At 70.8% G+C, this 56,435-nt stretch carries 50 protein-coding genes and 4 pseudogenes (1 of these 54 running past the window's edge); 26 read left to right on the forward strand and 28 right to left on the reverse strand.

Translation table 11 applies throughout. The features are described 5' to 3' along the window. The 5 genes from AB0P24_RS15340 to AB0P24_RS15360 form a co-directional block, all read left to right on the forward strand. On the forward strand, positions 1-786 hold a 786-nt coding region (locus AB0P24_RS15340; protein WP_365794037.1), incomplete at its 5' end, for an LLM class flavin-dependent oxidoreductase. Then, positions 783-1,373, forward strand: a complete 591-nt coding sequence (locus tag AB0P24_RS15345) for an FMN reductase (protein WP_365794039.1) — start codon at positions 783-785, stop codon at positions 1,371-1,373. The genes AB0P24_RS15340 and AB0P24_RS15345, both read left to right, overlap by 4 nt. A 445-nt stretch (positions 1,374-1,818) precedes the next feature. Continuing rightward, on the forward strand, positions 1,819-2,586 hold the full coding sequence (locus tag AB0P24_RS15350; RefSeq protein WP_365794041.1) for a response regulator transcription factor: 768 nt from the start codon (positions 1,819-1,821) through the stop codon (positions 2,584-2,586). Continuing rightward, entirely contained in the window at positions 2,587-4,062 is a 1,476-nt protein-coding gene (locus tag AB0P24_RS15355; RefSeq protein WP_365794043.1) for a HAMP domain-containing sensor histidine kinase, read from the forward strand. A gap of 356 nt (positions 4,063-4,418) precedes the next feature. Then, positions 4,419-5,705 carry an ArgE/DapE family deacylase gene (locus AB0P24_RS15360; RefSeq protein ID WP_365794045.1) on the forward strand — a complete coding sequence of 429 codons (1,287 nt, stop codon included), beginning with the start codon at positions 4,419-4,421 and terminating at the stop codon, positions 5,703-5,705. Positions 5,706-5,755: 50 nt separating this feature from the next. Here the strand turns inward: AB0P24_RS15360 and AB0P24_RS15365 are convergent, their stop codons facing one another. The 11 genes from AB0P24_RS15365 to AB0P24_RS15415 form a co-directional block, all read right to left on the reverse strand. Next, the gene (locus tag AB0P24_RS15365) at positions 5,756-7,555 is read right to left on the reverse strand and encodes a phosphatidylglycerol lysyltransferase domain-containing protein (protein ID WP_365794046.1); all 1,800 of its coding nucleotides are present in this window, start codon (positions 7,553-7,555) and stop codon (positions 5,756-5,758) included. A gap of 131 nt (positions 7,556-7,686) precedes the next feature. Beyond that, positions 7,687-7,968 carry a hypothetical protein gene (locus AB0P24_RS15370; RefSeq protein WP_365794048.1) on the reverse strand — a complete coding sequence of 94 codons (282 nt, stop codon included), beginning with the start codon at positions 7,966-7,968 and terminating at the stop codon, positions 7,687-7,689. A gap of 440 nt (positions 7,969-8,408) precedes the next feature. After that, on the reverse strand, positions 8,409-9,230 hold the full coding sequence (gene pstB / locus AB0P24_RS15375) for a phosphate ABC transporter ATP-binding protein PstB (protein ID WP_365794325.1): 822 nt from the start codon (positions 9,228-9,230) through the stop codon (positions 8,409-8,411). 67 nt (positions 9,231-9,297) lie between these two features. Next, entirely contained in the window at positions 9,298-10,212 is a 915-nt protein-coding gene (locus tag AB0P24_RS15380) for a sortase (RefSeq protein WP_365794050.1), read from the reverse strand. A 76-nt stretch (positions 10,213-10,288) separates the two neighbouring features. Continuing rightward, complete coding sequence (locus AB0P24_RS15385) at positions 10,289-12,283, reverse strand: Ig-like domain repeat protein (RefSeq protein WP_365794052.1); 1,995 nt, start codon at positions 12,281-12,283, stop codon at positions 10,289-10,291. A gap of 158 nt (positions 12,284-12,441) precedes the next feature. Next, a complete protein-coding gene (locus AB0P24_RS15390; RefSeq protein WP_365794054.1) occupies positions 12,442-15,054 on the reverse strand; it encodes a hypothetical protein in 2,613 nt (870 codons plus the stop codon). Continuing rightward, the gene (locus AB0P24_RS15395; protein ID WP_365794056.1) at positions 15,051-16,742 is read right to left on the reverse strand and encodes a phosphate ABC transporter substrate-binding protein PstS; all 1,692 of its coding nucleotides are present in this window, start codon (positions 16,740-16,742) and stop codon (positions 15,051-15,053) included. Before AB0P24_RS15395 ends, AB0P24_RS15390 begins: the two co-directional genes overlap by 4 nt. Beyond that, the gene (gene pstA / locus AB0P24_RS15400; protein WP_365794327.1) at positions 16,742-18,244 is read right to left on the reverse strand and encodes a phosphate ABC transporter permease PstA; all 1,503 of its coding nucleotides are present in this window, start codon (positions 18,242-18,244) and stop codon (positions 16,742-16,744) included. The genes AB0P24_RS15395 and pstA overlap by 1 nt, the downstream gene beginning before the upstream one ends. A 2-nt stretch (positions 18,245-18,246) precedes the next feature. Next, positions 18,247-19,221, reverse strand: a complete 975-nt coding sequence (pstC, locus tag AB0P24_RS15405) for a phosphate ABC transporter permease subunit PstC (protein WP_365794058.1) — start codon at positions 19,219-19,221, stop codon at positions 18,247-18,249. Between the two features lie 379 nt (positions 19,222-19,600). Then, entirely contained in the window at positions 19,601-20,272 is a 672-nt protein-coding gene (locus tag AB0P24_RS15410; RefSeq protein WP_365794060.1) for a hypothetical protein, read from the reverse strand. Positions 20,273-20,449: 177 nt separating this feature from the next. Then, a complete protein-coding gene (locus AB0P24_RS15415) occupies positions 20,450-21,019 on the reverse strand; it encodes a hypothetical protein (RefSeq protein ID WP_365794062.1) in 570 nt (189 codons plus the stop codon). A gap of 149 nt (positions 21,020-21,168) precedes the next feature. Here AB0P24_RS15415 and AB0P24_RS15420 point away from each other — a divergent pair, with 149 nt between their 5' ends. Then, positions 21,169-22,170, forward strand: coding sequence for a cytochrome c oxidase assembly protein (locus AB0P24_RS15420; RefSeq protein ID WP_365794064.1), 1,002 nt, complete (start codon positions 21,169-21,171; stop codon positions 22,168-22,170). Positions 22,171-22,197: 27 nt separating this feature from the next. Here the strand turns inward: AB0P24_RS15420 and AB0P24_RS15425 are convergent, their stop codons facing one another. Continuing rightward, positions 22,198-22,620, reverse strand: a complete 423-nt coding sequence (locus AB0P24_RS15425; RefSeq protein ID WP_234533685.1) for a TOBE domain-containing protein — start codon at positions 22,618-22,620, stop codon at positions 22,198-22,200. A 144-nt stretch (positions 22,621-22,764) separates the two neighbouring features. Here AB0P24_RS15425 and AB0P24_RS15430 point away from each other — a divergent pair, with 144 nt between their 5' ends. Both AB0P24_RS15430 and AB0P24_RS15435 read left to right on the forward strand, forming a co-directional pair. Further along, on the forward strand, positions 22,765-23,454 hold the full coding sequence (locus tag AB0P24_RS15430; protein ID WP_365794066.1) for a M24 family metallopeptidase: 690 nt from the start codon (positions 22,765-22,767) through the stop codon (positions 23,452-23,454). 117 nt (positions 23,455-23,571) lie between these two features. Beyond that, the gene (locus tag AB0P24_RS15435; RefSeq protein WP_365794068.1) at positions 23,572-24,357 is read left to right on the forward strand and encodes an SAM-dependent methyltransferase; all 786 of its coding nucleotides are present in this window, start codon (positions 23,572-23,574) and stop codon (positions 24,355-24,357) included. A gap of 43 nt (positions 24,358-24,400) precedes the next feature. Here the strand turns inward: AB0P24_RS15435 and AB0P24_RS15440 are convergent, their stop codons facing one another. Together AB0P24_RS15440 and AB0P24_RS15445 are read right to left on the reverse strand one after the other, a co-directional pair. Next, positions 24,401-25,123, reverse strand: coding sequence for an alpha/beta hydrolase (locus AB0P24_RS15440; protein WP_365794070.1), 723 nt, complete (start codon positions 25,121-25,123; stop codon positions 24,401-24,403). A 232-nt stretch (positions 25,124-25,355) separates the two neighbouring features. Continuing rightward, on the reverse strand, positions 25,356-26,321 hold the full coding sequence (locus tag AB0P24_RS15445; RefSeq protein WP_365794072.1) for a WYL domain-containing protein: 966 nt from the start codon (positions 26,319-26,321) through the stop codon (positions 25,356-25,358). 63 nt (positions 26,322-26,384) lie between these two features. On the opposite strand from AB0P24_RS15445, the gene AB0P24_RS15450 reads away from it, so the two are divergent. From AB0P24_RS15450 to AB0P24_RS15460, 3 genes are all read left to right on the forward strand, one after another. Beyond that, entirely contained in the window at positions 26,385-26,771 is a 387-nt protein-coding gene (locus tag AB0P24_RS15450; protein ID WP_365794074.1) for a VOC family protein, read from the forward strand. A gap of 2 nt (positions 26,772-26,773) precedes the next feature. Next, positions 26,774-27,100, forward strand: coding sequence for an antibiotic biosynthesis monooxygenase family protein (locus AB0P24_RS15455; protein ID WP_365794076.1), 327 nt, complete (start codon positions 26,774-26,776; stop codon positions 27,098-27,100). A gap of 198 nt (positions 27,101-27,298) precedes the next feature. Continuing rightward, on the forward strand, positions 27,299-27,832 hold the full coding sequence (locus AB0P24_RS15460) for a GNAT family protein (RefSeq protein WP_365794077.1): 534 nt from the start codon (positions 27,299-27,301) through the stop codon (positions 27,830-27,832). A 117-nt stretch (positions 27,833-27,949) separates the two neighbouring features. On the opposite strand, the pseudogene AB0P24_RS15465 reads toward AB0P24_RS15460, so the two are convergent. Beyond that, a pseudogene (locus AB0P24_RS15465) lies at positions 27,950-28,180 on the reverse strand (short-chain dehydrogenase); the annotation flags it as partial. Positions 28,181-28,342: 162 nt separating this feature from the next. On the opposite strand from AB0P24_RS15465, the gene AB0P24_RS15470 reads away from it, so the two are divergent. From AB0P24_RS15470 to AB0P24_RS15480, 3 genes are read left to right on the forward strand one after another with little or no spacing between them, the layout of a single operon-like run. After that, a complete protein-coding gene (locus tag AB0P24_RS15470) occupies positions 28,343-28,867 on the forward strand; it encodes a PadR family transcriptional regulator (protein WP_365794078.1) in 525 nt (174 codons plus the stop codon). After that, positions 28,864-29,550, forward strand: coding sequence for an ABC transporter ATP-binding protein (locus AB0P24_RS15475; protein WP_365794079.1), 687 nt, complete (start codon positions 28,864-28,866; stop codon positions 29,548-29,550). Before AB0P24_RS15470 ends, AB0P24_RS15475 begins: the two co-directional genes overlap by 4 nt. Further along, on the forward strand, positions 29,547-31,799 hold the full coding sequence (locus AB0P24_RS15480; RefSeq protein ID WP_365794080.1) for an FtsX-like permease family protein: 2,253 nt from the start codon (positions 29,547-29,549) through the stop codon (positions 31,797-31,799). Before AB0P24_RS15475 ends, AB0P24_RS15480 begins: the two co-directional genes overlap by 4 nt. A 377-nt stretch (positions 31,800-32,176) precedes the next feature. On the opposite strand, the gene AB0P24_RS15485 is transcribed toward AB0P24_RS15480, so the two are convergent. Together AB0P24_RS15485 and AB0P24_RS15490 are read right to left on the reverse strand one after the other, a co-directional pair. Beyond that, positions 32,177-32,941, reverse strand: coding sequence for a hypothetical protein (locus AB0P24_RS15485; protein ID WP_365794081.1), 765 nt, complete (start codon positions 32,939-32,941; stop codon positions 32,177-32,179). After that, entirely contained in the window at positions 32,938-33,249 is a 312-nt protein-coding gene (locus AB0P24_RS15490) for a helix-turn-helix transcriptional regulator (RefSeq protein ID WP_365794083.1), read from the reverse strand. The genes AB0P24_RS15485 and AB0P24_RS15490 overlap by 4 nt, the downstream gene beginning before the upstream one ends. A gap of 110 nt (positions 33,250-33,359) precedes the next feature. On the opposite strand from AB0P24_RS15490, the gene AB0P24_RS15495 reads away from it, so the two are divergent. The 6 genes and pseudogenes from AB0P24_RS15495 to AB0P24_RS15520 all read left to right on the forward strand — a co-directional run bounded on the left by AB0P24_RS15495 (position 33,360) and on the right by AB0P24_RS15520 (position 41,702). Beyond that, positions 33,360-34,322 (forward strand): hypothetical protein, encoded by a 963-nt coding sequence (locus tag AB0P24_RS15495; RefSeq protein ID WP_365794085.1) that lies wholly within the window; start codon positions 33,360-33,362, stop codon positions 34,320-34,322. A 36-nt stretch (positions 34,323-34,358) separates the two neighbouring features. Further along, positions 34,359-34,755: pseudogene (locus tag AB0P24_RS15500) on the forward strand (flavoprotein). Positions 34,756-35,289: 534 nt separating this feature from the next. Next, the gene (locus AB0P24_RS15505; protein WP_365794087.1) at positions 35,290-36,057 is read left to right on the forward strand and encodes a nuclease-related domain-containing protein; all 768 of its coding nucleotides are present in this window, start codon (positions 35,290-35,292) and stop codon (positions 36,055-36,057) included. 206 nt (positions 36,058-36,263) lie between these two features. Continuing rightward, complete coding sequence (locus AB0P24_RS15510; protein ID WP_365794089.1) at positions 36,264-39,449, forward strand: AAA domain-containing protein; 3,186 nt, start codon at positions 36,264-36,266, stop codon at positions 39,447-39,449. Beyond that, a complete protein-coding gene (locus AB0P24_RS15515; protein WP_365794091.1) occupies positions 39,449-40,741 on the forward strand; it encodes an AAA domain-containing protein in 1,293 nt (430 codons plus the stop codon). The genes AB0P24_RS15510 and AB0P24_RS15515 overlap by 1 nt, the downstream gene beginning before the upstream one ends. Position 40,742: 1 nt before the next feature. Continuing rightward, on the forward strand, positions 40,743-41,702 hold the full coding sequence (locus AB0P24_RS15520) for a hypothetical protein (RefSeq protein WP_365794093.1): 960 nt from the start codon (positions 40,743-40,745) through the stop codon (positions 41,700-41,702). Positions 41,703-41,822: 120 nt separating this feature from the next. Here AB0P24_RS15520 and AB0P24_RS15525 read toward each other — a convergent pair whose 3' ends face one another. From AB0P24_RS15525 to AB0P24_RS15550, 6 genes are all read right to left on the reverse strand, one after another. Continuing rightward, on the reverse strand, positions 41,823-42,632 hold the full coding sequence (locus AB0P24_RS15525) for an aminoglycoside phosphotransferase (RefSeq protein ID WP_365794095.1): 810 nt from the start codon (positions 42,630-42,632) through the stop codon (positions 41,823-41,825). Between the two features lie 123 nt (positions 42,633-42,755). Next, entirely contained in the window at positions 42,756-42,968 is a 213-nt protein-coding gene (locus AB0P24_RS15530) for a hypothetical protein (protein ID WP_365794097.1), read from the reverse strand. After that, on the reverse strand, positions 42,965-44,125 hold the full coding sequence (locus AB0P24_RS15535; RefSeq protein ID WP_365794099.1) for a radical SAM protein: 1,161 nt from the start codon (positions 44,123-44,125) through the stop codon (positions 42,965-42,967). The genes AB0P24_RS15530 and AB0P24_RS15535 overlap by 4 nt, the downstream gene beginning before the upstream one ends. 233 nt (positions 44,126-44,358) lie before the next feature. Beyond that, the gene (locus AB0P24_RS15540; protein WP_361282567.1) at positions 44,359-44,595 is read right to left on the reverse strand and encodes a hypothetical protein; all 237 of its coding nucleotides are present in this window, start codon (positions 44,593-44,595) and stop codon (positions 44,359-44,361) included. Then, complete coding sequence (locus AB0P24_RS15545; RefSeq protein WP_365794101.1) at positions 44,592-44,972, reverse strand: hypothetical protein; 381 nt, start codon at positions 44,970-44,972, stop codon at positions 44,592-44,594. Before AB0P24_RS15545 ends, AB0P24_RS15540 begins: the two co-directional genes overlap by 4 nt. A 32-nt stretch (positions 44,973-45,004) precedes the next feature. Continuing rightward, positions 45,005-45,421, reverse strand: coding sequence for a hypothetical protein (locus AB0P24_RS15550; RefSeq protein ID WP_365794103.1), 417 nt, complete (start codon positions 45,419-45,421; stop codon positions 45,005-45,007). Between the two features lie 119 nt (positions 45,422-45,540). Here AB0P24_RS15550 and AB0P24_RS15555 point away from each other — a divergent pair, with 119 nt between their 5' ends. The 4 genes from AB0P24_RS15555 to AB0P24_RS15570 are packed head-to-tail and all read left to right on the forward strand — an operon-like array spanning position 45,541 to position 48,563. Next, complete coding sequence (locus AB0P24_RS15555; RefSeq protein WP_365794105.1) at positions 45,541-46,584, forward strand: hypothetical protein; 1,044 nt, start codon at positions 45,541-45,543, stop codon at positions 46,582-46,584. Beyond that, positions 46,581-47,270, forward strand: coding sequence for a YdcF family protein (locus tag AB0P24_RS15560; protein WP_365794107.1), 690 nt, complete (start codon positions 46,581-46,583; stop codon positions 47,268-47,270). Before AB0P24_RS15555 ends, AB0P24_RS15560 begins: the two co-directional genes overlap by 4 nt. After that, positions 47,212-48,006, forward strand: coding sequence for a WbqC family protein (locus AB0P24_RS15565; protein WP_365794109.1), 795 nt, complete (start codon positions 47,212-47,214; stop codon positions 48,004-48,006). Before AB0P24_RS15560 ends, AB0P24_RS15565 begins: the two co-directional genes overlap by 59 nt. Continuing rightward, entirely contained in the window at positions 48,003-48,563 is a 561-nt protein-coding gene (locus AB0P24_RS15570; RefSeq protein WP_365794110.1) for a flavoprotein, read from the forward strand. The genes AB0P24_RS15565 and AB0P24_RS15570 overlap by 4 nt, the downstream gene beginning before the upstream one ends. On the opposite strand, the pseudogene AB0P24_RS15575 reads toward AB0P24_RS15570, so the two are convergent. The 4 genes and pseudogenes from AB0P24_RS15575 to AB0P24_RS15590 form a co-directional block, all read right to left on the reverse strand. Next, positions 48,564-50,236, reverse strand: a pseudogene (locus tag AB0P24_RS15575) (mobilization protein). After that, positions 50,233-50,733, reverse strand: a complete 501-nt coding sequence (locus tag AB0P24_RS15580) for a plasmid mobilization relaxosome protein MobC (RefSeq protein WP_365794112.1) — start codon at positions 50,731-50,733, stop codon at positions 50,233-50,235. Before AB0P24_RS15580 ends, AB0P24_RS15575 begins: the two are co-directional and overlap by 4 nt. 307 nt (positions 50,734-51,040) lie before the next feature. Continuing rightward, positions 51,041-52,210, reverse strand: coding sequence for a DUF3631 domain-containing protein (locus AB0P24_RS15585; RefSeq protein ID WP_365794114.1), 1,170 nt, complete (start codon positions 52,208-52,210; stop codon positions 51,041-51,043). 679 nt (positions 52,211-52,889) lie between these two features. Continuing rightward, entirely contained in the window at positions 52,890-53,111 is a 222-nt protein-coding gene (locus AB0P24_RS15590) for a helix-turn-helix domain-containing protein (protein ID WP_344565145.1), read from the reverse strand. A gap of 675 nt (positions 53,112-53,786) precedes the next feature. Here AB0P24_RS15590 and AB0P24_RS15595 point away from each other — a divergent pair. Continuing rightward, positions 53,787-55,102, forward strand: a pseudogene (locus AB0P24_RS15595) (site-specific integrase); the annotation flags it as partial. A 77-nt stretch (positions 55,103-55,179) separates the two neighbouring features. Here the strand turns inward: AB0P24_RS15595 and AB0P24_RS15600 are convergent. Beyond that, the gene (locus AB0P24_RS15600; RefSeq protein ID WP_365794116.1) at positions 55,180-55,863 is read right to left on the reverse strand and encodes a hypothetical protein; all 684 of its coding nucleotides are present in this window, start codon (positions 55,861-55,863) and stop codon (positions 55,180-55,182) included. A 473-nt stretch (positions 55,864-56,336) separates the two neighbouring features. Here AB0P24_RS15600 and hemL point away from each other — a divergent pair, with 473 nt between their 5' ends. After that, a protein-coding gene (gene hemL, locus AB0P24_RS15605) for a glutamate-1-semialdehyde 2,1-aminomutase (protein WP_365794118.1) crosses the window boundary here: on the forward strand, positions 56,337-56,435 show its 5' portion. Its footprint extends 1,230 nt past the window's final position; 99 of the gene's 1,329 nt are visible here — the first part of the coding sequence; its start codon is at positions 56,337-56,339; the stop codon falls past the right edge of the window.

The following is a 56,435-nucleotide window of genomic DNA, read 5'->3' on the forward strand; positions in this document are numbered from 1 at the left end:
GAGGGCATCAACCTCGCCATCGAGAACTACGCCCTGCTGCGCCGGCTGTGGCGCGAGGACGTCGTCGACTGGGAGGGCAAGTTCCGCACGCCGCTGCAGGGCTTCACCTCCACCCCGCGGCCGATGGACGACGTGCCGCCGTTCGTCTGGCACGGCTCGATCCGCTCGCCCGAGATAGCCGAGCAGGCCGCCTACTACGGTGACGGCTTCTTCCACAACCACATCTTCTGGCCCGCCGACCACACCAAGCGGATGGTCGAGTTCTACCGGAAGCGGTTCGCGCACTACGGCCACGGCACGCCCGAGCAGGCGATCGTCGGCCTCGGCGGCCAGGTGTTCATGCGGAAGAACTCGCAGGACGCGGTGCGTGAGTTCCGGCCGTACTTCGACAACGCGCCGGTCTACGGCCACGGGCCCTCCCTGGAGGACTTCACCGAGCAGACCCCGCTGACGGTGGGCTCGCCGCAGCAGGTGATCGAGAAGACGCTGGCCTTCCGCGAGTACGCGGGCGACTACCAGCGTCAGCTGTTCCTGATGGACCACGCGGGGCTGCCGCTGAAGACGGTCCTGGAGCAGCTCGACATGCTCGGCGAGGAGGTCGTCCCGGTCCTGCGCAAGGAGTTCGCGAAGGGCCGTCCGGCGGACGTGCCGGAGGCGCCGACGCACGCGTCGCTGCTCGCCGCCGCCACTGCGGAGAAGGCTGCGGAGGCTGCGGAGAAGTCCGCGGAGGCTGCTGAGAAGGCTGCGGAGAAGAAGGCGGAGAAGAAGGAGGAGGCCGAGGTATGAAGCTCGTCGTCGTCTCGGCGGGGCTGAGCGTGCCGTCGTCCACGCGGCTGCTGGCGGACCGGCTGGCAGCGGCCGTGGGCCGGCAGGCCCGGGTCGAGCTTGAGGTGGTGGAGCTGCGCGACCTCGCGGTCGAGATCGCGCACAACTTCACGAACGGGTTCCCCGGGCGCAGGCTCGCGGCGGCCCTGGAAGCGGTGACCGAGGCGGACGGCCTGATCGTGGTCACGCCGGTGTTCACGGCCTCCTACAGCGGCCTGTTCAAGTCGTTCTTCGACGTGCTCGACAAGGACGCGCTGGCGGGCAAGCCGGTGCTGATCGCGGCGACCGGCGGTACGGCACGGCACTCGCTGGTGCTGGAGCACGCGCTGCGGCCGCTGTTCGCGTACCTGCGGGCGGTGGTCGTGCCGACAGCGGTGTACGCGGCGTCGGAGGACTGGGGTGCGGAGGGCCTGGAGAGCCGCGTCGAGCGGGCGGCGGGGGAGCTGGCCGCGCTGATGACGGGGCTGACCGCGGCCGGCCGCGACAAGCCGGAGGAGTTGCCGGTGGTCCCCTTCGCGGAGCAACTGGCGAGGCTGGGCGCGAGCTGAGGCGGGCCGGGGCCAAGGGGGCCGCGGGTGGGGACGCTTACCGGCGCCGGCAGGGTGCCGCCCGCGCCCACCCTCCCCCACGCTCGGCTTCGCTCGCGCGGGGGGACCCCCATCGCCCTGGGGGCACCTCCCAGGCCCTTAAGGCACTGGGGGAGGCACGACTGCCCGCGGCTGTATAAGACACGGCTGGGCAGCGCCCCGTCAGGGGCGCGGGGAACTGCGCACCCAGCCCACACCGGCCCGCACCCGACACTCATCCTCAACTCCCCACCCCCCACTCGCCCCCCCAAGATCCGGTACCTCGCCCCCCGGCCATCCCCGCCCCGTCGCCCATGATCCGGCCCCCCTCCCGGTTGCCTCTGTGACGGTGAGAGGCAGGTAAAAAGGGTGATCGTAGGCCCGCTCACCACGCCAGAACCGCCGGAGGCCTTGGCAGACTGGGGGCGTGCCCCAGACTGTGCTGCTCGCCGAAGACGACCGCGCCATCCGCCATGCCCTGGAGCGGGCCCTCACCCTGGAGGGTTATGAGGTGACGGCGGTCGCGGACGGTGTGGAAGCACTCGCGCACGCCCACCGCACCAGCCCCGACGTCCTCCTCCTCGACGTGATGATGCCCGGCATCGACGGCCTCCAGGTCTGCCGCGTCCTGCGTGCGGAAGGGGACCGCACCCCGATCCTCATGCTGACCGCGCTGGTGGAGACCGCCGACCGGATCGCGGGCCTGGACGCCGGCGCCGACGACTACGTCGTCAAGCCCTTCGACGTCGAGGAGGTCTTCGCCCGGCTGCGGGCGCTGCTGCGCCGTACCCTGCCCGTGACCACCGGCACCGGCCCGGGTACCGGCGGCGGCACCGGCACCGGCACCGGCGCCGCCACGGCGGCCGAGCCCGGCCGGGAGCCGCTGATCTCCGACCGGCAGGTCGAGGCGGCCGGTCTGCGGATGGACCTCCAGGCCCGCCGGGCCTGGCGCGGCAAGCGCGAGCTGGAGCTGACCCGCACCGAGTTCGAACTGCTGGAGCTGCTCGCGCGCAACGCCGGCATCGTCCTCGACCACTCCACGATCTACGACCGCATCTGGGGCTACGACTTCGGCCCCGGCTCCAAGAACCTCGCCGTCTACGTCGGCTACCTGCGCCGCAAGCTCGACGAGCCCGGCGCCCCGCAGCTGATCCACACCGTCCGGGGCGTGGGTTACGTGCTGCGGGAGGACTGAGTGGGCCTTCTCCAGCGGCTGGAGCGGCTCACCCGGGTCCTGGCCCGGCGCCGGCCGGGCCTGGTCTCCCTGCGCACCACCTTCGTCGTCTCCTTCGCGGCGGTCACGGCCGTCGTCACGATCGTCGTCGGCATCCTGTCGTACAACGCGGCCGCCCGGCTGGTCCGCGTCGACCAGCAGTCGGTGTTCACGCAGGTCGTCTCCGACGTCCAGGACGAGGTCAAGCAGCACCGGATGGTGCCGGAGGACTTCTCCTCCTCCCAGCCCGGCCATGATCTGGTCCGGCCCGCGCGCACCGACGTCCAGGTGCTCGGCGCGCGGGGCGAGATCGTCGACCACGGCACCCCGGTGCTGCCCGTCACCACGGCGGACCGGGCCGCCGCCACCGCCGCACAGGCCGGGAAGACGGTCCAGCACAAGGATGTCCAGGCCGGCGAGGACCTGTTCCGGATCGCCACGGTCGCGCTCGGCGGCGGCCGGGGCGCGGTGCAGGTGGCCCAGGAGTTCAGCGACACCGAGGACCTGCTGCAGGCGCTCCAGCAGCGGACGCTGCTGCTGATGGCGGCCGTGGTGGTGGCCGCCGGGCTGTTCGGCTGGTGGCTGGCGAGGCGCATCACCCGCCGGCTGGTGATCCTGACGTCGGCGGCGGAGGACGTGGCCCGCACCCGGCAACTCGGCATCCAGGTCCCGGTGACCGGACTGGACGAGGTGGGCCGGCTGGGCCGCGCCTTCGACCGGATGCTCGGCCGGCTCGCGCAGTCGGAGGAGGACCAGCGGCGTCTGGTCCAGGACGCGGGCCACGAGCTGCGCACCCCGCTGACCTCCCTGCGGACGAACATCTCCCTGCTCCGCCGGATCGACGAACTCCCGCCCGCGACCCGTGACGAACTCGTCGCCGACCTCGGCCAGGAGGCGCGCGAGCTGACCGACCTGGTCAACGAGCTGGTCGACCTCGCGGCCGGGCAGTCCGACAACGAGCCGCCGCAGCACGTGGACCTGGCCGACATCGCGGAGGACGTGGCCGGGCTGGCCCGGCGCCGTACGGGCCGCGAGATCGTCCTGCGCGTGGCCGGCGACACGACGACCGACGGCCGGCCCGGCATGCTCCAGCGGGCCATCTCCAACCTCGTCGAGAACGCGGCCAAGTTCGACCGGGACGGCAAGGCGCCCATCGAGATCAGCGTCACCGGCCCCGCCCGGCCGGGCACGGTCCGCGTCGAGGTCCTCGACCGCGGCCCCGGCATCGCGGAGGGCGACCTGATCCGTATTTTCGACCGCTTCTACCGCGCCGCCGACGCCCGCTCCCTGCCCGGCTCCGGCCTCGGCCTCTCCATCGTCCGCGAGGTCGCCATGGCCCACGGCGGCGCCCCCTTCGCCTTCCGCCGGGAGGGCGGCGGCGCGGTGATCGGGTTCACGGTGGGCGGCGGGCTCGTCGCCGGCGGCCCCCGCGGGGGACCTCGCGGTTTAGCCGCGTAATCGCGTGCCGGGTGCCGGGTGCCGGGTGCCGGGTGCCGGGTGCCGGGTGGCTGGGTGGCTGGGTGCCAGGTGATCGCGTGCTGCGTGATCGCGTGCTGCGTGATCGCGTGCTGCGTGATCGCGTGCTGCGTACCGAGTACCGCGTGCTGCGTGCTGCGTGCTGCGTGCTGCGTGCTGCGTGACTACGTGCTGCGTGCCGCGTGACTACGTGCTGCGTACCGCCTCCCGCGTGACCGTGCCTACCGCCTACCGCCTACCGCCCACCGCCCAGGCCGCACAGGCCCAGAGCCGGGTGGTGACGTATCCCCGGCGGTGGGGTGATGATCGGGGCACCGGGTGACTGCGGGGAGGAACTCATGCTGACCGATCAGGAGGCCGCGGCCCTCGGCTGCGTCGACGAGGCGGCCGTGGGCCGGATGCTGCTGGAGCTGATGGCGGTGCCGAGCATCACCGGCAGTGCCGCGGAGTCGGAGCTCCAGCACCTGCTGGCCGGTCGCCTGGAGCGGCTGGGACTGGACGTCGACCTGTGGTCCATGGACCTGCCGGCGCTGCTCGCCGACCCCGAGTTCCCGGGCATGGAGGTGGCGCGGGAGGAGGCATGGGGGCTGGTCGGACGGACGCCCGGGGACGGCGACGGGCCGACGCTGATCCTCCAGGGGCACGTGGACGTCGTACCGCCGGGGGACCCGGCCGCCTGGCCGGGCGATCCGTTCGTGCCGAGGGTGACCGGCGATGTCGTGCACGGGCGCGGGGCGTGTGACATGAAGGCGGGGCTGGTGGCGCACCTCGCCGCGCTGGCCGCGATCCGGGCGGCCGGGGTGCGGCTGCGGGGGCGGCTGGCCCTGCACTTCGTGGTGGGGGAGGAGGACGGCGGGCTGGGAGCGTTCGGCACCCTGCGCAGGGGGTACGACGGCGACGCCTGCGTGATCACCGAGCCGACGGCGGGGACGCTGATCACGGCGAACGCGGGGGCGCTGACCTTCCGGCTCACCGTGCCGGGGAAGGCGGCGCACGCCAGCTCGCGGGACGCCGGGGTGAGCGCGATCGACGGCTACCTCGCGATCCACCGGGCGCTGGCCGAGCTGGAGCGGGCCCGCAACCGCGACCCCGATCTCCTGATGGCCGAGTACCCGATCCCGTACGCCCTCTCGGTCGGCACCCTGCGCGCGGGCGACTGGGCGAGCAGTGTGCCGGACCTGCTGATCGCCGAGGGGCGGCTCGGGGTGCGGCTGGGCGAGGAACCGGCCGACGCGCGGGCCGAGGTGGAGCGGTGCGTGGCCGAGGTGTGCGCGGCCGACCCGTGGTTGCGGGAGCACCCGGCCACGGTGACCTGGCCGGGCGGGCAGTTCGCGAGCGGGCGGCTGAAGGAGGGGCATCCGCTGCGGGCGGTGGTGCGGGACGCCTGCACCGACGCCAACGGCTGGGCGTCCCGGCCCCGGGAGCGCGGGGCGCCCTACGGCAGCGACCTGCGGCTGTACACGGGGGCCGGGATCCCGACGCTCCAGTACGGGCCCGGGGACGTACGGGTGGCGCACAGCGCGGAGGAGCGGGTGTCGGTGGCGGAGGTGGTGGCGGTGGCCCGGACACTGGTGGTGACGGCACTGCGGACGGTCGGCGCGGAGCAGGCGGAGCCGGCGGGGTAGGCGGGAGCAGGCGGGAGCAGGCGGTGGCCGAGCGCCCGCCGCGGCCCCGGTCAGGTCCCCCAGGGAAGCGTGAGGAACCCCTCCGCCCGCGCGCTCGCCAGGCCGATGCGGGGAAGGTCGCTGGTCTTCGTGAAGAGGATGTAGCGGGGTTCCCACACCGGCCGGTACTTGGCGTTCGCGCGGTACAGGGACTCGATCTGCCACCAGCGGGAGAAGAAGGTGAGGGTGGTGTGCCACAGGCGCAGGACCGGGCCGGCGCCGAGGCGGGAACCGCGTTCGAAGACCGAGCGGAACATCGCGAAGTTCAGGGAGACCCGGTCGACCTTCAACTCGGCCGCGCGGAGAAGGAGTTCCACCACCATGAACTCCATCAGGCCGTTCTCGGAGTCGCGGTCGCGGCGCATCAGGTCCAGGGAGAGGCCGTGCTCGCCCCAGGGGACGAAGCTGAGGAGGGCGCGGGGGGTGTCGTTCGCGTCCCGGCACTCCAGCATCACGCAGCGGCCGTCCGCCGGATCGCCGAGGCGCCCGAGGGCCATGGAGAAGCCGCGTTCGGTGGCGCCGTCGCGCCAGTGGTCGGCCCGCTCCATGAGCATGGCCATCTCGTCGGCCGGGATGTCCTCGTGGCGGCGGATGCGGACCGTGTAGCCGGCCCGGCGCACGCGGTTGTGGGCCTGGCGGACGACGCGCATCGCGCGGCCTTCGAGGGTGAAGTCGGCGATGTCGACGATCGCCTCGTCGCCCAGTTCCAGGGCGTCCAGGCCGTGGCGGCCGTAGACGGTCCCGGCCTCCTCGCTCGCGCCCATGACGGCGGGCGTCCACGCGTGGCGCCGTGCCTCCGTCAGCCATGCGTCGATCGCGCCGGGCCACGCCTCCGGGTCGCCGATCGGGTCGCCGGAGGCGAGGCTGACACCGCCGACGACGCGGTAGGTGACCGCCGACTTGCCGGTGGGGGAGAAGATCGCCATCTTGTCCCGGCGCAGCGCGAAGTAGCCGAGGGAGTCGCGGGCGCCGTGCTTGTCCAGCAGGCCGCGCAGCCGGGACTCGTCCTCCGCGCTGAGCAGGCGGCGGCCGCGCGGGGAGCGGAAACCGGCGTAGAGGACGAGGCAGAAGGCGGCCGCGAGGAGGATGTTGATGATGATGTCGGTCCAGCGGGGCGCGTGGACCGCGGTGACGTGGTCGGCGAGCGGGCCGACGCTGATGCCCCGCAGGAGGGTGTAGGCGATCTCGTCGGGCAGGGTGGCGCCGGGCAGCTTGTTCGTGGCGTGCACGAGGAGGGTGCCCAGGCCGCCGGTGACCAGGACGCCGCCGGCCCCCACCGCCAGCGCCGTCTTCGGGTTCGACGGGTCGCCGACCGCGTTGAACTCCCGGCGGCTGATCAGCAGCGCGGCCACGAAGAGGCCGGTGACGGCGGCGGAGACCCAGTTGAAGGCGTGGGCGCGGTACTCGTGCTGGGTGAGGGCGAGGACGTAGAGGGCGAAGAGCGGGGCGGACAGGAGCAGGTTGACCACCCAGGCCGCGCGCTTGCGGCGGCGCATCACCAGGACGAAGAAGATGGCGAGGGCGGCCGAGACCAGGCCCGCCGTGGCCAGGTACGGGGTGAAGAACTGGCCGGAGTGGTGCGCGTGCTGCCGGTGCAGGTGCAGGGTGAGGCGGCCGTTGTTGTGCTCGTCGACCTCGTGGCGGAAGGGGAGCGACATCACCGCCACTATGTTCAGTACGGCGATCACGCGCAGGTACCAGACGGTGAAGTCGGCGGCCCGCCTGCGCAGCGCGTCGCCGGAGGCGCCGGCGGGGGCGCGGAATGCGGCGGACACGCGCCGTGGGATCAGGGTCGAGGGCTGTGCGGGCATGGGGACCGGTCACCTTGGGGACGGGGAGCGGATTGGCGGAGGGCTGACCCTACAGTCCGTAGGGTAGCGGGGGGAGACGGGGGAGTGATCCACCGTCGTACGGAATACGGTGTGAAAGGGTGTCCTGTCTCTTACGGACGTACGGGGGCCTGCGCCCGTTCCCGTTCCGCCCGCCGCCGGGCCGCCAGCATCCACGCCAGGTTACCGATCGCCGCCCCGGCCGCCACCACCGCGACGATCACCCCGCCGGTCGCCAGCCCGTCGCTGAACAGGTGCGGGCGCCGGTCGAGGCTGTGCAGCCCGAAGCCGGACAGTTCGTACACCCCCACCGCCGCGATCAGCAGACTCGCCACCAGCACCGCCACCGTGGGGGCGAGGCTGCGCCGCGCCTCCTGTGCGTCCGTGCCCTGCATGCGTACCCCCGTGAGCTGACGAACCGCCGTGGCCGATGGGGAACCTACAATACGTAGGGTCCGGAAAGCCTCAGGTCGCGCCTGTTCGCGTCAGCGGGCGCATCGGCGTGAACACGGGGGGCGCAGGGGCCGACGGAGGCGACAGGGGATTCGCCGCCGTGTTCGGCGCTCTCCGCCGTGGCCCGCACGGGTGACGACGGCGGCCACGGGTGCGGCGCTGCTGTGGCTGGTCGCGCCGTTCCCCGCGCCCCTTGCGGGGCGCTGTTCAGCCGCCGGTCGAGGAGCGCCCCAAAGGGGCGCGGGGAACTGCGCGACCAGCCCGACGCACCCGCAGCCGACGACGGCGTGCACCGTGATGACGGCATCGCACGGCACGGAACGGCACGGCACGGAACGGTCGTCACCGTGTCGCCGTGCCACGCCCACCCCCGTGGCCGGGCTCAGCCGAACCGGCCCGCCACGTAGTCCGCGGTGCGCTGGTCCTGCGGGGAGTTGAAGACGTCCTCCGTGGCGCCGTGCTCGACGATGCCGCCCGGGGTGCCCTGTTCGGCCAGGAAGAAGGCGCACTGCTGGGAGACGCGGTGGGCCTGCTGCATGTTGTGGGTGACGATGACGATCGTGACCTGGCCGGCCAGGTCCTGGATGGTCTCCTCGACCCGGCGGGTGGAGGTGGGGTCCAGGGCCGAGCACGGCTCGTCCATGAGCAGGACCCGGGGGCGGACCGCCAGGGCCCGCGCGATGCACAGGCGCTGCTGCTGGCCGCCGGACAGGGCGCCGCCGGGCTGGCGGAGCCGGTCACGGACCTCCTTCCAGAGGCCGGCGCGGGTCAGCGACTCCTCGACCAGTACGTCCTTCTCGCGGCGGCCCGCCTTCGTGCCGGTCAGCTTCAGGCCCGCCACCACGTTGTCGTAGATCGACATCGCCGGGAACGGGTTCGGCTTCTGGAAGACCATGCCGATCCTGCGGCGGGCGTCGGTCAGCCGCCAGGACGGGTCGTAGATGTCCTCGCCCTCGAAGAGCACCTCACCGCCGAACTGCGCCGAGGGGATCAGCTCGTGCATCCGGTTCAGGGTGCGCAGGAACGTCGACTTGCCGCAGCCGGACGGGCCGATCAGCGCGGTCACCTCGCCCGCGGGCATGGTCAGCGAGACCTGGCTGAGCACCTGGTGGGAGCCGAACCAGGCGGAGACGGCACGGGCTTCGAGCGTGGCGGGGGCGGGCCCGTCCACCACGACGGCGGGCAGTACGGCGGTGTCGGTCATCTGAACGGTCCCGGTCGTCTGAACTGTCTCGGTCATCTCGACTGTCTCGGTCATCTCAATCCCTCGGTCACAGCAGGTTCGGCAGCAGTTCGGTGGTCCGCGTCGCGACCTGGAGGCCGAGCACCGCGACGACCGGGGCGAAGACGATCCACGTCTGGTGGCGGCCCCAGCGGTGCCAGGTCCAGACGGCGGCCACGGCGCACAGGAGCAGCGCCTGAAGCCACATCACCAGCGGCCACGGCACCCCGGAGGGGCGGGCCAGCGGCTCCTCGGAGCTCGGCAGGGTGCCGGCCCGGATCACGGCCGACGGGGTCTGGAACGGCGCCGAGACCAGGTCGGCGTCGACGCGCAGGATCCCGGAGGGCATGTACGCGGGGCCGGTGGCGGTGATGAGGACCAGCCGGCTCTTGCCCGGGGCCAGCGCCGTCGGCGCCGGGTCGCCGGCCCGTCGTACGTCGATGACCTGGAACTTCGCCCTGCCCTGGCCGGTGGTCACGGTGAAGGTGTCACCGGTGGCGAGCCGGGAGAGCTTGCCGAACGGGCCGCCGTACGCCGCCGCCCGGCCCATCACCACGCTGGTGCCGGCCTGGCCGGGCATCGGGGTGTCCCGGCGGTGACCGGGGCCGTCCGTCATCACGGAGGAGTCGGTGCCCTCCAGGACGACCTGGCTCAGGCCCAGCTTCGGTACGTCGACGATCGCGACCGGCGTGCCGGGCGCCAGCAGCTTGCCGTCCTGCCCGGTCTGCGCCACCGGGGCGGTGCCGAGGGCGAGTTGCTCGCGCAGCTGGTCGAAGTCGGCGTGCTGGGCGGAGTGTTCCTGGGCGCCGCTGAACACCAGCAGCTGGGCGGTGATGCCGAGCAGCAGGGCGGCGAGACTGAGCAGTCCGCCCCGCGAGAGGTGGCGGACGAAGGTGAGGCTGCGGACGGGCCTGCGGGGCACGGCCGGAGCCAGAGCTCTGGATGTCGGTACGGCGACGGTCATGGCGGCCCGCCTCCTTCGAGGAATGAGTGAGGGCCGCCGGGAGCCGTGCGAGGCTCCCGGCGGGCCCGTCAGCCGGTCAGGTGGACTTGATGGTGAAGTTGGCGCCGGTCTTCGAGTTCACGGTCGAGGAACCGGCGTAGAAGGCGTGCAGGGTGTGCTTGCCCTTGGCCAGCTTCGGCAGGGTGATGGTGACCTTGCCGCTGCTCAGGGTGCCGGTCGCGATGACCTTGGTGCCCTCGTAGATGCGGACGGTGCCGGTCGGGGTGGTGCCGGTCGCGGTGACCTTGACGGTGACCTTGGCCTTGGCGGTGTGGCTCACCGAGGTCGGGGCGGAGGTGGCGACCGACGCCGTGGCCTTGGTGATCTTCAGGGAGACGGTCGTCGAGGACGCGTTGAGGCCGGCGCTGCCCGCGTAGGAGACCGACAGGGAGTGCGTGGCGACCTTGAGGTGGTTCGACAGGCCGATGGTGACCTTGCCGGACGCGTCCAGGGTGCCGGTGCCGAGGGTGGTGGAGCCCTCCTTCACCGTGACCTTGCCGGACGCCGTGACGCCGTGCGAGCCGGCGACGGTGACGGCGACCTTGGGGGTCTTGCCGTAGGCGGTGGTGGCGGCGGTGGCGGTCGTCTTGCTGGTGTACTTGACCGTGCTGGTCGAGGCGGCCTCGGCGCCGGTGCCGCTGAGGTTGTTGGCGGTGACCGTGGCGGTGTAGGTGCCGTTGGTCAGGCCGGTGAAGGAGTACGACGTGGCGGAGGCCGCGAGGTCCTTGGTGGCGACGACGGCGCCGTCCGCGGCCTTCAGCGTGACGCGGTAGTCGGTGACCGGCAGGGCCGGGACGATGCTGCTCGGGGTCCAGCTCAGCTTCAGGCTCGCGTCACCCACGGTGGTCTTCAGGGTGGGCGCGGCGGGCACGCTCGTGTCGATGCCCGACCCCTCCAGGCCGCCCTGCTTGGCGTGCTTGGCCAGGTTGATGGAGCCGTTGTAGGACTCGTTGACGAAGCCGAAGGAGGCGATGACCTTCTCGGCGTCGTCGGAGGCCAGGGCGGCGGTGTGGCTGCCGCTGGTGACGAAGATGTCGTACACGTCCTGGTCGAAGAAGATGCTGGTGGTGTCGACCTCACGGGTCGGGACGACGTTGTAGACGTCGCGGCCGAAGGTGGCGTTCTCGTAGTAGTCGGTGACGGGCTTGAGCTTGCCGTTGACCGTCGTCACCGGGCTGGTGCCGCCGATGTCGCCCGTGAACTGGATCGCGGCCAGGTGACCGCCGTTGGTCACGGAGGTCTTGGTGTAGTCGGGGGAGACGCCGTTGTTCTGGGCGATCCAGGAACCGACGGAGAACGGGACGACGGCGCCGTCCTCGGTGAGGGCGGCGTTGCCCTGGTTCTCTTGGACGACCTGGACGCTCGAGGTGAGCTCGTTGTCCTTCAGGCCGATCGCGTTGAGGAAGAAGTTGCGGGTGCCCGAGTTGGCCTGCGGGATCTTCGGGTGCACGGTCTGGCCGTTCACCGTGGTGAGGGTGCCGTTGTAGATGTCGTGCAGCTGCTGCACCGTCAGGGTGTCCAGCCCCGAGCCGCGCACCGCCACGCCGATGGCGTCCCGCGCCATGGGGATGAAGGTGAGCGCGGTGCCCGAGCCGGAGGGGGCGCCGGAGGAGCGGCCGAAGTCGACCTGGTTCGTGATGGCGACGCCGCTGGAGTCCGGCCAGGACTCGCCGGTCAGCGACTTGGTCAGGGCCTTGCGGCCGGCGCCGGAGCCGTTCGGGCGCGCGAAGGAGGGGCCGCCGGTGCGGGTGGTGATCTTCGACGTCGTGGAGCCGGTGCCGGGCTCGATCGCGTCGTAGGAGGCGATGCGGGCACCGGACGTCGCCTTCACGGCGGTGGTGGCGTAGCTGATGCCGTTGACGGTGTCGCCGGCGAGGGCGTTGAGGACGTCCTGAGTGGTGTCCGAGCCGACGCCGACCAGCTGGCGGAAGGCACCGGCGTCCGGGTCGGCGACCGCCGGGGTGGCGAGGGCGAGGCCGCCGGCCACCACGGCCGCGGCGACGAACGCCGCCGAAGAGCGCAGATTGCGCATCGAGAGTCTCCTGACGAGAGCTAGCTAGCTGGGTGTTGCCAGAGGATCTGGCAGGGTGGTGCAAGCCGTCCGCCCCGACTGCCTTTCGGGGCGGGCGGCCGTCTGCGGGAGCACCGGGTGGTGCTCCGGTCTGTGGGGAGCGCCGGGGCGCTCGGGGGTTACGGGAGCAGTCGCCGCAGTCGGCGCGACAGCTCCGGCAGTTCGGGTACGACGGTCACGCTCCGCCCGCCGGGCAGCGGGAGGCGCAGCGGCAGCCGCAGCCGGTTGCCGCCGGCGAAGGGCGCACCGGCCCCGGCGACCGCACCGAGCGCGGCCCCGACCGGGACGGCGTACCGCAGCGGGTTGGCCGGGTCGGCCGGGGTGTTGCCGGCCGCGGTGGTCTGTAGCGCCTTGCCGCCGTCGAACGACGCCGACGCGCTGGGCGAGGCGCTCGCGCCGGCGCCTCCGGCGCCCGTACCGGCGCCGCCGGTCGTGCCGCCGTCGACCCCGGTGGTGCCGGAGGGGCCGCCGCCCGAGGTGTCGGTGCCGCCGCCGTCGGCCGGCCCGCCGGAGCCGTCGGCGGTCGGCCCGGTGTAGTGCAGCAGCGCCTGGACCGCCTTGAGGGTCTGGGCACGGAGCTTCTCGGACAGCGGTGCGTAACCGGCCGGCAGGCGGCCCGGGTCGGCGCCGCTGACCTGCCCGGTGCCGGCCGCGTACTGCAGCAGGGCCGCGTAGTCCGTGCGGGCGGCGGACTTGATCTTGGCCGGCCGGACGGCCGCGTAGACCAGCTGGGCGAGCGGGTAGGCGTTCTTCGCCGTGGCGCCGGACGGGGTGATCTCGGCGACGTTCTTGCCGGCGGCGCTGTTCGCGGCGGCGGTCAGGGAGGCGGGGGCCGGCGCCACGAACGTGCCCGCGGCGTTGCGGAGACTGGCTGTCTGCAGGCCGTAGCGGGCCGCCGAAGCCGCGTCCGTGATCGTGATGACGAAGCGGGAACCGACCGTCTGCGGGCCGGTGCTCTTGAAGGCAGGCGGGCTGGCGAGCGCGTCCCAGCTCGACTTCCACAGGGTGTCGGCACGCCGGGTGTGCAGGGCGCCGGAGTGCATGTCCTCGACGTAGGGGTGGAAGTCGGTCATGCACTGCTTGAGCGTGGCGCCGGTGCCGGGCGGGATCGTGCACCACGGGTCGCTCTTCGGGTACTCGTCGAGGTTCGTCGGGTCGAAGGCGAGGCCCGTCGGGTTCAGGTCGGCGTTGGTGCTGTAGTACGGGTTGACCCGCATCCCGTCGTCGTCGGGGACGCCGGCGAGGAACTGCCGGGCATCCTTGTCCGAGATGATCCACTGCCACAGCGCGCGGGCGGTGTCCGTGTGGCCGAGGGCGGTCATCAGGTCGGTGTCGGTGGACGGCGTCTCGGAGACCGAGAGGTACGCGAACTCCGGGTTGAGCGCGATGAATTCGGGGTCGCTCGCCAGGCCCGCCGGGTTGTTCCTCGCCCAGCCGTAGCCCTTGGCGGCGGTGCCGCTGATCACGGCTCCCCAGGGCGAGCTGCGGTACGACTCGGTGAGCAGCTTGGCGACCAGGCGGGGGGTCAGCTTGATCGACTCGACCTTGGTGCCGGCGAGTTTGTCGATCGACTCCGGTGCGCCGGCCTTCGGTCTCCGCTCGATCGTGAAGCCGATCACGGCGCCGGAGAGCGCGACCGGCGCGTACGTCGTGGTGTCCGAGGGGGCGGCCGAGCTCGCGTCGGCCCCCAGCGCGCGGGTGGTGAAGGCGAGCCCGGAGGAGCCGTCGTTGCTGAGCCGGGACCGGGTGTCCGGCTCGCCGAGCTCGGTGTAGCTGTAGACCTTGCCGGACGAGCACAGCTGGGCCTGCCAGCTGGTCATCGCGTCGGCCACCAGCTCGCTGCCGGTGGTGGGACGTTCGTCGGCACCGAGGGCACAGTTGGTGCCGACGCTGTTGAAGTCCAGCTTGATCGCGACCCGGTTCGCCCAGTTGGTGGAGGAGACCGGGGAGCCCGCGTTGACCTGGCTCTTGTCCGCGTACGGCTTGCCGTCCAGGTCCAGGTGGCCCTGCGGGACGATCACCAGCCAGCACGAGCGGGGCCTGGTGACGCCGCCGGTGGTGACGGGCTCGCCGCAGCCGAGGTGGGGCGCCTCGTTGGCGGTCTGGACCTCGAAGTACTCCTGGCCCGTGCCGTTGGCGCTGGTGCGGGCGAAATCGATCTCGTTGCTGGTGTTGTAGTTGAAGAACTGGTTGTTCTGGGTGTTGGTGGTGACGGTGGTGCCGTCGACCGACTTGAAGGGGACCTCGCCCGGCGCGTTCGGGTTGGCCGCGCCGTACCGGTTGTCCTGGCCGTAGTTGGTGGGGTCGGCGCTGTAGAAGACCTGGCGGGTGTCGTCGTAGGCGTTGCCCGGCCAGCTGGAGCGGTCGGTGGTCGGGGAGCCGCCGTACTGGCACTGGGTGCGCGCCGGGCCCGGGTTGGACGGGACCGTGCCGTCGTCGTCGCCCCAGCACTGCATGATCTGCACGAAGTCCGTGTTGAACTGCGTGCCCGCGAACGTGGTCGGGGTGCCGCCGGTCCAGCTGACCGTGACGGCCTGGCTGGTGAGGTTCTTGGTCTGGGAGACCGTGAACTTCATGTCCTTGAACTCGCCGCGCCCGGAGACGGTCACGGCCGAGTCGGTGGCCGCGGCGGCCGTGGGAGCGGTCTGGGCGACCGCGAGTCCGGCCAGGGCGCCGACGGTGGCGCCGGCGAGCAGGCGGATCAGCGCGTTGCGTATCCGGGTGCGTCTCATCGCGAGCTCCCCTCGTCCGAGCCGGTGGTGCCGTTGCCGCCCGCCCTGCTGCCGACCAGGCGGGAGACCACCGACGGCAGCAGGAGCAGGCCGAAGACCAGGACCGCGGCCAGCAGCATCAGCGTCTGGGTGCCGGTCCAGCCGTGCGCGGTGGCCACGGCGACGGGCTGGGCGAGGGCGACGGTGCCGTCGGCGGCCGTACCGGTGCCGCCGGCGCTTGTGCCGGTGCCCGTTCCGCCGCCGGGGCTGATGGTCTGGCCGGTGTCGGGGTCGACGGAGGGCTGGGCGCTGCCGCCGGAGCCGCCGGCGCCGCCGGTCGAGGCGTCCGTGCCGCCGGTGCCGCCCGAGGCGCCGCCGGTGCCGGAGCCGCCGCCGCTGCCGCTGCCCGAGCCGGACTTGGCGCCGCCACTGCCGCCGGTGCAGGGCGCCGCGCCCTTCTTGTCACAGGCGGCCGGGTACGGCGCGGTCTGCGCGAGCTTGTTCTGGCCACTGGCGGTGAACGTCGGGTTGTTGCAGTTCTTGATGTTGATGTTCTGCGCCTGCACGCCCGGGATCCGGCGGATCTGGTCGAAGCCGGCCTGCACCAGGTTGATCGGCAGCGGCGAGTAGCCGAGCTTCGGCGCCTGCTGCTGGCCCTGGCACATGAAGTAGTACGAGAACGCGCCGAGCGTCTTGCCCTTGGCCTTGGTGAAGGTGCCCTGCACCTTCAGCGGCAGGATCATGTACGAGTAGCTGGACAGCGGGTAGTTGCGCCTGTCGCTGTCGTTGTAGACGCCGTCGAGCTGCTGGGTGAGGTAGTCCGCGGAGCTCTTGTTCGTGTTGATCCTCGCCTTGAGGAGGGAGACCGCCACGTTCTGCGGGGTGGGCTCGGTGTAGTAGCCCGCGTGGTTCAGGACCTTGGCGACCGGATAGTGCGCGTTCAGTGCGTACGAGTAGTTGACGTACCCGATCGCGCCCTCGCCGTAGTTCTGGGCGACGTAACCGGCGACGCCGAGGTCACCGGACTGGGCGATCATGCCGGAGACGGTCGGGTAGTACGACGTCTGCCCGCACGCTCCCGAGCGGCCGACCTTGGCGCAGTAGGCGTTCCACAGCGACCTGTGCTGGTTCGCCATCCACAGCGTGAACTGGGCGGTGGAGCCGGAGCCGTCGGAGCGGACGACGGGGACGATGGTGCGGTGGGGGAGTTGCAGCCCCGGGTTGTCGGCCTTGATGACCGGGTCGTCCCAGGTCTTGACGGCGCCGGTGAAGATCTTGGTGACCACGTCGCCGGAGAGACGGAGGTTGGTGACCCGCTTGCCGTTGACGGTGAGGTGGTACATGAACACCGTGCCGCCGGCGACGATCGGCATGTAGGCGTAGGAGCCGGACGCCGGGCGTTCGGCCGCGCTGCCGTCGGTGGGGTTCGTCTGGAACGGGATGTCGGAGACGGCGAAGTCGACGGTGCCGGAGAGGAACTGGCGGCGGCCGTCGGAGGAGCCGGTGCCGGCGTAGCTGATGCGCATGCCGTACTGGTTGACGGCCCGACGCCATTCGTCGACGGCGTTCTCGGCCCAGGTGGAGCCGGCGCCGGCGATGGGGGTGTACGAGTCGGCGACGGCCGGGGTGCCGGCGATGGTCCCGAGGATGCCCATCAGTGCGGCCAGGATGCCCAGCCGACGGAGGGCGTTGATGACAGGGCTGGACATCAGTGACTGTCTCCTGTTGCGAGGTCTTCGTTCCCACCCGCACCACCCGTGCGGGTTTCGTCGTCCGGTGCGGGTGGCCCCTGCGGGGCGGGATCGCCGTGGGCGGGTGCGGGTGCGGGTGCGTGGTACTCGGGGGACTGCTCGCCGCTGTCGGCCGCGGGTGCGTCGTGGCTGGGCGCGCCCGCTGATCGATGCAGCCCCGCGCCCTCGGGCTCGTTGCTCGCACCGGCGTTGTCACGGTCACCGGTCTCGAACAGCTCCAGCCCCGGTGTGTGCAGTTCGGCGAACCTCGTGGCGTCCCGGCGGGACGCCCTCGCTGCTCTTCTCGCCTGGCGCTTGTTCTGGTGGCCGGGACCGCGGCCGCCGATCACGCGGGCGATCACGAAGAGGACCAGGACCAGGGCCATCAGGACCGCCGCCGCGCCGAAGCCGCGGGCGATCATCGCGGGCTCGGGGGACTTGACGAAGTTGAAGACGGCCAGCGGGAGGGAGACCATCGGGCCGCTCGTCGGGTCGGCGTTGAGCGCCGCCGTGAAGCCCGCCGTGAGCAGGACCGGGGAGGTCTCGCCGATGCCGCGGGCGGTGCCGAGGATGACGGCGGTGGCGAGGCCGGAGCGGGCGGTGGGGAGGACCACGTGCCACACCGTCCGCCAGCGCGGCGCGCCGAGCGCCTCGGACGCCTCCGTGAGGGTGCCGGGGACCAGGCGCAGCACGACGTCCGCCGCGCGGATCACGATCGGCAGCATCATCACACTGATCGCGAAGCCGGCCGCCAGACCCGACTTCTGCATGCCGAGGTTGAGGATCCAGACGGCGTACACCATCAGGCCGGCCACGATGGACGGCAGCGCGGTCATCGCCTCGACGATCGTGCGGACGAACCGGGAGAAGCGGCCGGGTATCTGGTTGAGGTACACCGCGCAGGCCAGACCCAGCGGCACCGTGATCGCCAGCGCGATGGCGATCATGATGAGCGTGCCGAGCATGGCGTGTGCGATGCCGCCGTTGGTCAGCGGGTCGAGCGGGCCCGCCGCCTGCATGTCCTGGGTGAAGAAGTTGGCGTGCGGCAGGGCCTCCCGGCCGCGCCACGCGGTGAAGCCCAGGACCATGGTGAGCGCGGCGAACATCAGCCCGCCCGCGGACCACAGGACGACGGTCATCACCCGGTCCCGTACCGCCTGCCCGTTCTCCTCAAGTCCTGTCAACACCGCGTAGATGCCGAGGAAAGAGAGGTACGCGGTGACGAAGAACCCCAATGCCCCGGAGAACGGCGCGAGTTCGCCGAAGAGGAGGACGGCGACGCACAGCCCGGAGGCGGCGGCGCCGAACACCGACAGCACACCGGAGCGGGTGACCCCGCCGATCCGGCGCGGCACGTCGGGGAGCGCGGTGACCGCGGCGGTGTCCGCGGAAGTGCCCGCGGCGGCGTTCCCGGGGGCGCCCTGCGGCGCGTCCTGCGGGGCGCCCTGGGGAGCGCCCTTCTCAAGGTCCACGACGGTCATCGTCACGCCTCGCTCTGTGCGCCGGACCGTGACCGCGCCACGATCGAGGAGGCGGTGAAGTTGACCGCCAGGGTGAGCAGGAACAGCGCCAGGCCCGCCGCCATCAGCGCCGACATGCCGAAGGCGGAGGCATCGCCGTAGTGCAGGGCGATGAGGGAGGAGACGGAGTTCGAGCCGGTCTGAAGGATGTGCGGCTGGATGGTGAAGACCGGGGAGATGATCAGGTAGACCGCGATGGTCTCGCCGAGGGCCCGGCCCAGGCCCAGCATGGTGCCGCCGATGATCCCGCCCATGCCGTACGGCAGCACGACCGCGCGGATCATGCCCCAGCGGGTGGCGCCGAGCGCGTAGGCGCCCTCGCGTTCACCGGCCGGCGCCTGCGCGAACACCTCGCGCATCACCGAGCACTGGATCGGCGCGACCATCAGGGCCACGACGATGCCGGCGACGAAGGTGGAGGCGGTGTAGACGCTCTGGGAGGCGAGCGGTTCGCCCGGCTGGGTGCCGTCGACGTGCAGGAAGGGGATCCACCCGAACCAGTCCGACAGCCACCGGGACAGCCCGATCACGTGCTGCTGGAGGAAGAAGAGCCCCCACAGGCCGTAGACCACGGACGGCACGGCGGCCATCAGGTCGACCATGGAGACGAGCGTGCGGCGCAGCGGGCGGGGCGCGACGTCCGAGATGAACAGGGCGGTCCCGAGGGCCAGCGGCACGCTGATCGTGACGGCCACGGCGGCGATGAACAGCGTGCCGGTGAGCACGGCCGCGATGCCGAAGCGGTGCACGTCCGGCTGCCATTCGGCGGTGGTGAGGAAGCCCCAGATCCCTCTGGTGCGCAGGGCCTGCCCGGCCCGGAGCAGCAGGAACAGCCCTACGGCGGCCATGATGGCGAGGACGATGACGCCGGAGGCCGTCAACTGGACCCGGAAGATCCGGTCCCCGAGCCCCCGGGCGGGCGACGGCCGCCTGGGCACGGGTCTTTCGGATTCCGCTCCGGCGGAACCCTTGAGCGCGGACACCACTGTGCCCCCCTCTACGAAGCGATTCTCCCCACACGGCTCCGGATCGGGGTGCCGCGCCCCAGAGTCAATGGCCGGTTCCTTGCGCACCAGCGCGTTGAATGTGGAGAAGAGGTGAACTGTTCACGCCATTTCGGTGGGGGAGGTGTGGGTGCCTGTGTACTGGAGGGTCGGGCGGGACGCCTCCCGCGCGGCGCCCGCACCGCTCAGGAGGCGGCCGGGCGGGGGGAGTTCGGCAGGGCCGGGCGCGGTCGTGCGGGGCGGGGCGGTCATGCCGCCGCCCGGCCGGGTGAGCCGGCGACGTGGCCGGATGTGAACGGGTGGGGGACGGGGGTCAGCCGCGGTCGGCGCCGCCCGCGCGGTCCAGGGCGTTCTTGACGGCCTGCTCGTCCTGTCCCAGCAGTGCCTTCTCCAGGCTGTGGTCGTCGTGCCGGGAGAAGCGTTCGCCCTCGGCGACGTCCTCCTTGCTCAGCACGCGTCCGCACCACTCGCCCTGGTCCCCGGTCTGGTCGTCGAAGGGCACGGCTCCGCCCTCGCCGAGGACCGCCCAGCCGCCCTCGTGCCGGCGCAGGGCGAGCAGATAGGTGTGGCCGGCCTGGAGGCGGGGCGCGTCGGTGGCCATCTCGGCGACCCGGGTGCCGCTGGACCGGTAGACCTCCCAGCCGGGGGCGACCATGTCGAAGGCGGAGCCGAGGGCGTGCCGGGGCGAGGGGCGCGACCACAGCCTGCTGTCGGTGCGGAAGCCCACCAGCCGGTCCGTCGCGTACGCGACCGGCCCCTTGGCGTAGGTCCGCCGGTTCGTCTCCCGCTCCCCGGCCGGACTGGCGACGACGACGTGATCGGCGTACGACACCCAGTCCCTCGCGGTCTGCGACGGATACAGGTCCCCCGAGGTCCCGCACCCCGCCACCGACTCCAGCCCCGGCCTGCCGACCAGCACCCCGGCCACGACCCCGACGGCGGCCAGCAGCGCGGCGACCGGCCGTGCCGGCACGCGCCGAGGCATGGCGAATCGTTCCCCCATGATGACGAAGCCCCCTGTGTCTTCCCGTCTCCCCTGTGCGGCGGCGGAGGTGGTCGGCATCCGCGGGCCGCGTTGATCACTTTAAGCACGGCCGGACGAAGGTGAACAAGGTTCACCTCGGCCCGGCACGGAACTGTGACGCGGGGGCGGCCGGGCGGTTCAGCACCCCTCGGCGGCCGGGACGAACTCCAGCCGGGCGCGGTCGTCCGCGGTCCGGGCGGCGCCGTAGGCCGAGCTGCTGACCCGGTACCAGACGTCGTCCCGCCGCTTGTCGCCGTTCACGTCGTCCAGCTTCACGCACCACTTCTCGGTGCGCACGGTCTTCCGGTAGGTCTCGGTGCCGCTGCGGACCTTGGTGCAGGACCGGTACCGCTCGGTCGTGTACCAGGTACGGGTCGTACGTCTGCCGCGGGTGCTGCTGCTGGAGGTGTGCCGGACCCGGTGCGTGGTGGTGGAGCACTTCCGGACCAGGCGGGGCCGGGTGGCCCGGGTGGTCTTCGCGGTGACGTGCCGGACGGTGTCCTTCAGTCCGCGGACGGTGTCGTCCCGGGTGGAGGAGGCGCCACCGGAACTGTCGGTCCCGGTGCTCGTGTCGTCCTGTCCGTAGCTGACGCCGGTGTCGACACCGTCCCCTTCGCCGCCTCCGCCCCCTCCGCCCCCGGAGCACGCACCGAGCGTGCCGATCAGAATCGCGATGGTTCCGCTCACCAGGAGTCGCTTTCCGAACATGTATCCCCACCCTGAGAACCGTGCCGATGACCAGCCGGTCATCGTTCGACCACCGGTCGGTGATCCCGCCGATTGTGCACGGAACCCCGCCGCGGACGCCGGGCAGGCCGGGTATAGCGTCGCGCAGTGGACGAAGGAGGGTGAGCCCGATGGCCGAGCTGACCGTGGGCCGGCTGCTGACGTCGTGGCAGCTGGACGTGCCGGCGCTGCTGCTGGTCCTGGTCCTGGGCGGGCTGTACGGCTGGGGCGTGCGGCGCGTGCGCGGCGGGGGCGGGTCCTGGCCGGCGGGCCGGACCGCCGCCTTCGCGGTGCTGGGCCTGGGCGCGCTGGTCGTCGCGACGATGTCGTCGCTGGCCGTCTACGACCACGTGCTGTTCTGGCCCGCGGCCGTGCAGAACATCCTCCTCGACCTGGTGGCCCCGCTCGGCCTGGCCCTGGGCGACCCGCTGCGGCTGGCGGCGGAGGCGCTGCCTTGGGACGCGGCCGCGAGGGTCCGCCGCGCGATGACCGGCCGCCTGGTCCGCCTCCTGACCTTCCCCCTGGTCAGCACGGCGCTCGTCCTCGCCACCGAGCTGACGATCTACTTCACCCCGTACTTCGCCACCGCGCTGCGGGTGGGCTGGCTGCACGAGCTGATGTATCTGCACCTGCTGGCGGCGGGCTGCCTCTTCGTCGTACCGGTCCTGACCCGGGAGGAGACCCTGCCGGCCTGGTGCACCCATCCGGTGCGGGCGGCCCTGGTCTTCCTGGACGGCGTGATCGACGCGGTCCCCGGGGTCGTGGTGATGACCCACGGCACGCTGATCGCCGGCGCCTGGTATCTGCACCACCACCCGTCCTGGGCCCCCGACGTCCGGCAGGACCAGCAGATCGGCGGCGGCGCGATGCTGAGCATCGCCGAACTGGTCGCCCTGCCGTTCCTGCTGGCGATCCTGTTCCAGTGGGCGCGCGCGGAACGCGTCCAGGCGGCGGCCCTCGACCGTCACCTGGACGAACAGCTGGCCAGGGTCCCCGCCCCCGCCCAGGCTTCCCCGTCCGCCACGGCTCCCGGCCCCGCCTCCGCCCCCTCCGCCGAGCGGGTCCGCCCCTGGTGGGAGACGGAGGAGAACGAGGTGGCCGCGAGGATCCGCCGCCAGCACGGCGAGAGGTGACCGGGGCATCCGCACGCGGCCACCAGGTCACGCGGTCGCGAGGGACACCTCGGTCGCCTTGATCAGCGCCACGACCGGCGCCCCGGCCGTCAGGCCGAGGTCGCCGACCGCGTCCCTGGTGATCGCCGCGGTGAGGTCCTGACCTCCGTCCACGGCCACCTTGACCGTGGCCATCGCACCGCCGGTGGCCACGTCGCTGACCGTGCCGGGCAACTGGTTGCGGATGGACACGCCCGGCAGGCGGCCGGTGGCGAGCGCGACCTCGGTGGACTTCACCATCGCCCGTACGGCCGAACCCTCGGCGAGCCCCAGCTCCCGGACCGCCTCCAGGGTGATCGCGGCGGTGAGTTCCTGGCCGCCGTCGAGCCGGACCCTCACGGTCGCCATCACCTCGCCCGGCGTGACGGCGGTGACGGTGCCGGGGATCTGGTTGCGGATGCTCAGGCTCATGACGGGCCGCCTCAGGGAGAGGGAAAGGGTGGTTTTGCGGAGTTTGTGACGACTCCGGTTCTCAAGTTAGCGGCTCCGGCGCCGGATCGGCTCACCGGCTGAACTCCGTTGCCGGTGACGACCGGGGCTGACTAGGTTCGCCCCATGGCGGATGACGAACCCACGCGGGCGGCGCGCCTGCGGGAAGCCCAGGACAAGGCCGTACTGCTGTTCGCGGAGACAGAGAAGCGCGGGCTCGTCGCGGCCGGCGAGGGGGAGCGGGCGGTCAGCGACCGGATCCGGGACCTGGCGAACGAGATGTTCGGCACGACCCGGCACTGGCACAAGCGGGTCGTGCGCTCCGGTCCGAACACCGTCCTGCCGTACAAGGAGAACCCGCCGGACCGGGTGATCGGCACCGACGACATCGCGTTCGCCGACTTCGGGCCGATCTTCGAGGAGTACGAGGCCGACTTCGGCCGTACCTTCGTCCTCGGCGACGACCCGGTCAAGCACCGGCTCCGCGCCGACCTGCCCCGGGTGTTCGCCGCCGGCCGGCGGTTCTTCGAGGCCGACCCGAAGATCACGGGCGCCGCCCTGTACGCCGAGGTCGCCCGCCTCGCCGCCGAGGCCGGCTGGGAGCTGGGCGGCTGGCACGCCGGGCATCTGGTGGGTGAGTTCCCGCACGAGACGATCGACGGCGCCGACGTCGAGTCGTACATCACGCCCGCCAACGACACCCCGCTGCGCCGCACCGACAAGGCGGGCCGCACCTGCCACTGGATCCTGGAGATCCATCTCCTCACGCCACAGCGGCGGTTCGGCGGCTTCTACGAGGAACTCCTCACTCTCTGACCGCCCAGCCGCCCGCCGGGGGCCCAAGTCGCGCCGTGTGCAGGGCAGATGAGCCTGCGGAGTACGATCACCACGACTGCGGTCTCTCACCGTCTCTCCTGGCGCGATGGAGTTGCCATGCCGACCAACCCACAGCCGTCTCTGCCGCTGGACACCAGCAGGGCACACCCCGCGCGGGTCTACGACTGGCTGCTCGGCGGCAAGGACAACTACCCGGTCGACGAGGCCGTCGGTGAGAAGCTGCCGCCCGAGGCGCGGGACGCCGCCCGGCAGAACCGCCAGTTCATGCACCGGGCGGCCGCGTGGCTCGCCGAGCAGGGCATCGACCAGTTCCTGGACATCGGCACCGGAATCCCCACCGAGCCGAACCTGCACCAGATCGTGCAGAACCTCGTGCCGTCGGCCAAGGTCGTCTACACCGACAACGACCCGATCGTCCTCCGGCACGCCGAGGCGCTGCTGGTCAGCCGCCCGGAGGGGGCGACCGACTACATCCAGGCCGATGTGCGTGACCCGGAGGCGATCGTCCGGCACGCCCGGCACGTCCTGGACTTCGACCGCCCGGTCGCTCTCTCCCTCATCGCCCTGATGCACTTCATCAGCGATGAGCAGGGTGCCCACGGGATCGTCCGCGCCCTCGTCGACACCCTGCCGTCGGGCAGCTACCTGATCCTCTCGCACGCCGCGTCCGACCTGTTCCCGGAGCTCGTCGAACAGGTCGTCGCCGAGTACGCCAAGGGCGGTATCCGGCTCGCCTTCCGCACCCGCCCCGAGGTCGAGCGCTTCTTCGACGGCCTCGACCTCGTATCCCCCGGCCTGGTCACGGCGACGGAGTGGTTCACCACCCCGGCCCCGGACCCGGAGGGCAGCGGCATCTACGCGGGAGTGGCCCGCATCCGCTGAGCCGGGTCCGGGGCCGGGCTCGGGGCCGTGCCGCGGCCCGTTCTCACTTCAGGTGCCGGCCGAAGAACCCGTTCGTGTCGTCCAACTCGAACCACGGGGTGCCGGTGTGCCCGCCGAGATTGGCGTGCAGGGTCTTCTCCTTGGTGCCGAAGGCGTCGAACAGGTCCAGGGCCCGCTGCCGTGGATTCCCCTCGTCGTCCCACTGCAACAGGAGCAGCAGCGGAAGGGTGACCTGCCGGGCCTCCTCGCGCTGGGCGCGGGGCACGTAGCCCCCGGCGAAGAAACCGGCGGCCGCGATGCGCGGCTCGGCCACCGCCAGCCGGATGCCGAGGGCCGTCCACCCCGAGTAGCCGACCGGGCCGCCGATCCCGGGCAGCGACAGCAGGGCGTCCAGGGTGGTCCGCCATTCCGGGACCGCGTTCTCGACCAGCGGGCCGATGAAGGACTCGAAGATCTCGTCGACCGGTTCGCCGGCCCGCATCGCCCGGTGGAGGTCGGCGCGGGCCCGCTCGTCGTCGGCGGAACGGGGCCGGTCACCGCACCCGGCGGCGTCGATGGTGGCCACCGCGTAGCCGTACGCCGCGGTGAGCCGGGCCCGGGCCACGAGCCGGGGTTCCCTCCTGGGCAGGCCGTTGTTGTGGGCCATCAGGATCAGCGGGGTCGGTGCGGCGGCTTCCGGCGTCCACAGGGTGCCGGGGATCTCGCCGAGGGTGAATTCGCGTTCGAGGACGCCGTCGTCGAGGCGTTGTTCGGAAGTGAAGTGCATGGTCGTGCCTTTCGGGATGCGCGTGAACGGCGCTCCCGGACGACCTATCGCCCGACCGCGACCCCAAAGGGGAGCACCCATGTCGATACTGCGTTCACGGGTACCACCTCCTCGTCTCCGGCACGGCCTCCGGAAAGGTAACAGCGGTCGCGGTGACCCGCCAACGGGTTTTCGCCGCGACGCGGCTCAGGGCCGCACCGCGCGGCAGGGCCCCGCCTCGTGCGACGTCTCCCTACCGGGGCCGACCGTTCAGGTTGTCCTCGAACAGTTCCCGGGTGCGGCGCAGCAGAGCCTCCCGTACGTCGTCCGGTGACAGGACCCGCAGGGGTGTGGCGAGGCTCAGGAGGTACCTGGCGAGCCCGTCCGCGTCGGGGCCGCCGATGTCGACGATCGTGGCGCCGGGGCCTTCCGGGCGGTGGGTGCCGACCGTCCGCGGGATCAGCCGAAGCGCCTGCTCCATGGGCAGCGGGAGACGGATCGTCACGTAGAGCGGGTAGGCCCCGGTCGCGATGGAGCGGGAGACGAGCAGGGCCGGGTCAGGTGGGTCGATGAACTCCACCGGGCGCCCGGCCGGCTGTATCCGGCCCACTCTGTCGGCCCGGAAGGTACGCCACTCGTCCCGCGTCACGTCCCGCGCGACGAAGTACCAACGGCGTCCGGTATGCACCAGGCGGTACGGGTCGACCTCCCGGACCGTGGCCTTCCCCTCCCGATCGCGGTACGACAGGCGGCAACGCTCCGCCCGGCGGCACGCGCCGGCCAGTTCCAGCAGCATGCCGGGCGCGATCTGCGGCGCGTCGGACCTTGTCGTGTGCACAAAGGCGGCGTCCATCTCGCCCAGCCGGTCCGCGATCCGGCGCGGCAGAACCTGACGCAGTTTCAGCAGGGCGGACAGCGCGGCCTGGTCGCCGCCGAGAACACCGCTGAGCGCGGCCTCGCGCAGCCCGACGGCCACGGCGAGTGCCTCCTCGTCGTCGAGGATCAGCGGCGGCACCCGGGATCCGGCGCGGAGGCGGTAACCGCCCCATGGCCCGGGGTCGGACTCGACTCCGTAGCCGAGCTCCCGGAGCCTGGCGACGTCCCGCCGCACCGTGCGCTCGGTGACCGCCATCTGGCCGGCCAGCTCGCCGCAGGTCCACGACGGCCGTGCGGACAGCAGGGAGACCAGGCGCAGCAGGCGGGCGGATGTGCTGATCACATCCTGAAGTGTCCCGCATGACCAGGACCGAACCTGTCCTGGTCCCGTCATAGCGTCCTCCCCATGAGCACCGGAAACACACCCGCACCCGCGATCCGCTACGTGGCCGTCACGTTCGACTGCCCGGACCCCGCCGAACTGGCCCGTTTCTACGGCGAGGCCCTCGGCCTGCCCGTCGCCTACTCCAGTGACGACTTCGTCCTGCTCGGCCGGGAGGGCTCGGCCGGACTGGGGTTCAACCGGCTGACCGACTACAGGCGTCCCACCTGGCCCGATCCTGCCCAGGAGAAGCAGGCCCACATCGAACTCGGCGTCGACGACCTGGAGGCCGCGCGTGCTCACCTGCTGGCCCTGGGTGCTGCCGAGCCCCCGACCCAGCCCCAGCCCGACCGCTGGCGGGTCCTGCTGGACCCCGCCGGCCACCCGTTCTGCATCACCACCCTGGCCTGAACATGATCGGCAGACTGATGGCCATGACCGCGCACCCGGGCAAGGGCGGCGAACTCGCCGCCGTCCTGCTGGAGGTCGCGGAGAGCCTGCACGGGTTCCCCGGCTGTGAGATCTACCTGATCAGCCAGGACACGGCGGACCCGGACACGGTGCACGTCACCGAGGTCTGGCAGGACGAGGCCCGTGCGCAGGCCGCCCTCGCCGCTCCGCCGCGCGCCGGCGGTCCCGACCCCGCGGACGTCCTCGCGCTGCTGGCGTCCCCACCGCGCCGCACGGACCTCACCATCCTGGGCGGAGTGGGCCTCCCCACCGCCGACGGCCGGCCCTGACCGCACGCTCCCGGCCGCGGGAACGGCCCGCTCGGAGGTCGTTCCTGCGGCCGGGGGCGCCCGTATCACCGGCCCCGACAAGCCCCGTCGCGCCGCTGATGACGTGCGCGACGACGGCACGGCGGCGGAGGCCCTCGCGGCTTGAGACCAGGGGGAAACCCGGTTGAGCGGCCGCCGACCCTCGTATAGCAATGCCCCGTGATACGTGGCGAGAAGACCGGGCTGCGTGCCCGGCACGAGAGCGACGTCCCCGTTCTCCACCGCGAGCTGTACGACGACGTGGTCACACGCTCACGCGCCGACTCCCGCCCGTGGCGGCCCGTCCCACCGGGCTCGGAGCACTCCCCCTTCGCCGTGACCGGACCGTCGGACGAGGCGGCGTGCTTCTCCGTCGTCGAGCTGGAGTCGCAGGAGCTGGCAGGAGAGGCCCTGCTCTGGGGCATCGACCCGCACAACCGGACGGCTCATCTCGGGATCGCCCTGCGCCCCGCGTTCCGCGGCCGCGGACTCGGCGTCGACGTCCTGCACACGCTGTGCGAGTACGGGTTCGCCGTACGCGGGCTGCAGCGCCTGCAGATCGAGACCCTCACGGACAACGCCCCGATGCTCGCGGCGGCGACCAGGGCCGGGTTCACGCGGGAGGGCACGCTTCGGCGCTCCGCCTGGGTGTACGGCGCATACGCGGACGAAGCCGTCCTCGGCCTCCTCGCGAAGGACTGGACGCGGGCCTGATCGCCGGGAAGGCGGACCTGCGCCTGCGCGGTGGTGGGCCACCGCGCGGACCTTGCGGGGTCCGCGAGAGCGACGGGCAGCGGCGCTCGGGGCGGGCGGGTGGACCGTCGGGGCCGGTCACCGAAAGCCGAGGTGCGGATCGGCGCCGACCAGCTCCCCGCCGGCGGCCCACAGGCCAGCGGCGACGGCCGGTGCGGCCATGTGAGCGGGGACGGGTTCACGCCGAGGTGTGCCACGCGGCCCGAAGACCCGCGGCCCCCACAGCTGCCCTCCCCGCACCCGCGGGTCGAGGACGGCACGGACGACGGGCCATGCTCCGGCGTCCTTGCCCGGCACCAGGAGCGGGAGGTGACGTCGGGCCCCTCTGGTGCCCCTGCGCTGGAGTTCGTCGATGTCGCCGGGGGCTTCGAGGCCCGGCTCGCGCACGCCGCCGCGCGAGCCGTCAGCCGGGAGGCGACCCACTCTCGGCAGATATATACTCAGAGTATATCCGCGGTGTATGGTCCTCGCATGAGTGTTCCTCTCACCCTGTTGGGGCTGTTGGAGCGGGAGCCGAGCCATGGCTACGACCTCAAGCGCGACTACGACGCCTTCTTCAACCGTGGCAAGCCGCTGCCGTACGGGCAGGTCTACACAACTCTCGGGCGGCTGGCGCGGGACGGGAAGGTCATCGCCGGCGAGGCGGAGCCCGGGGTCGGCCCCGAGCGCAAGCGCTACGTGATCACCGAGGCGGGTGCGACAGAGTTCGAGTCCTGGCTCACCGAACCGGTGGCACCTGAGCCCAATCTGCAGACCGTACTGTTCACCAAAGTCGTGCTCGCCCTGATGCTCGGCCGCGACGCCCAGCAGTATCTCGACACCCAGCGGGCCGCCCACCTGCAACGGATGCACGAGCTGACCCGGCTGCGCCGCACCGGCCCGATCATCGACGCCCTGCTCGCCGACCACGGCCTGTTCCATCTGGAGGCCGACCTGCGATGGATCGAGCTGACCACGGCCCGGATGGATACGCTGGCAGCGGCGGTGCGCACATGACCGCCCTCATCGAGGCCCGCGACCTCACTCTCTCCTTCGGCGAGACGCCCGCCCTGCGCGGCGCCGGCCTGGCCATCGAGGCCGGCGAGGTGTTCGCCGTGATGGGCCCGAGCGGCTCGGGCAAGTCCACCCTGCTGCACTGCCTGGCCGGCATCCTCACCCCCGACTCGGGCGAGGTGCACTTCGACGGACGCCGCATCGACACCCTGAACGAGGCCGAGCGCAGCGCCCTGCGCCGCGGCACCTTCGGCTTCGTCTTCCAGTTCGGCCAGCTCGTCCCCGAGTTGACCGCCGAGGAGAACGTCGCCCTGCCGCTGCTGTTCTCCGGCGTGCGCCGGGCAGCCGCGCTCGCCGAGGCCCGGCCCTGGTTCGCCCGGCTGGGCCTGGACGGCCTGGAGCGGCGCCGCTCCGGGGAGCTGTCGGGCGGTCAGGCGCAGCGGGTGGCGCTGGCCCGCGGTCTGGTGGCCCGGCCCAGGGTGCTGTTCGCCGACGAGCCGACCGGGGCGCTGGACTCCCTGACAGGCGAGCAGGTGATGGACCTGATGGTGGACGCGGCCCATGAGGAGGGCACCACCGTCGTCCTGGTGACCCACGAGCCCCGGGTCGCCGCGCACGCCGACCGGGAGGCCATCGTCCGGGACGGCAAGGCCAGTCTGCTCACGACCGGGTGGATCGCCTCGTGATCGCCTTCGCTTTCCGCCTCGCGGTCAGCGGCGGCCGGGAGGCCCTCGCCCGGCTGGCCATGATCACTGCCGCGGTCGCCATCGGCGTCGGGCTGCTGCTGTCGACCTTCGCCAGCATGAACGCCGTCGAGCGGACGAACCAGCGGCAGGTCTGGCTCGACACCGGAGCCGCAAGCCGTACCGAGCAGGCGTCGGTGGACCCGCTGTGGTGGTGGCCGCACGGCGACTACTACGACGGCAGGTCCCTCACCGAGGTCGACGTCGCCGCGACCGGCCCGACCTCGCCCGTCCCGCCCGGCCTGACGCACCTGCCGGCGCCCGGCGAGTACTACGCCTCGCCCGCGCTGGCCCAGCTGATCCGCGACACCCCGGCCGACCAGCTGGGCAACCGCTTCCCCGGGCGGCTCACCGGCACGATCGGCGACGCCGCCCTGGCCTCCCCGGACTCGCTGATCGCTGTCATCGGCCGTACCCCCGCCCAGATCAAGGGCGCACCAGGGGCGAGAACGGTCACCACCATCGCCGGCACCCGGCCGACCGCCTGTGACAACGAGTGCTGGGACAACGCCGTGCGCGGCGACGCGATGACGCTCATCTCCTCCGTGGTGGCCGGGGCACTGATCTTCCCGGTACTGATCTTCATCGCCACCGCGACCCGGCTGTCCGCCGCCACGCGCGAACAGCGGTACGCGGCGATGCGGCTGGTCGGCGCCACTCCCCGGCAGGTGTCGCTGATATCGGCGGTGGAGTCCGCGCTGGCGGCGGCCGCCGGGACAGTGATCGGCTTCGGGCTCTACGCCGCGCTGCGCCCGCTGGTCGCCACCATTCCGCTGACCGGGCAGCAGCGGTTCTTCCTCTCGGATCTGACGCTCAGCGCCCCGCAGGCCCTCGGCGTCGTCGTCGGCGTGCCGGTGGCGGCGGCGATCGCGGCGCGCCTCGCGCTGCGCCGGGTCACCATCTCCCCGCTCGGCGTGACCCGCCGGGTGGCCGCGCGCCCGCCGCGCGCCTGGCGACTGATCCCGCTGCTGGCGGGCCTGGCCGAACTGGCGTACTTCGTCTTCGCCGGCCGCCGCCCGGCGACCGGGAACGGCCAGACGGCGGCCTACCTCCCGGGCTTCGTGGTGGTGATGCTGGGCCTGGTGATTGCAGGGCCGTGGCTGACCATGATCGCCGCCCGGGTGGTGGCCCGGCGCACCCGACGCCCGGCCGCCCTGATCGCGGTGCGCCGGCTCGCCGACGACCCGAAGGCCGGTTTCCGCGCGGTCAGCGGCCTTGTCCTGGCCCTGTTCGTGACCACCGCGACAGTCAGCATCATCGGCACCATCAACGACTACCGCGGCACCCTGGGCGGCGACCGGCAGACCCGGACCGTGGTGGAGGACGGCAGCGACGGTCAGGCGCCGCTGGCCCGGGCCGTCCCGGCCCGGCTGCTCACCGAGGTACGGGCGATCCCGGGCGTGCGGGGCGTAGCCGTCGCCCACGCCAACCCCGACGGCGTGGGCAAGGTGGCAAACCGGCGTGTCCACCCGGGTGATCCTGGCCCGGCCGCGCGGGCACTGGTGACCTGCTCCGACCTGGCGCAGACCCCCATGGTGGGCCGCTGCCCGGCCGGCGCGAGCGTCACCGCCGTCGACTTCTACGCGTTCGTCAGCCTGCGGTCGCACCCGAGCCTGCCGTGGCCCGCCGCCGCCGTCAGCACCGCAGCCGTCGCCAGGCTGCCCGTACAACTGATCTACGTGGCCACCGACGGGTCGACAGCCGCCAAGGAACACGTACGGACCCTGCTCACCACCGCCTACCCGCACCACCAGGCCCGCACGGTGGGCGACTGGGGCACCGACGTGCAGCAGGAACTGGCCGGTTGGCGGCAATTGGCCGACGTGGTGCTGCTGACCACCCTGCCGATCGCGGGCTGCAGCCTGGCGGTGAGCGTCGTCGCGGGCCTGTCGGACCGCCGACGCCCGTTCGCGCTGCTGCGGCTCACCGGCGCACCGCTGCGGTTGCTTCAGCGGGTGATCGGCCTGGAGAGCACACTGCCGCTGCTGGCGGTGGCCGCGATCTCGATCGGTACGGCCTTCGCCGCCTCCGCCCTGTTCCTGAAATCGCAGATGCGCTACGACCTGGTGTCGCCGGGCATGGAGTACTTCGCGCTCGTCGTCCTCGGCCTCGTCATCTCGCTGGGCATCATCGCCTCAACCCTCCCCCTGCTCAAACGCATCACCGGACCGGAGGCCGCCCGCAACGGCTGACACGCCAACTCCCCGCTCCAGCCCCGGGACACCCCGCCACACGGCGTCCGGGGCTGCTGGAGCACTCGCCGACACGTCGCCGACACGACATCGCCGCCGGGTGAGTTGTCGTCGACCACGCGCAGGTGCGGGTTCGGCATCGGCAGGTCAGCGAGCAGACCGGCCAGGGCGGGGAGATCGTCCCGCTCGTTGTAGGCGGGCGCGACGACAACGGCCTTCGGGGGTGCGACGGCCATGGCAACTCCTCGGTCAGCGTGGGGAAGCGTTCAGCGGTACCGGCGTTCGGCGTGTGCGGAGCGCCGGTCGTTCCCTGCTGGCATCGTGGGGCGCTTGGGTCCGTGTGACGGGCAGGCGAGACCTTGCGCTTCTGCTGGGGCCTATGCCCTCTTCCGCCGCAGATCACGGCCCGCGCCGATGGCCGCGGCGGCCAGGAGACCCAGTGCCACCGTCTCGGCGAGGGAGCCGGCGAGCGGAGCGGTCCGGACGGCGGCGAGGAGGTTCTGGCCTGCGGCGAGGGCCAGTCCCGCGCCGATGTGCAGCAGGGCCGCGGACAGCCGGCGTGTGGTCGGCAGGGTGGCGGTGCGCGAGATGCGGGCGACGAGAACACACAGGCGGAGTGCGACGAATCCGAGTGTGAGCCAGTAGTAGGTGACCGCGGCGGCGTCGGCGAAGCCTGTGAGGTGTTCGGCGGCGCCGCTCCATGCCATCAGGCACAGGGCGACGAACGCGATGAATGGGGCGGCCAGGGTGCGGACCGCTGCGGCGGTCAGGCCGCGGAGTGCCTCGCCGCTCAGCGGGGGAAGCGGTGCGGCGAGGCCGATGCCCAGCAGGAGCGGGGCGATCCACAGGCTGGTGGCGGGGTGGCGGATGTCGGCCGTGAGGGCGGCGGAGGGCTCGGCCGAGCGCAGCAGCAGCCCGGTGGCCGCGGTGAGCGCGAAGAGGGCGACGGTCAGGACGCGGCGGGTCTGGCCGGTGAACGTCTCGGGCCAGTCCGCCGGGTGGAGCCAGAGTCGTGCGGCCCCCGCGAGGGTGTCGGGCCAGGACCGGATTCCCGATGCGGACACCTCGTGACAGATGTCCTCGCCCCATCGTTCGCGGACGGCCGGCGGGTAGAGCCGGGTCAGCAGGGCGGCCGCGCTCATGCCGGGGCGATCCCGAGTGCGCGCAGGCCGGCGGCGGAGATGCGGGCCATCTGCTGGAGTTCGGTGCGCAGCTGGTCACGGCCCGTGTCGGTGATCTGCATGGTGCGGTGGCGTTCCTGGGCTTCTGCCGTCTCGTCCGCGGGCCGGATCAGCTCGCGTGCCTCCAGTCGGGACAGTGCGCCGTAGAGGCTGCCGGGGCCGAGTCGGCTGCCGGTGAGTCCTTCGATCGCGGTGTTGATGGCGTATCCGTGCAGCGGGCCGTCCGCGAGGACGGTGAGAACGAGCATCTGGGCGTCGTTGCTGTGCATGGGCCTCCTTGCCTCAGGCTTCGCAGGATACGAGCCGCGATACTACCTGTCACGTACTACTTGTTGCATACTACTTGCCACGTACTACGAGGTGCGTACTATGGCGACCCATGGAACCCATGGAGAAAAACGGCCGGGCTTCCGCCGCCGTGGTCTGGGCGAGCCTCGGTGTCGCCGGTGTCTTCGAGGCGCTGACGGTGCTGGAGACCCAGGACAAGACGGTCAGGGCGGCCAGCCCGTGGCAGGACGACCCGTATGACGTGGTGGTGTCCCTGACCCAGTTCACGGTGCCGATGCTCGCGCTGGTGATCGCGTTACGGCTGCTCGCGTGGCAGGCACCCGGCGGCGCGGACCGGGGGCGGCAGACGGTGCGTGCGGCGGGGGCGATGATCACGCTGGTCGGGCTCACGCTGGCGACCGAGTGGGCCGCGGTCGTCGCCCGGACACCCTCCTCGCCGGCCGGTGCGTGGATCCGGGTGCTGATCGGCGGGCTGGCCGCCGGCTCCGTACTCACCGGGGCGGTGGCCGTGTCGCTCGTGCGGGAAAGCCGACGGCACCGCGTGTCCCGCGGCCGACGGCACGACTGGCTCGACGACGCCCTCTATCTCTGCCAGCGGACTCCCGTGCTGCGGCACCGGGTCGGACCACAGGCCACGGTCTGGGTGCGCCGCCACGCGATGACGGTCTTCGTCGTGCTGAGCACGCTGGCGGCGGTGGCCGTGATCGGTGCCCAGGCCATCGGGGAAGGCTGGACGGATCCGCTGCTCATGGCCTGGGCGCTGATCGTCGTGGCGACCTCCTACCTGGCTTTCTGCGTGATCAGCAACGCGGTCGCCGGATTCATCGCCCGCCCGCCGCGCACCCGGCCCCGCCGTGTCGCCGAGGCGTCGATGGTCGCCGGATGCGTCGCGATCAGTGCGTCTACGGCGTTCCGCGACGCGCTGTGGCCGATGTTCGGGACGGGATCGCTCACCTCCGTCCCGGCCATGGCCGCCCTCACGCTCGGCGCCGGTCTGGTCACGTCCGTCGCGACGGCCGCTCTCCTGCTCGGCTGTCCCGGAAGACCGGCGTGACGGGGATGACCGTGGGCACCAGGAAGGGGTTTCCGCGTGACTGAGCCGACCGCCCCGGAGAAGAAGCCTTTCCTGTACGTCGTCGTCTGCGCGTGCGGTACCGCCGATGACGTCGGCAAGCTGATCACGGCCGCGCAGGAACAGCACTGGGACGTCGGTGCCGTCGCCACCCCGCAGGGCCTGGGCTTCCTCGACACCGAGGCGATCGAGGCACAGACCGGCTACCCCGTCCGCTCAGCCTGGCGTACACCGGGTGAACTCGGCCCAGGCCGCCCACCCCGCCTGCCGCCGCGGTCCGGACCGGCTGCGCGAGATGGGTGTGCTGATCGGTTCGTACGAGCCGCACCGGCCGAAGGCCGGGGGCGGGGCGGACCGCTTCCGCTGGGATGAAGCGCTGGAACTGCTCACTCCCAAGCTGTCCGCCCCGACCTGATCAGCGCCGTCGTGCCGGCTGCGGCGGAGATTCGACGGGGCGGGTCGGGGCGGGGCAGGGTCGCCTGGCGGCCCCTCCCCGGCACCAAAAAGGGCGAGGCCCGAAGACCCCGCCCGATCCGCAAGAAACCCCGGCTCAGGGCCATACCAGGCAGTACGGCTGATGACCCGCCTCATGCAGCCGGTGCGAGAAGTCCTGCCACTCGTGCAGCGATTGGGGGTGGGAGGGCGCTGACCTGGGGTTTCTCGGTGAAATGTGGGTTGACCTGGGAAAACTCCTCTCGGTAGTTCTCACGGGTCAACGCCGTTTCCCGGGCTCATGTGCCCTAGATGTGCCTTCGCCCTGTCTGCAGAACCGGCTGGGAAGCGCCCGATCTCGGCCACCAGCCTGCTCAGCGCAGACGTGAGGCTGTCTTGCTCGCTGTTTCTGATCCTGGTCACATGGTCATTGGCCTTTGATGGGATGCGAAACGGGGGGCGCGCGAGCGGCTTACAGGTCTCCGTATGGAAGCGCTACGGACATGACCGTCTCTACGTGAATCAGTCGGACGGCAAGAAGGTCGCATGGTTCGACCGCCGCACGGGGTATCTGGAGCTTCTGGTTGAGGAACAGCGGGACGCGGTACTTGATGTCCTTGCGCCCTATGTCACTGCTTCTTCTTCGCCGGTAGCGCACAAGGCGCTGCGTTCTGAAGACGACCTTGCCGGGAACAGCCCGGGAGACGCGCTGCAGATGAAGGTGGACGAGCTGACGCCCGGCTTCTGGCGGTGGGCGTTGGCCAGGCTGTCCGGTCGGCGTCTGGAGGTGGACAGCTGGCGCGCAGGACTGGTCGGCGAGCGCCGGGTGGGAACGGAGCTGGAGCGGCTGGCGCGGCGAGGAGACTGGCGAGCGCTGCATTCCATACCCCTGGGCGGTGACGTCGACATCGACCACGTCCTGATCGGTTCGGGCGGAGCCTTCTGTTTCAACACCAAGCGCCATCGTGGAGCGCGCGTCTGGGTGGGCGACGATGCTGTCCGCATAGGCGGCCGGTCGTACCCCTACGTGCGAAAGAGCCGAGCCGAGGCGCGACGGGCCGCTGCCGCGCTGACGACTGCGTGCGGTTTTCCCGTCGAGGTTCAGCCGGTGCTCGCCTTCGTCGCGGTGGCGCGGCTTCAGGTCGTGCAGTCGCTCCGGGACGTGCGTGTCCTTCAGGAGCGTGACATAGCTGCGCTCAAGCACCTCAAGACCGACTGGCGACCGGACAAGGTCGAGGCGGTGTACGAGGCGGCACGTGATCGCCGTACGTGGATTCGCTCTTGACGGTTGGCCGGGTTACAGCCAACTTTCGTGGAATCTGGCCTGTTCGCGTCATTACCCGCCGGTCCCTGTTGAGGGCGCCGCTTCTCTCCCGCATCCTGGAAGGCTTTCTGTCGAGCCATGATCTGGGGGGATAGATGTCTCTTCACTCTGCACTCCGTGCGAATGATCCGGAGTCGGTCCACCGAACGCGCCAACTCATCGAATACATGCGCGAAATTGTTCGTGGGTCGTACAAGCCGGTGCGGGACTGGCAGAAATATCCGGAGGTTCTCTGGCTCTCCGGGCTGCCGGACGACAAGCTCCGCCAACGCCCCGACAGCGACCGGACGCTGCTCAAGGTGGCCCACCGCCCGCCGCGCCCGGCTCCTGTCCTGCCCGAGGTGCTGGTGGGGTGGGTCGATCCCGAGGCCGCCGCCACCGCGACGCCAGAAGCCCCGCCGCTGGCCGAGTCGGGACCGGGCCAGGGCTGGCAGGAGGACGAGAATGGAGACCTGTTCGAGGTCTTCGAGATCCGCCGGGAGGACGCGCACGACGTGTTGCGCGCCTACGGGCGATGGCTCGACGCGTGGCGCAAGTGGTCGGAAAAAGAGCGTGTCGACCGGCCGTACCGGGAACTCCATCAGCAGCTGTACCGAATGGCGACCAGGATTCAGCAGGACGGCGAGGAATACGAGGCGGTACTGGGAGCCGGATTCCTGACCATCGGGGCCGCACGTCCGTCCGCGCGTGTCGCCCGGCACATTCTGACGGCGCCGCTGGTTCTCACCGTGAATTCGGCGGACATGTCCATCACCGTCGCACTCGCACCCGGAGACCCCGCGCGGCTGGAGGACGGCGAGTTCCTCGGCGCGGACGAGGGCTACAGCACCCGTTTGCTGAGCCCGCTGCGGGACCGTGTCGACGCGGACGGATTCCATCCGCTGTCCCGTGACTGCCAGGACGTGCTCGCCGACTGGTCGGAGAGGGCGTTCGGCACCGATCGCGCGGCGGCGTTCCACCGTGGCTGGGGCCGCCCGTCCGCCGACCCGATGCTGCCGGTGCCCACGCTCGGGTTCTCGCCGGCGATCATTCTCCGCCAGCGGGGCCAGGGCGCCCTCGTGAACTTCTACGACGGCATCGCGAACCGCCTCGCCCAGCCCGGTGCCGTCGCTCCCCTGGGTCTGGCCCAGTTGCTGTACCAGCTGGAAGCGGAGGACCGCAGGCTGTGGGGTACGGCGGGGGGTCGTGACGTGGCGCCCGCGCTCGGCCCCGACCCGCTGTTCCCGCTGCTGTCGAACGAAGCCCAGCGGGATGTACTGAGGCGCCTTCAGACCGATACGGGCGTCGTCGTCCAGGGACCGCCCGGCACCGGAAAGACGCACACCATCGCCAACCTGGTGTGTGCCTTGCTGGCAGACGGCAAGCGGGTGCTCGTGACGAGCGAGAAGGGCCAGGCGCTGAAGGTCCTCCGGCAGCAACTGCCGGCCGAACTGCGCAGCCTTTGTGTCCTCCAGGGCGACCGGCGCCAGGACGGCAGCGACGACCTTGAACAATCCGTGCGCGCGCTCTCCCAGCTCAGTGCCACCCAGTCGAAGGAGCGTCTCGACGCGAGGATCAAGAGCCATGAGGCGCTGCGCTCGGAACTGTCGGCCACCCGCGCGCGGCTCCGTGACGAACTCCGCGCTGTTCGTGAAGCGGAGTGGTACGAACACCCCGACGTGGCACCCGGATACCGGGGGCGGCTCGCGGAGATCGTGGAGACCGTCACTGCCGGTGCACCGAAGTACGACTGGATGCCTGCCCTGCCCGCCTCTGCACCCCGAGAACCTTCGCTGAGCCAGGACGAGGCACAGCGTCTGCTGGGTCTGGTGTCCCGGCACGGAGCTGGAGTGCTGGACGAGCATGCCGCCCGTTGCCCGGACCCCGCGGACTTCGTCGCCCCCGTGCTGTTCGAAGAGGCGGTCAACGCCCTGGACGCCGCTCTGCGCGCCTGTACCGGACCGTCGTCCGACCCGCTCGCCCTCGAACTCGCCGATCAGGGAAGCGAGTTGATCACGACGCTGGTCGAGCTGTTGGACGCGGCGGAACACGCGCTGCAGAGCGAGGGCCTGCCGGGGGACCCGGCCGCCTGGCCGCCGGAGGAGTGGACCACGACCGCCTTGCAGGACGGGATGGCAGGCCGGCGACAGCAGTTGTGGGAGGGAGTACGCCAATCGTCCGCCCGTGCCGCAGAGGTGCAGAGCGTGCTTCAGCACCTGCCCTTCGCCGTGCTCGACGTACCCGATGTGGCGCTTGCCGAGGAAGCGCGTCTGATCGCCGCTGGGAAGGACCTTGAACAGTACCTGCGCGGCGGCGGAAAGCTGCGCAAGCTGGCTCCGAAGCCGGTGCAGAAGGAAGCCGAAGTCCTTTTGCTGGACTGCCGGGTGGACGGGCGGCAGTCCAGCACGCCGGAGGAGATCTCCGCTCTGGTGGCCCACCTGGCGGCTCGCCAGTGCGTCCGGCAGCTGAACGAGCGCTGGCAGAGCGTCGGCGTGCCTGGGGCCGAGGGCTCCACGGAGGTGGCTCTGTCGCAGCTGCTGGACCGGGTGCCGACCCTCCGCGCGGTCGACGGGTTCACCCACTCCGTGCGTGAGCTGCACGACGTCTTGCTCAAGGCCCGAATCAAGGCCACCGTACGCACGGCACAGCAGTGGGACGACGTCCGAACGTCGGCGAACGGTGCGGAACAACTGCTCCGCTCCCGTGCGGCGGAGGAGAGGCTGCGTTCCATCGCCGAGCAGCTGCCGCGGCCCGATGCCCGCGGAGTGGCCGAACTGGCGGAGGTGCACCGGGCCGTCACCGCCCGTGATCCACGGGCGTACACGTCCGCGATCGACGCGCTGACCGAGGCGTTCCACCGGGAGGCCGATCGCCGTCAGGCCCGCAAACTCCTGGATCGGCTGTCCGAGGACCATCCCGAACTGGCCCGGCGTTTCGCCGAGTCCCCGGCCGGGACGGCTTGGGAGACCCGCCTCATGGACCTGAACGGAGCCTGGGCGTGGCGGCGAGCGCGCACCTTCCAGGACACGATGCTGGCACCTGGCAGGGAAGCCAAGCTGGAAGGAGAACTGCAAGCAGCCGAGGCGCAGTTGCGGAGGGCGGTGACCCAACTGGCCGCCGACCGCGCGCTGTACCACTGTCTGGACCGGATGACGGCCGGACAGAAACAAGCACTGAGCGCCTACGCGTCGGCCACGGCGAACGCGGGCAGGGGAATGACGGCACTCGGCAAGCGGCACCTGAAGGCCGCCCGCTCCGCGATGCGTGACGCGCGTGCCGCGGTCCCGGCATGGGTCATGCCGATCAAGCAGGTGGCCGAAATGATCGATCCCGAGCCGGACGCCTTCGACGTCGTCTCGGTCTGGACGGGCTGATGCTGCTGTGGCTCGCTCCGAGGATCATCGTCGTGGGCGACGACAAGCAGTGTGTCCCGTTCTACACGGGCGGCAAGCACGAACGGCTCAACGAACTCCTCGACTCGCTCCTGCCCCATCTCACCGACTGGCAGCGGGACGGGCTCAGCCCCAAGTCCAACCTCTACGACCTGCTGTCGGCTCGCTTCAGCGAGACGATCCGGCTCACCGAGCACTTCCGGTGCATGCCGGAGATCATCAAGTGGTCCTCCGCCCAGTTCTATCCCGACAACGAACTCGTGCCGCTGCGCCAGTACGGAGCGGACCGGTTGCGGCCCCTCGAAGTCGTCCATGTTCAGGAAGGCCACTGCGAGGGACGGCGAGAGACTCTGGTCAACCGGCCCGAGGCCGAACGCATCGTCGCCAAGCTGCTGGAACTCGCGGAGGACGAGGCGTACGCGAAACGGAGTTTCGGAGTCATCGTGCTCCGCTCCGGACTCCAGACAAGGCTGTTGGAGAACCTCATCGACACGCGGATCGACTCCCCGATCCGGGACCGGCACAACATCCGTGTCGGCACGGCCGAACAGTTCCAGGGAGACGAACGGGACGTCATCCTGCTCTCGCTGGTCGTCGACGCCGACAACATACGGCTCGTGAACGGCCCAGGTGACGGAAGGCGGTTCAACGTGGCCGCCAGCCGGGCCCGCGACCAGATGTGGCTGTTCACCTCCGCTACAGCGGATCAGCTGAACAGCAGAGACCTGCGCCACTCCCTGCTCACCTACATGCAGGCGCCGCCGGAACTCCAGGGCACCTCTCCCGGCCTGTCCGCCGTCTCGCCCGACGAGCCGTGCGATCCGTTCGAATCCCTCTTCGAGCAGCGGGTCTTCCGCAGGATCAAGGAACGCGGCTACCACGTCGTCCCCCAGTGGAAGGTCAGCGGCAAACGCATCGACCTCGTCGTCGTCGGAGAGACGGGCCGCCTCGCCGTGGAGTGCGACGGCAGTCCGTATCACTCCACCCCCGACCAGATCCGCGAGGACTACGAGCGGGAGCGCGAACTGCGCAGGGCCGGCTGGCAGTTCTGGCGCATACGCAGCAGCGAGTTCGCCCTGTCCCCGGAGGATTCGCTGACCCCGCTGTGGAAGCGCCTCGACGCTCTCGGCATCCGGCCCGGAGTCACCGAGGAGGTCCAGGGCGATGCGGGAAGCAGCTGGGCCCCGGTCGAGATCGATGAGGCCGACCCAACCACCGACGAACTCGACGCGATGCCCGATGAGGATGCGTCCGTGTCTCTCGAAGGAGCCTGAAGTGACCGAAATCTTCGACGACAGCACACTGACCGAGATCGCCCACCTGATCTGCGGGGACGAGCCGCCGCTGCTCTACCGGAAGGGGTACCAGATAGCCGAGTTCTTCCAGCGCGCGGGCTGGGACGACGTTCCTGAGTATGCAGGCACGCCGAGGCACAAGTGGGCCAAGGACCTCCTCAAGGAGCGTCAGGAGGACGGCACGGACGAGACCGAGCGCGCCGTCCTGCGCCTGGCGAACCGCCTTGAGTACTACAACCAGCAGCAGGAGTACCAGGCCACGCTGAAGCGGCTCAACGAGATACTCGTGCTCGACGGACGCCGCATCGGCGAGGAGAGAGGCCAACTGGTCCTCGTCCGCTGCGAAGCAGGATTCGAGGACGAAGTACGACAGCTGCCGCGTGTCGAGCTGAAGGTCTCCGTGACAGAGGTCGTGAGCGACCCGGAACTCGCCGCCACTGTGCAACTCCGGCTGGACGAGGCACGCACCTGCTACGAGCACGGCGCCTACACGTCGGCGGTCATCATGCTGGGCAGCCTCCTGGAGGGTGTGCTCGCGCATGCCGCGCAGGTCCGCACCGCAGGTGCACGCATGCCGAAGCCGTTGCGGAACATGGGGCTGAACGACTTCGTCGACTTCGCGTACGAAAACAAATGGATCGAGCACGATGCCAAACTGGCCTCGGAGCTGGTCCGGCACTACAGGAATCTCGTTCATCCCCTGGCGGAGAAACGGACAGGACACGTACCGAACCACGACACGCTCGATATGTGCTGGCCGGTGGTGAACGCCACGCTGAACGATCTCGCGGCAACGGCGGCAGCGCCTCCTGTTCCTCCTTCTCCACGTGCGTCGGCAGACCGAGCTCGTGGTCGCAATCCCAATGCCTCCGCGCAACGACCAACGCCTGCCTCTGTCGCTCGTCGCCGTCCGGGTGGGGGAACAACGGCAGGCACTTGAACCGTGGGTGCCCGATCCAACGTGGGCGGAGAAGCGCGGAGTAACAACGGCTGATGCCGCGTGCACGATACCCGCGTCGTGGCTTGGCGCGTCCGCCTGAACCGCCCCCGTTACCAGCACCTAGCGTCTACGGCATACTGCCCCGGATGACGCGAGCGTCGTTGCCTGCTCCGCCATCCGCAACTTCCAGGGCGCCGGGTCTACTTCAGCAATCTCCTGCCACAGTGCCGCCGTGGCCGAGCTGAACGCTGCGAGTGCTTCGGCCTTTGCGTCCCGCCAGGACGGAAACCGACTAGCGAAGGTGAGCGCCTCCTCCACGGAATGCCCGGCGTCCATGAGCTGGAGGAGAAGGGCGCCGGGGTCGATCCAGGCCGCCCCTCGGGTCGGCCAGGCCCAGTCGATGAGTCGCGCACGGTCACCGGTGATCAGAACGTTGTCCGGGGCGAAATCGGTGTGCAGGAGAGCGTTGCCCTCGAAATAGTGCAGGGAGCCCGGCGGGGCGTAGTCCGCCCACCGGTCGACAGCGTCCTTGATCTCGACGTCGGCCGGGGCCGTGACTGCTTGTAGTTCGGTGAGCGCGGCTTCCACGAGCGGCAGGTCGGGTGAGCCGGGCGCGTAGTCGGCGTGGCGGCCGTCGACCACCTCGTAACCGAGAATGCTCCAGCCATCGAACTCCAGGTGCCAGTACAGGCGTGGGCAGGACGCCGGAAGATGCGGGGCGATCGCCGCCTCGCGGCGCTGTGCACCGACCTGGGGGTGGTCGGTCGGGATGCCCTTCACGAAGACCCTGCCGCTTTCGGTCTCCAGGACGGAGGCGATGCCGGAGTTCATGCCGCCCTGCGCGGTGGCCGTCTGGTGGACGGCGCCGGTTTTGTCGGCGATGGCCTGGCGGATGCCAGCGGGGAGCTGCTCGAAGGGGATGCGGGACATGGACACGCGCGGTTCCTCAGGGGGTGCTCGGGCACGGGGGAGTGCCGCCCCGTCCAGCGTACGGCTGGGGCGGCACTCACGGGGTGGAACAGGAGGGCGGTACGGGCGCCACCCGTGGTCGATCTAGTAGGGCTGGTCGTCACCGGCCGAGCAGCTGCACTCGGCGCCCTCGGCGGCCTCGTCCAGGTCGGCGACGATCTGGAACTCGTCGTCCTTGATCAACGCGGTGGTCAGCGGCACCGGCAGAACACCGGTCGGGCCGTCCGTCGGGCGGCGGCCGATGGTGAGCAGCACCGGCTCGCTGGGCGAGGTCAGGGTTGCGGTGGGCGGAGTCATGATCCGTAACCTCCATGTTGGCAGTAGAGCTCTCGTCGGTCCCCCGCCTCCTGGTAGAGCCTGGCCAGCGGTCGGCACGTGCGGCACGTGCCGACCTTCGTGCAGCCGGAGCATCCACCGGTGCGGAGCTGTAGGGACTCGGCGACCGCGCCGAGTCGGGGGAGGGCTTCGACGCCCTCGGTGATGAGGTTCACGCTCGGGTCGCGGCCGACCTTGCAGATCGACGCGATGCCGTGCGGGTTGACGTGGAAGAACGTGTGGCCGGCGTTGCAGCCGGTGAAGACGCTCCGGGCCTTGAGATGCCCCAGTGCCTGCGTCGCCAGGGGGTTCGCCTCACCGTCGATGGTGGGCGACATGTTCGTGAATACCTGGTGCGGGAAGCCGTACGACTTCGCGAGGTGCACCATCGCTTCTGTCTCGTGCGCGTTGCCGTCCGAGACGATCACGTTCAGGCGGACCGGCAGCCTGTCCTCGCGGGCGGCGTCCAGGCCCGTCAGGAACCGGCCGAACGCCCCGCGGTTCCGCGTCACCTTGTCGTACGTCTCGGCGGTGGCGCCGTAGACGCTCAGGGTCAGTCGGTAGGGCCGGTGGCGGGCAAACAGGTTCCGGATCGGCTGCTTCCGCAGCGAGGAGCCGTTGGACGAGACCTGGACCATCATCCCGAGCTGGTGGGCGTACTCGTACGCGGCGCCGAACTCGCGGTCGATCAGCGCCTCACCGCCGGTGATCTGCAACCACAAGACACCGGCATCCCTCAGTGTCTGCAGCAGCGCCTGCTTACCGGCCCAGTCCAGGCCCTCGAACCGCTTCTCCCCGAGGTAGCAGAACTCGCAGTCATAGTCACAGCCGAGGTTGATCTCCCATGACGCCTTGCCGTACCCGTACCGGGACCGCTCACGAACGAGGACGACGTCGCCGACCGGCGACGCGGGCAACTCGGTCCCCCACGCTTCCCTCGCCGCGTCGGCCAGCCAGTCCGGGACGGATCGTCCTTCCGCCCTCGCAGCCCGCAGCTCCTCGTAGCGGACCTTCGGGATGCGCACGCCGGCCGCCAGGCCGGGCCGGACAAGGAGGTACTGGGCGAGAAACGGGCTGGCCACGAGCCGCGGAGCTGTTTTGGTCCCCCGCCTCTCGGCGCTGGTGTTCGTCTCGGTCATGGAACCTCCACTGGTTGGGTATGAGCGGTCGGTCGGGCCTGGTAGTGGGCGGCGATCAGGTTGGCCGCCAGCTCAGCCGGTGGAACCCCTCGCCAAGCGCGGGTCAGGGGTGTGATCCGTGCGTGTCGAGGCGGTCACGTCGATCGCGAAGCCTTACGAGGCGGACACGAGCACGATCAGCAGTGGTCCGGCCTGGCGGGCACCCTGCGTGACCTGGGCGGTGAGACGGCCGTTTACGGCTTCCACCAGGCCCTCCACGGGCGGGTGATGATCTCCCGGTACGTATGGTGCGAGGGATTGCGGCCACCGTGCGTGAACACCCAGCTCTGCGGGTCGGCGAAGTCGGTGCTGGGCGGCGAGGTCTCGCCACAGACCGCGCACTGCATCGCGTACGTGGTGGGCTCTGCGTCGGGTTCCCGGTCGGGCTGGAGGGTCCACTCCTGGTGGCGCATGATCGTGCGGCTGGTCATCGAACCGCCTCCAGAGCTGTGGCGACGTAGGGGTGCTGGAGAGCAGCGCGGAGGGCCTCTGTGTCGGTGAGGGTGTCGTCGTCAGGCAGCTCGCACCACCCGCCGAACCAGTCGTCGAGCAACTCCAGGCCGGGTGCGACGAGCCAGGAGTTGGTGGAGAGGTGCCGTACCGGCAGATCGTCCCAGCTGGTTGCGGTGCCGGTCTGGACGGCGTAGTAGAGACGCCCGTTGGGCCTGTCGTAGAGCACGGGGCCGACGGAAGTACCGATGCAGCGCAGGTAGGCCAGGGCTAGGAGGCCGATCTCGGCGGAGATGCGCACGACATCCCAGCCGTCGCCGACCTTCAGCAGCCGCAGCCCCGGCACGTCGTTCACCATGGGAGCTCTTCGCAACGCATCGCGCACGGACATCATGCATCCCCCTGCGGCCAGAAGCTGTGGCTCGCGCCGAGGGAAGAAGTGGATTCCGCGGTCGGCGTGAAGTGGCGGACCACGATCAGACGAGCGCCTGTTTTTGTTATCTGCCGCTGGCGCTCGGTACCGAGGCCCTTCGGGCCGAGGTGGCTGAGAGCCAGAACCACGGCACCGTAGGCATCGGGGAGTTCGAGCGCGTCGAGCAGACCGACGAAGGCGGGGGAGCGGATGATCACCGTGGAGTCGCGTTCGGTGAAGACACCGCACAGGGCCAGTTCGTGCCGTTCGCAGTACTCGGTGAGGCAGTCGACGAGCGCCGCGTGGCGGGGCAGCCCGCCGGTGACGTGGCGTAGGTAGCCGAAGACCTGGGGGAAGGCGACGGGGCGGCGTTCGGTGATGAGGTCGTCGTCCATGCCCATAGCGTCGGCCGTCGTGAACGGCCTCGAAATGACCTGCTGTTGTACTTCCGTTGCACTTCCCACCCCACGTCGTCACCGACAGTGCTTCCATACGTGACGGAGGGAGGTCATCCGTGGTCAGCGTGCAGCAATGGACAGGTCGGGAGGCGAGCGCCCTGCGCGCCGCGTTGCGTATGAGCACGCGCGCTTTCGCCGAGCACCTCGGTGTCGCGTTGCGCACGGTTGCGAAGTGGGAGAGCCTCGGCGCGGAGACACAGCCCCGACCGGACACCCAGGCCATCCTTGACACCGCGCTCGCACGGGCGGATTCCGCCGCCCAAGCCCGCTTCGGGGCAATGCTGTTCCCTGAGCGGAAGAGCGCGCGGCCGGCGGACTACGAGACCTGGACCGAGGACATCGAGCGCGCTGTTGTCTGCATCAGCCGTCAGGACTTCCCCTTCGCCTCAACCCTGTTGAACCGCTGGTTGGGCAGCCGTGCACCCCAGCAGCTGGACGACAAGGGTCTCTATTTGTACGGTCGTTCCCTCGTGCTCCTGGGCGACCTCCAGCGCGATCAGGGCGCGATCCTCGGCCCACTCTCCGCCCGCCACTCCTACCTGACCGCCCGCGGCATGTTCACCGAACTCGACATCCCACGCCGGGTGGCTCAGATCGAGCTGTCCCTGGCCGTCGTTCAGGAGATGTCGGGCGAGTTGGAATCCTCCGCTCGCCATTACGAACTCCTCGCCGGGGACCAGCGCCTGAGCCCGCGTGACCGTGCCAGGGCACGGCTGTGGGTGGGTACGGCGCTGAGCAAGGAGGGCGACAACGAGTACGCCACCAACGCGATGACGGCCGCCACTCGTGCCTTCGAGGACCTGGGCGAGCCGGAGGACTGGTCGGTCGCCCACCAGAAGCTGGCCCTGGCCCATCGCGGTGCCGGCGACCTGAAGCAGGCACTGCACTACATCGACATCGCGCGCACCACCGGCACGGTCGACTCCCCGATGCAGAGGGTGAGGCTGGACACCGCGTACGGGCACATCCTTCTGTCGGATGCGGCGACCCGGAATGATGGGCTGTCCGTCCTCGATCAGGCGGCACAGGTGGCCCGCCAGTACGGGCTGAGCCACCAGCTGCGCAGTATTGAGGGCATCCGAAAGGGCCAGCAAGGATGAGCCAGGGAGTGCCAGTGCCGGAGCACCAGCAGCGCCAGATCACCGACGAGCAGTTCCACGACGTGACGCTGATCTGGAATTACCACCAGATGGGCCACGAGCTGCGGCCCTGCTCGGCGGCGATCGGCCTGGGCAGCCACGACCTCGGGGTCGCGACTACTGCGGTCGACCTTTATCGCGCTGGCCTCTTTCCGGTCGTGGTCTTCAGCGGCGGTAACAGCCCCACCACCCGCGCTCGCTTCCCGCGCGGCGAGGCCGTCCACTACCGCGAGCACGCGCTGAGCCTGGGGGTGCCGGACGAGGCGATCATCGTGGAATCGAAGGCCGCAAACACCGGCCAGAACATCACCTTCTCCCGCGAGCTGCTGGCCGAGGCCAGGGTGGAAGTGCAGTCGCTGCTGCTGATCTCCAAGCCGTACATGGAGCGCCGCTCGTATGCGACCTGCCGCAAGCTGTGGCCCGAGGCTGAGGTCGTGTGTGCCTCCGAGCCGTTGGAGTTGGACGACTACATCAAGTCGATCGGCGACGAGAAGCTTGTCGTCGACATGCTCGTCGGGGACCTGCAACGGGTGATCGAGTATCCGAGGCTCGGCTTCGCCGTCGAGCAGGACGTACCGGGGGATGTGTATGACGCTTACGAGCGCCTGCTGGGCGCCGGCTTCGACAGCCGCCTCATCAGCACCTGAGCCGCCCGGCGCCGATGCGTCGGACGGGCTGTGCGCGATCCACCAACCGAACCTGTTTCCCCGACTGTCCACGCTGGCCAAGCTGTTCGCGACCGACCGCTGGATCGTCCTGGACGACGTGCAGTTCGCCCGGCGCGACTACCAGCACCGTGCCCGTCTCGCCGCCCTGGACGATCCATCCCGACAGCAGTGGCTCACCCTTCCGACACACCTGCCCCACGGGCGCCCGACGCTGATCAGCCAGGCACGGCTCGTTGATCCGCGTCGCTCGCGCCGGACGATCCAGCTCCTCGTCCGCCAGTACTACGGCAGCAGCCCCTACTGGGGCACCGTGTCCGAGGTTCTGGACGCGCTCGACGACTCGGACCGTGTGGCTGACGTTGCGCGGGCATCGACGATCGCCCTGCTCAGCGCTCTCGGCTGGTCAGGGCAGGTGCGGGACAGCAGCGCGATCCCGACCCGGCAAGGCCGCTCCGAGCGCCTGGCCGACCTCGCGGCAGCCACCGGCAGTACGCACTATCTGTGCGGCACTGGTGGTCTGCGCTACCTCGACGCCGGTCCCTTCGACACCCAGGGCATTCCCGTGCTGCCCTTCCACACTCCTGTGGATGACCCGCTCTGGCGGTGGGCCCGTCGATCCAGCAGCCTGTGGGCCCTGAGCAAGATGGGGCCCTATGCGCTTGCCGACCAGCTGGCCGCCCAACGAGAAGCCCACCATCCTGGAGCCCGCGCGTGACCGAGCCCACCACCAAGGAACCGGACAAGAAGCCCTTCCTGTACGTCGTCGTCTGCGCCTCCGGCATCGCCGGTGACGTCGGCAAGCTGATCACCGCCGCACAGGAACGGAACTGGGACGTCGGGGTCGTCGCCACCCCGCAGGGGCTGGGCTTCCTCGACACCGAGGCGATCGAGGCCCAGACCGGCTACCCGATCCGCTCGGCCTGGCGCACACCCGGTGAGCCACGACCGCTGCCGCCTGCGGACGCGATCGCGGTTGCGCCGGCCACCTTCAACACGGTCAACAAGTGGGCCGCCGGCATCTCCGACACCCTCGCCTTGGGCATCCTGTGCGAGGCATACGGGATGGGCATCCCGACCGCTGTCCTGCCGTACCTGAACTCGGCCCAGGCCGCCCACCCCGCATACCGCCGGAGCCTGCAGCGCCTGCGCGAGATGGACGTTCTGATCGGCTCGTACGAACCGCATCGGCCCAAGGCCGGCGGTGGCGCGGATCGATACCGCTGGGAGGAGGCGTTGGAGCTCCTCGCCCCTGTGGTGTCCGTGGCGACGTGATCAGCGCTGTCGCCCCTTGGCCTCCGGAACGAATGGGGGCGTGGTCGGGCGTTGCGTGGTGTGGTGGGCGTTGGCTTTCCGGGCTCCGGGGCCAGGTGGGTGGCGCTCGCCGAGGCGGCGGATCCGCCAGGTCAAAGCGCGAGTGGGACTGCGGGCGTCGTCCAATGTGCGTTGACTGAGCGCCTGGTCGAGGAGCATGGACACGTTGTGACCTGCGGCCTCTGCCTCGGCGAGCACGGTGGCCAGAGCATCCCAGGCTCGGTCGGTGATGATGCGTTCGGCGTGCTTGGGGGCCACCTGCTGCAGGTGGTAGGCGTAGCGGCGCTGGATCTGAGCCCCGGTGCTCGGGCGGCAAAATGGGCCAGAACCGGTTCGGTGATCTGCGCGTGCGCTGCCTGTAGGTGGACTAGCGCCTCTTCGGCTGCGGCTTCCTGCTGGGCGTGTTGCCGGGTTCGGTGCCAGTGCACGGCGTAGGCGACCGCGGTCAGCGCCACGTCGATCAGCATCGCAAGTCCGGCACCGTCACCGTGTCGCGAGGGGTCGTTCCAGATCATCTGGACACTGCGCCGCAGGGCGCGTGCGCTGGAGTGGTCGGCGGCGATGCGGGAGCGAGTTGCCCGCTCGAACGCCATGGCGGCCCGTTCCAGCTCGGCCCGTGCTGCTGCCTGGGCTGTGACGGGCAGCAGGTCGAGTGCTCCGCCGAGCGCGGCCAGCTGGCCCTGGGCCACGCTGTCAGCGCTGCGAGTGAGGTGATGGACGACGCGTTCGGTGGCGGCGGTGGCCTGGTGCCAAGGGTTGCCCGGCGGGATGGTGACCGGTTCGGGAGGGGTTGTCGTGAGACGCTTGCGGACCTGGGGGAGGGAGAGGTCGCCGGAGAGGGTGGAACCGGCGTACCAGATGGGTTCGCCCTGCTTATTGACGTCGCCGGGCAGGCAGACGCTATAGCCGGTCACTTCCCCGGAGGGTTCGGTCTTGGGCCGCACTGCCAGGCCGGATGCCTCCAGGAGGGTGAAGAACTCGGTCTCGGTGGAGGCGGCGGCGATTGCGCGGCGGACGCGCCGGCGGAGGATCTCGCGGGATGTGGCGTCCTGGCCCAGGCGTTTGGCCTTGAAGTGTTCCTTGCTGGTGGGGCGTTTGGCGGAGGTGCCGTCCCCCGGTATCAACCGCCTGAGACCGTAGTCGACTTCGACCTGGCGGGCTTCGCGTTGGACGGCCCGGATGTCGTAGTCCCGTTTGGGGCGGCGGCCGTCTTGGCGGACGAGGGTGGCGGCGATGTGGATGTGATCGTCGGCGTGCCGGACGGCCACCCAGCGGCAGGCTTCGTTGTCTCCGGCGGGGGCGATGCCGGCGGCGGCCACGATCCGGCGGGCGATCTCCGCCCACTGGGCGTCGGAGAGGATGGGGTCTTCGGGGGCGGCGCGGACCGGGCAGTGCCAGACCGTCGTCTGAGGAGCCCGTCGCCCGAGCATGGACACCGGCTGGTCGAGCTGGATGTAGAGCTGCTTCTCCACATCCTTGGGGTCGCGGTGCGGGCTGCGGCCGGGGTCGGGGGCGAAGTCGTTCCAGGACGCGACCAGATGCGGGTCGACGTGCTCGTTGGCGTCGCCCTCGCCGAATAGGTAGGCGATCAGACGGCGGGTGCTGCCCTTGCCCGTGATGATCTTCGGTATCACCGGCCCTGCCTTCCCTCGGTGACCTGGGCGACGGCGGTGTCCACGTCATCGATCGACGCTTCGACGCGGGCGAGGAGCCGGTGCACGACGTCGGGCTCGGGCCAGGCGCCGTCCTTGTGGAGGTGCCAGGTGAGCTGGTTGAGGTTGTTGCCGAGCCAGGCGAGCTGCCGGTTGGCGGCCATCAGCGCCTTCACCATGGCGCGGTAGTCGGCGATCGCAGCCGTGGGGTCCTCGGCGCGGGCCGCGGCGAGTGATGCTTCGGCGACGTAGCCGCCGATCTGCATACGGCTGAGCGCGGCGGCGTGGGCGAGGTCGGTGAACTCGCTGTCGCTGTAACGGGGGTGGACGCGGCGCTCGCGCAGGCGCGGCTGACGCAGACGGCGCTGCGGCTTCGGCGTCTGCGCGTCGTGGGAAGACGGTCTGGTGGCTCCCGTATCGGTCGGCACCCCCGGGCCGACCGATCCCGGCGCCCCCTCGGCGCCGGATGCCTCCGCCACCCCAGGGGCGGAGGCCGGGTAAGGACTCCTTACCCGACAACCTGCTGCGCTGTCTGGGGCTGAGGTGGTGTACGTCGGCTGTTGAGCTGTGGGGAGTTCGTGGTGCTGTTCGTGCATGGGGGTGCTCCGGTGGTGAGGGGGGCGGGAGATGTGTCACGTGCGTCGCATCCGTCCCATGCCTGGTCAGCACAGGTACGGACACTCGGGCAGGTACGGAGAAGTCCGTCCCGACGAGGACATCCGTCCCCGCGCTGACCTGCGCGGGGACGGATGCGACGCAGTGATACGGACCCAGGGGAAAGCCGGGTCAGCGGGCGCGGTTGGGGCCGGCGCGGCCGCCGGGCGGACCGATGGGCAGCTGGCCCGCGGGGGCGGTGGGCGGCTTGCCCTGAGCTGGCGGGTGCGCGGGCGTGGCGTCGTGCGCAGGGGCGGGCGCCGTCTCGGTGAGGTCGGGGCAGTGCCGGGCCCAGCTGTCCAGCAACCGGTTACGGGTGTATCCCTTGGCCTGCCTGCCCTTGTCGAACCGGTAGTTGGCCGGGCGGATGTGGAAGTCCCGCAGCATTCTGCCCAGGTGATAGGCGTTGAGCCCGTTGGTGCCGTGCTCCGCCCAGGGGGCGTCGGGGTCCTGGAGCAGGGCGGTGACCAGATCCAGGGAGGACAGGGCCTCCGGGTTGCCGTGTGCCTCGAAGACGCGGTGGATGTCGCGCAGCAGCCGCGTCTTCAGGTTGGTCTGCTCGTCCTGGACGGCCTCGAACCGGGTCATTGCCACGCAGGCCGCACGGGCGCTCGCGGGCCAGTGGCCGCCGGCCAGGTCGGCGATGATGACCAGCGGCTCCCAGGTGTCCGCCGCCCGGTCCTCCACCGGCATGGTCGGCGCCATGCGCCCGGCCGTGCCGCGCAGCGGTCCCAGCCAGGCGGCCAGCTTGTCCCGCAGCGCGTTCAGTTCCGGTGTGGCGTAGCGCGAGCGGAACGGGGTCACCTTCTCGCCCGGCTTGCGCTTTTGCATGCGGAGCACGACCGCCCGGTCCGTGATCGTGTCGGGCAGGTCGCCGATTGAGGCCAGTGCGGCCATGGCGAAGGTCGGATACGGGGTCGGCTTGTGTTCCGGGCCGGAGATGCGCCAGGCGGGCCGGTTGCGCTGGTGTCCGGCGTTCAGCAGGCCGCGCAGTTCCTCGTTGTCGCCCGCCTTGCTGAAGATGGTGTCGGCCTCGTCCACCAGGATCGTGCGCGGGTTCTTGCCGATGATGCGGAAGAGCACCGCCGTGGACATGTTCACCGTCATGATCGGCTGGTGGACGGTCTCGTGGAGCACGTCCAACACCCGGGACTTGCCGCAGCCCTTCGTCGGGCCGACGACCGCCAGACGCGGCGCGTGCTGCAGAACGGTCTGGATGTGCGTGGCCGCCACCCACAGGGTGACCGCTGTCAGCGCCTCGTCACTGGGCAGCACGACGTACTTGCCGATCGCCGCCCGCAACTCATCCAGCAGTTCCGCACCCTCACCGGAACCCCGTTCCCCAGGGTCTGCCGGTCCCCGAGTAGGCCGGAATCCGGTCCCGCGATCCGGTCCCCGTGCGTCGACGGGACCGGTCCCCTCCCGCTGGGCGGTTCCCGCCACGGGGTTGTCGGTCCCCAGCGACTGGCGGGGATCGTGATCACGGTCCCCATTGCGGTCCCCTGGTGCAACTGCAGTCTCTTGGGGACCGGTCCCCATTTTGGCGCTGCTGACCTGCGGGTTTGCGTCGGATATCGATATGGGGACCGGGACGTGCGGGGACCGAGCAGCGGGCACGTCACGGGGGTGGTCCCCAACAGCGGCATCAGCAGGCGGCTGGGGACGGTCCCCGTGTGCTTCCACATCCGCCGAGTGCTCGACGGTCCCCGACGCCGGGGACTGTGTGTCCGTCTGATCCCGGCGGCGCCAGGGGACGCCCTCGCCGGGGACCGCGGGAGTGGGCCAGCCGGTCGGGGAGGTGTTCGTGGAGCTGGGGGACGTAGAGTCCTCCATAGGCGTTCCTCTCCGGTGAGAGGCAGGACGGGCAAGGTCCCGCCCCTCACCAGCTCATTCGTTCAGGGATGGGCGATCAGTTGGGAAGTCTTCGGCCCTCGGCGTTGGCGTGCCGGGGGCCGCTTCGTTGTCCGCGCCAGACGCGGGATCAGGCCGTCAGGTCGTACGACGTCTGGGCATCCAGCCACGCGTCCACCTCCCGCCAGCGGTAGCGCAGGTGACGGCCGACCTTGTGGACGCTGGGGCCGATGCCCCGGTACTTCCACTGGTAGAGCGTCTTCACCGGTACCCCGAGGTACGCGGCCACGTCGGTGGGAGTGGCGAGCTGGTCACGCTCGGCGCCGACAAGGCGCGGGGAGTGGTTCGGCAATGAGGTCTCCATATCGGAATCAGGGTTTTGGATGGCAGGCGTGGGCAACACAGCCACACCACCTGGGAAGCGTCCAGAGTGAATTCTGAAACTCCCGGCTACTTCCCTCAGCGTCGCCGGGGAAGACCAAAACAGTAAGGGCGGATCCCCGGTTGCCGAAATCGCTCCCACGGAAGCCGAAATTTTCTACGGAGAAGCAACCGGCTGAAGTGCCGGAATCCGGTACCTCAGCAGCTCAGAGGTGTCGCCCAGCGCTGAGAAGTGGCGTGGCTCGTCCAGCGGACATCGCATCCGATAGCCGCTCGAAACGCCCATTTCTTTGACGCGGAGGGAAGGTAGCACAACCTCCCCGCCAAAACGGCTCGTGATGTGCCGGAATTCGACGAGACGAACACCACTTCGCCTCCGGGCGACTTTTGGAGAGTTTAAGAACTAACTCTTGCCATGACGGCCGACTGCAAGTTACAGCTATTTGTCATGCCCAACCGACCCGTCGAAATAGGCCCCGCCAGCCCCCGCGCCGCCCGCGCCATCGAGCACCCACGCCTCGTGCCAGCCGGCCCCAGCTCGCCGCTCCTCCCGCAGCCCTGATGCTCCCGTGGCTGACGCACACCGCCGCGACCCACGCCACCCCCCAGTCCCCAAACCCCATCCAGGAGGCCCTTCTTGGCTGACGTGTACGACCGCTGGCACAAGTCCCATCCCAAGCCCACCGAGGCCGAGTGCGGCGAACACAAGAGCCGTACGAAGCCCATGGTCCCCACCGCCGACCACGGCATCGGCAAGCGCTGGCAGGTCCGCTATCGCGACCTGGACGGCAGTCAGGGCAAGGAGAACTTCGACACGAAGGCTGCGGCCGACAGCCGTGCCGACGAGGTCGACGTCGAGATCCGGCGCGGCTCCTACGTCGTCCCCGCCGAGACGAAGCAGACGCTCGGCGCGTACGCACAGAAGTGGCTCGACGCGAATTCCGTCGGCCCGACGACCGCCCTCCGCTACGAAGCGACCGTCCGCAACCACATCGTCGAGTACCTCGGCCGACGCGAGCTGCGGTCCCTCAACCAGCCCTCGATCATCCAGGGTTGGATCCGCACGCTCCAGGACGGCGGCCTGGAAGTGTCCACGATCGAGGGCATCTTCGACATCCTCTCCAGCATCCTTGGCGCGGCCGTTGAGGACGGGCTGCTGCCGAAGAACCCCTGCAAGGCGAAGTCGGTCAAGCTCCCGACTGCGATCAAGAAGAAGATCATCCCTTGGTCGTTGGAGCGCGTGCGCGCGGTCATAGCCGGACTCCCGAAGCGCTTCCAGGCCGGCGGCAAGCTCGCCTTCGGCTGCGGCCTGCGCCAAGGCGAGGTGTTCGGCTTCGCCGTCGAGGACATCGACTTCAAGGGCGGCTGGATCCACGTCAACCGCCAGGTGCGGCTCGTCGGCACGAAGCCCGTCTTCGCCCTCCCGAAGGGCAACAAGATCCGGTCGGTGCCCCTACCGGCCCAGCTTGCCGTCGCCGTCAAGGCCCACATGAAGGAGTTCCCACCGGTCGAGGTCACCCTGCCCTGGGCCAAGCCGGACGGCGAGCCGAAGACCTTCCGCCTCCTTTTCGTCGACGCGAAGGAGCGGGCGTACAACCGCAGCGTCTTCAGCATGGGCGACTGGAAGCGCGCCCTGGCAGCGGCCGGCGTGATACCTCCCCGCGAGCGCGGCGCGCGCTACCTCCAGGCGGCTCCGGAAGACGGCATGCACGCCCTACGGCACGCCTACGCCTCCGTACTCCTGGACGCGGGGGAGAGCATCAAGGCGCTCTCCGAGTACCTCGGCCACTCGGATCCGGGCTTCACGCTGCGGACGTACACGCATCTGCTGCCGTCCAGCGAGACCCGCACCCGCAAGGCGATCGACGATGCCTTCACGGAAACGGAACCGAGGCGGAAGACGACGGCGACCCGCCCGCAGCCCAGGGCACATCAGCACCCCCAGCGAAACCAATGTGCCCTGGCCGCCTGACGGCCCCTCCACGGCACCAAAAAGGGCGAGGCCCGAAGACCCCGCCCGATCCGCAAGAAACCCCGGCTCAGGGCCACACCAGGCAGTACGGCTGATGCCCCGCCTCATGCAGCCGGTGCGAGAAGTCCTGCCACTCGTGCAGCAGCTGGTACACGTTGAACGCGTCCCGCGGGCCGCCCCGGTCCGGGACCGTCGACCAGATGAAGGCGGCCGCGCCGACCGCTTCCTCGCCCACGCCACGCAGCGGGTCGACCACCGTCATGGGGAGTTTCACGACCGCGTAGTCGGGGTGCAGCACCACCAGCTCCAGCGGCGGCACCTTGTGCAGAGGCACACCTTCGATGCCCGTCAGCACCATCGCGGCCATCGTCTCCGGCTTGATCTTCGTGAACATGCCGTTCATGCCGAGCTCGTCGCCGCCGAGTTCCTCGGGGCGCATCGAGATCGGGACCCGGGCCGCGGTCGCGCCGTCCGGTGCGCCGAAGTATTTGTACGTCACCCCCACCCGACCACCATTCCTGCTCCCGGTCTGAAGACGGTCGATCCGCCGATCGCTCCGCTGGTCCCGATCCCTCTGATCGCGGTCCCGCTGATCGATACGTCGGTCGCGCCGCTCCGACTCACTCGGTACGCCCTGTTCCTGACGTGCTGCTTCGGTCGATTCCTCCGCGTCGCGCCGGTGCCTTCCCCGTTGGGCACGTCGAGGACCCAGGTCATCGGTCCCCTCGCCCAGCCCGCCACCGCGATGCATATCTCCACCCGACTGCTTTTCTAGGACGCGTGGCCCCCGCCGCGCAACCCGATCATCGTGTCAGTGACCTCCCCCACGGCCGCCCGCCGAAACGTGCGTCGAAACATCAGTCCGCAGGATCTTTACAGCCTCCGGCCGGCTATCTGCCGGGTGAGCTGCGTGTATCGGATCACAGTCTCGCAGATGTACCGGCGGCCGCGCCGGGACCGCCGCCCTCCACGACGAGGACACCGCCGGCCTTCGGCCGGGAGGCGCCCCCACCGCGTCGCCCACTGCCTTGCCCACCGCGTCGTCCGCCCCTCGGCGGCTGATCGGCTACGCCCCCTCCGCCTCGCGGCCGCACGCGCCACCCCCGCCGCTCACCGGGACTCATCGGTCACCGCGCCTTCCCTGCGAGTGAGCCGGAAGGCAGGCCCTACCCTGAGGAGGTCACCAAGCAACCGGAGTCCGAGAAGTCGGAGAAGCCGCACGTCATGAGCGCCCAGAGCGAAACGCCCTATCCCTACGACGCGCCCGTCTCACAGGCGCTCTTCGACCGCGCCTCCGCCGTCACGCCGGGCGGCGTGAACTCC

This window comes from Streptomyces sp. NPDC086519, from assembly GCF_040686075.1.
Classification (GTDB): domain Bacteria; phylum Actinomycetota; class Actinomycetes; order Streptomycetales; family Streptomycetaceae; genus Streptomyces; species Streptomyces shenzhenensis.

What these genes read in the sequence shown, in the direction of transcription:
- AB0P24_RS15345 (WP_365794039.1), top strand. Translation starts at nt 783, where the DNA reads ATGAAGCTCGTCGTCGTCTCGGCGGGGCTGAGCGTGCCGTCGTCCACG.
- AB0P24_RS15360 (WP_365794045.1), top strand. Translation starts at nt 4,419, where the DNA reads ATGCTGACCGATCAGGAGGCCGCGGCCCTCGGCTGCGTCGACGAGGCG.
- AB0P24_RS15365 (WP_365794046.1), bottom strand. Translation starts at nt 7,555, where the DNA reads ATGCCCGCACAGCCCTCGACCCTGATCCCACGGCGCGTGTCCGCCGCA.
- AB0P24_RS15370 (WP_365794048.1), bottom strand. Translation starts at nt 7,968, where the DNA reads ATGCAGGGCACGGACGCACAGGAGGCGCGGCGCAGCCTCGCCCCCACG.
- pstB (WP_365794325.1), bottom strand. Translation starts at nt 9,230, where the DNA reads ATGACCGACACCGCCGTACTGCCCGCCGTCGTGGTGGACGGGCCCGCC.
- AB0P24_RS15380 (WP_365794050.1), bottom strand. Translation starts at nt 10,212, where the DNA reads ATGACCGTCGCCGTACCGACATCCAGAGCTCTGGCTCCGGCCGTGCCC.
- AB0P24_RS15385 (WP_365794052.1), bottom strand. Translation starts at nt 12,283, where the DNA reads ATGCGCAATCTGCGCTCTTCGGCGGCGTTCGTCGCCGCGGCCGTGGTG.
- AB0P24_RS15390 (WP_365794054.1), bottom strand. Translation starts at nt 15,054, where the DNA reads ATGAGACGCACCCGGATACGCAACGCGCTGATCCGCCTGCTCGCCGGC.
- AB0P24_RS15395 (WP_365794056.1), bottom strand. Translation starts at nt 16,742, where the DNA reads ATGTCCAGCCCTGTCATCAACGCCCTCCGTCGGCTGGGCATCCTGGCC.
- pstA (WP_365794327.1), bottom strand. Translation starts at nt 18,244, where the DNA reads ATGACCGTCGTGGACCTTGAGAAGGGCGCTCCCCAGGGCGCCCCGCAG.
- AB0P24_RS15410 (WP_365794060.1), bottom strand. Translation starts at nt 20,272, where the DNA reads ATGCCTCGGCGCGTGCCGGCACGGCCGGTCGCCGCGCTGCTGGCCGCC.
- AB0P24_RS15415 (WP_365794062.1), bottom strand. Translation starts at nt 21,019, where the DNA reads ATGTTCGGAAAGCGACTCCTGGTGAGCGGAACCATCGCGATTCTGATC.
- AB0P24_RS15420 (WP_365794064.1), top strand. Translation starts at nt 21,169, where the DNA reads ATGGCCGAGCTGACCGTGGGCCGGCTGCTGACGTCGTGGCAGCTGGAC.
- AB0P24_RS15425 (WP_234533685.1), bottom strand. Translation starts at nt 22,620, where the DNA reads ATGAGCCTGAGCATCCGCAACCAGATCCCCGGCACCGTCACCGCCGTC.
- AB0P24_RS15430 (WP_365794066.1), top strand. Translation starts at nt 22,765, where the DNA reads ATGGCGGATGACGAACCCACGCGGGCGGCGCGCCTGCGGGAAGCCCAG.
- AB0P24_RS15435 (WP_365794068.1), top strand. Translation starts at nt 23,572, where the DNA reads ATGCCGACCAACCCACAGCCGTCTCTGCCGCTGGACACCAGCAGGGCA.
- AB0P24_RS15440 (WP_365794070.1), bottom strand. Translation starts at nt 25,123, where the DNA reads ATGCACTTCACTTCCGAACAACGCCTCGACGACGGCGTCCTCGAACGC.
- AB0P24_RS15450 (WP_365794074.1), top strand. Translation starts at nt 26,385, where the DNA reads ATGAGCACCGGAAACACACCCGCACCCGCGATCCGCTACGTGGCCGTC.
- AB0P24_RS15455 (WP_365794076.1), top strand. Translation starts at nt 26,774, where the DNA reads ATGATCGGCAGACTGATGGCCATGACCGCGCACCCGGGCAAGGGCGGC.
- AB0P24_RS15470 (WP_365794078.1), top strand. Translation starts at nt 28,343, where the DNA reads ATGAGTGTTCCTCTCACCCTGTTGGGGCTGTTGGAGCGGGAGCCGAGC.
- AB0P24_RS15475 (WP_365794079.1), top strand. Translation starts at nt 28,864, where the DNA reads ATGACCGCCCTCATCGAGGCCCGCGACCTCACTCTCTCCTTCGGCGAG.
- AB0P24_RS15485 (WP_365794081.1), bottom strand. Translation starts at nt 32,941, where the DNA reads ATGAGCGCGGCCGCCCTGCTGACCCGGCTCTACCCGCCGGCCGTCCGC.
- AB0P24_RS15490 (WP_365794083.1), bottom strand. Translation starts at nt 33,249, where the DNA reads ATGCACAGCAACGACGCCCAGATGCTCGTTCTCACCGTCCTCGCGGAC.
- AB0P24_RS15495 (WP_365794085.1), top strand. Translation starts at nt 33,360, where the DNA reads ATGGAACCCATGGAGAAAAACGGCCGGGCTTCCGCCGCCGTGGTCTGG.
- AB0P24_RS15510 (WP_365794089.1), top strand. Translation starts at nt 36,264, where the DNA reads ATGCGCGAAATTGTTCGTGGGTCGTACAAGCCGGTGCGGGACTGGCAG.
- AB0P24_RS15515 (WP_365794091.1), top strand. Translation starts at nt 39,449, where the DNA reads ATGCTGCTGTGGCTCGCTCCGAGGATCATCGTCGTGGGCGACGACAAG.
- AB0P24_RS15525 (WP_365794095.1), bottom strand. Translation starts at nt 42,632, where the DNA reads ATGTCCCGCATCCCCTTCGAGCAGCTCCCCGCTGGCATCCGCCAGGCC.
- AB0P24_RS15530 (WP_365794097.1), bottom strand. Translation starts at nt 42,968, where the DNA reads ATGACTCCGCCCACCGCAACCCTGACCTCGCCCAGCGAGCCGGTGCTG.
- AB0P24_RS15535 (WP_365794099.1), bottom strand. Translation starts at nt 44,125, where the DNA reads ATGACCGAGACGAACACCAGCGCCGAGAGGCGGGGGACCAAAACAGCT.
- AB0P24_RS15540 (WP_361282567.1), bottom strand. Translation starts at nt 44,595, where the DNA reads ATGACCAGCCGCACGATCATGCGCCACCAGGAGTGGACCCTCCAGCCC.
- AB0P24_RS15545 (WP_365794101.1), bottom strand. Translation starts at nt 44,972, where the DNA reads ATGGTGAACGACGTGCCGGGGCTGCGGCTGCTGAAGGTCGGCGACGGC.
- AB0P24_RS15550 (WP_365794103.1), bottom strand. Translation starts at nt 45,421, where the DNA reads ATGGACGACGACCTCATCACCGAACGCCGCCCCGTCGCCTTCCCCCAG.
- AB0P24_RS15560 (WP_365794107.1), top strand. Translation starts at nt 46,581, where the DNA reads ATGAGCCAGGGAGTGCCAGTGCCGGAGCACCAGCAGCGCCAGATCACC.
- AB0P24_RS15565 (WP_365794109.1), top strand. Translation starts at nt 47,212, where the DNA reads ATGACGCTTACGAGCGCCTGCTGGGCGCCGGCTTCGACAGCCGCCTCA.
- AB0P24_RS15600 (WP_365794116.1), bottom strand. Translation starts at nt 55,863, where the DNA reads ATGCATCGCGGTGGCGGGCTGGGCGAGGGGACCGATGACCTGGGTCCT.